We start from the raw sequence: 54,727 nt of genomic DNA, 5'->3' as shown, positions 1-54,727 counted from the left end.
TGGTTTGAGAAGGACGGCATCCTCCGCATCGCCCTCTTCCATCCCGCCGCCCTGCTCCGGGACCCCCGCCGGCGCCCGGAGACCTTCGAGGATCTGAAAACCATCCAGGCCAAGATCCGGGAGGTCTGCGACCACACCTATTGATGTGGAAGGGGTCATAGATCCTGGATGTTCATCCGGTCCATGTTCTTTTTCTCAATGAATTTTTTTCGGGTGTTCCGGTAGATCACAAGGTAGAGGACGGTGGGGATGTTCAGGACCACCAGCCCCAGCGCCGCTCCGGCCAGCGCGGCCCACAGGGACACGTTGGTCAGATTGAAGATCAAAATCAAAGTGACGCACACCGAAAAAATAACGGCCAGGATGGGGAGAGCCCGGCCTGGCCAGGGGCTTTCCACCTTGGCCAGGAAATATTCCACCACGCAGAGCAGGGCGGTGGGGATGGCCACGTAGAGTATCAGCAGAAAAATCGTGTTGAAAGCAAATGCCATTTACGTTTCCTCCTTTTGTTTTTTATAGGCCTGGATCAAGATTTTGGCGGTGTCGAAATCCAGCTTGTCGTTTACCGCCAGCCGCTTCACCAGGGCCACATAGGGGTCCATAGCCTGATCCTCGCTAAGCTTGATCTTTTGGATGAGCCGGTCCAGCCGCAGCCGCACCGTGGGATAGGTGACGGAGTACAGGGCGGCCACTTCCTTGAGGGAGCCGGAGGAGAGAATGAAATTGCGGATAAAGGCAGTGTCCTCTTCCTCCAGCCCCGCCATCCAGTCCGGAAGTATTTCTATGGGCATGAGGCATCCCCTTTCCAAGTGAGTGACTTTCACAATATTAAAGATAACATTTAATATTGTGAAAGTCAATAGTGAAATAATATCTTAGAAAAGTTGAGCAAACAAAAAATAAAACGCATCAGTTGATTTTCCTGCCCCTCAGGCATTATAATAGATCAAATCATCTAACGGATGGGAGGAACTTGAAATGGCGAACATGAAGCTGTTGCAGCTTTTGGAAAGCGACTGCACCCTCACCCCGGAGCAGCTGGCCTCTATGGCTGGTATGACGGTGGAGGAGGTCAAGGCCGCCGTCAAGGAATTTGAGGCGGAAAAGCTGATTTTGGGCTATCAGGCCGTGGTGGATTGGGACCGCACCCAGAGGGAGAACGTCACCGCCCTCATCGAGGTCAAGGTGACCCCCCAGCGGGGGGAGGGCTTCGACCGGATCGCGGAGCGCATCTACCAGTACGACGAGGTGGAGAGCGTGTACCTCATGTCGGGGGCCTTCGATCTGACCGTTATCATCTCGGGCCGCACGCTGAAGGAAGTGGCCCAGTTCGTGGGCGATAAACTGGCTCCCCTGGAGGACGTCACCGGCACCGCCACCCACTTTATCCTTCACAAGTACAAGGAAAACCACCTGATCTTTGAAAAGCGGGAAGAGCAGGAGAAGGAGTGGATCTTCACGTGAACTACGAAAACATTCTCTCGGAGCGGGTGAAGGAAGTCCAGCCCTCCGGCATCCGCCGCTTTTTTGACATCCTGGAGGAGATGAAGGACGCCATCTCCCTGGGGGTGGGCGAGCCCGATTTCGTCACCCCCTGGCACATCCGGGACGCGGGCATCTACTCTTTGGAGAAGGGCCACACCAAGTATACATCCAACGCCGGCATGGCCGGACTGCGCCGGGACATCGCCTCCTATCTGGAGCGGCGCTTTGATCTGAAATATGACTTTGCCAAGGAGATCATCGTCACCGTGGGCGGCAGCGAGGCCATCGACATGGCCATGCGGGCCCTGCTGAACCCCGGCGACGAGGTCATCATCCCCGTGCCCTCCTTCGTCTGCTATGGTCCCCTGTGCTCGATGACCGGCGCCAAACCGGTCTTTGTGGAGACCTACGCCGAGGACGGCTTCAAGCTTACGCCCCAGGCATTGAAAAAGGCCATCACCCCCAGAACGAAGATCGTCGTGGTGCCCTTCCCCAACAACCCCACCGGCGGCATCATGGAAAAAGAGGACTATGAGCAGATGGCGGACATCCTCCGGGGCACCGACATCATGCTTCTCTCCGATGAGATCTACGCCGAGCTGACCTACGGCCAGCACCACTATTCTCCCGCCAACCACCCCGAGCTCTATGAGCGCACCATCGTGGTCAACGGCTTCTCCAAGTCCCACGCCATGACCGGCTGGCGCATGGGCTACGTCTGCGGCCCCGCCCCCGTCATCCAGGAGATGCTCAAGCTCCACCAGTACGGCATCATGTCCGCCCCCACCACCAGCCAGTATGCCGCCATTGAGGCGATGCAGAACGGGGACGTGGACATCGAGAAGATGCGGGACGAGTACGACGGCCGCCGCCGCTATCTGGTGGAAGGCCTGCGCCGCATCGGTCTGCCCTGCCACGAGCCCCGGGGGGCCTTCTACGTTTTCCCGGACATCCGTGGGACGGGCCTTACCTCCGACGACTTCTGTGAGCGGTTCCTGATGGAGGAGAAGGTGGCCGTCATCTCCGGCGCCGCCTTCGGACCCGGCGGCGAGGGCTTCGTCCGCTGCTGCTACGCCACCTCCATGAAGGATATCGCCGAGGCCCTCACCCGGATGGACAACTTCCTCACCAACTTGAAAAAGAAACGGGAAAGGGGAGAGTTTTGATGTACCTGACATGCCTGGACATGGAGGGCGTCCTGGTCCCGGAGATCTGGATCGCCTTCGCCGAGGCCAGCGGCATCCCGGAGCTGAAGCGCACCACCCGGGACGAGCCCGACTACAACAAGCTGATGAACTACCGCCTGGGCATCCTAAAGGAGCACGGCCTGGGCCTGAAGGAGATCCAGGCCACCATCGCCAAGATCGACCCTCTGCCCGGGGCCAAGGCATTTTTGGACGAGCTGCGGTCCATCACTCAGGTCATCATTTTGAGCGATACCTTTGAGCAGTTTGCCAAGCCCCTGATGGAAAAGCTGGGCTGGCCCACCATCTTCTGCAACACCCTGGAGGTGGCGCCGGGTGGGGAGATCACCGGGTTTCAGATGCGCTGCCCCCAGTCCAAGCTCACCACGGTGAAGGCCCTGCAGTCCATCGGCTACCAGACCATCGCCGCCGGGGACAGCTACAACGATCTGGGCATGATCCAGGCCAGCAAGGCGGGCTTCCTCTTCAAGAGCACCGACCAGATCAAGGCGGACCACCCGGAGCTGGCCGCCTACGAGGACTTTGACCAGCTCCTGGCCGCCATCAAAGGGGCCATGGCCTGACAGAGGTTTCTCCGGCAGACGCCGGTTTCAAAAATCAATGAGGGGGACCGCTATGGACGCCAATTTTCAGGCTTTGAGCTTCGGCCCGGCCGATATCCTGCTGCCCCAGGACTGCGACTTGACCAAGTGGGCCGTGGTGGCCTGTGACCAGTATACCTCCCAGCCCGAGTACTGGCAGCGGGTGGAGGAGCGGGTGGGGTCCGCCCCCTCCACGCTCCGTCTCATCCTGCCGGAGAGCTGCCTGGACGGTCCCAACGTGGAGACCGACATCATGGAGATCAACAACACCATGACCCGCTATCTGCGGGAAGACCGCTTCCGGGAGCTGACGGGTTCCCTCATCTACGTGGAGCGGACCCTGCATAACGGAAAAGTCCGCCGGGGCCTGGTGGGGAAGGTGGACCTGGAGCAGTACAACTACGAGCCGGGGTCCGCCTCCGCTGTCCGGGCCACGGAGGGCACCGTGATGAGCCGCATCCCGCCCCGGGTGGCGGTGCGGAAGAACGCCCCCGTGGAGCTGCCCCACGTGATGCTCCTGTGTGACGACCCCCAGAAAACGGTCATCGAGCCTCTGGCCCTCCGCAAGGACCGGATGGAGTTGCTCTATGAGTTCGAGCTGATGGAGGACGGCGGCCGGGTGGCCGGCTGGCGGCTGGACAGCGGGAGCATGGCCCAGGTGGCTTCCGCCTTCCAGGCTCTCTTTGCTCCCGAGGCTTTCCAGGCCCGTTACGGGCTGGCGCCCGGGACTCCGGTCCTCCAGTTTGCCGTGGGTGACGGAAACCATTCCCTGGCCACGGCCAAGGAGTGCTACGAGCGGCAGAAAAAGCTGACAAAGCCCGAGGAGTGGGCAGCCCTGCCCGCCCGTTGGGCCCTGTGTGAAGTGGTTGACCTTCACGACGACTCCCTGGAATTTGAGCCCATCCACCGGGTGGTGTTTGGCGTCAAGGGAAAAGACTTGCTTAATGAAATGCTGCAGCATTTTCCGGGCGCCTATGAGGGCGAGGGGGAAGGTCACGTCCTCCGTTATATCTGGGCGGAGGGAGAGGGGGCCGTCACTGTGCCCCATCCCAGGCAGCAGCTGCCCGTCGGCACCCTCCAGACCTTCCTGGACGGCTATGTAAAGGACCACGGCGGCAGCATCGACTACATCCACGGCGCCGATGTGACCCGGGACCTGGGCCGGCGGGGCGGCAATATGGGCTTCCTCCTGCCCCCTATGGGGAAGGAAGAGCTGTTTCCCACGGTCATTTACGACGGGGTCCTGCCCCGCAAGACCTTCTCCATGGGAGAGGCAAACGATAAGCGGTTTTACTTAGAGGCCCGGAAGATCCGATAACGAGACAGAGGGCGCGTATTTTGTGACGCGCCCCATGAGGAGGCCCGCGGTGAGTACTCTCACGCTGGAAGCGCCCGCCAAATTGAATCTGACCCTGGATGTGCTGGGAAAGCGGGACGACGGCTACCACGAGATGAGGATGGTGATGCAGTCGGTCTCTCTTGCCGACACCCTCACGCTGGAGACAGCGCCGGGGGAGGGGGTCGCCCTGTCCACAAACCTGGGCTTTCTGCCGGTGGACGGCAGGAACCTGGCCGCGGCGGCCGCCCTCAGACTCCAGGAGGCCGCCGGGGTGGACTTCGGGCGTCTGGTCATCGCCATCGACAAAAAGGTGCCTGTCTGCGCCGGCATGGCGGGGGGCAGTTCCGACGCCGCTGCCGTCCTCCGGGGGCTCAACACCCTTCTGAAGCTGGATATTTCCCCGGAAAAGCTGGCCCAGATCGGGGCGGGAGTGGGCTCCGACGTGCCCTACTGTGTCCTGGGGGGCACCGCCCTGGCTGAGGGCCGGGGAGAGGTGGTCACGCCCCTGCCCGCCCTGCCGCGCTGCTGGGTGGTCATTGCCAAGCCAGGCTTTCCCGTCTCCACCCCGGAGCTTTTCGCCCGGCTGGACGGGAAGCGGCTGCGCTGTCATCCTGACACCGCCGGGATGCTTGCCGCGCTGGAGTCGGGAGACCTGCCCGGCGTGGCCCACAGGCTTTTCAACGTCTTTGAGGACGTGCTTCCCGGCCACCGCAGGGACCGGGTGGACGAGCTTAAGCAGGTCCTGCTCCATAACGGAGCGATGGGCGCCAGCATGACCGGCACCGGCCCCACCGTCTTCGGCCTTTTTGACAGGGAGGAGGTGGCCCGGGCGGCCCATGAGGCGGTGCGCCCGCTGTGTCCCGACAGCTTTTTGGCCCAGACCCTTTGACAAAGAGAAAGACCGCCCTGGTTTGGGCGGTCTTTTCTGCACTCAGCTCTCCTGGGAGAGCCGTTTTTTATAAGCTGTGCCCCAGGCCGTCATGGCATCCAAAATAGGCTTGAGGCTCTCCCCGGTCTCGCTGAGGCGGTACTCCACCCGTGGCGGCACCTCCGGGTATGCGGTGCGGAGGATGAGACCGTCCTCCTCCAGGGCCCGGAGGTTTTCCGTCAGGGCCTTCTGGCTGATGCCGGGGATGCTCTTACGGAACTCACCAAACCGTTTGGTGCCCTCCATCAGATCCCGGATGATGAGGGGCTTCCACTTGTTGCCGATGAGCCGCACGGTGGTGGCCACCGGACAGGGGGGCAGCTCTTCCCAGGTCAGCATGGCGGACACCTCCTTTTTTCTTATCATAGCACGGGCCGGACAGCTTCGCAACAGTTACAAAAAGGTGACCTGATAATAAAAAAGTGCCTGCTTTACTTTGGAAAAGAGCCCCGCTATGATGGGATCAAGGACCGCAAGACCGCGGCCCCGCAAACGATCCCACATAGGAGGAACCAAACATGAACAAGAACGCTTACACCACCGTCAAACTGGAAAAGGGCGAGATGAACGTCTACGATTTTGGCGCGGTAAAGCTCCACGCCTACCGCACCGACGACCCCATCGCCGACGAAGTTTTCGTTCTGGAGAAAGCCGGGCAGGCGGTCATCCTGGAGTCGCCCTGTTTCTTTGACAGCAACCGGGCGCTGGCGGAATACCTGGAGGAGCGGGAGCTGACCGTGGCCGGGATGCTGCTGGCCTACCATATGGCGGGGGCCTCATTCCTGCCGGGGACCCGGAAGTACGCCACCCGGAATGCCGACGAATACGGCCATTCCGGCGGGGGAAAAGCCCTGATCGAGAATTTCACCGGGGTCTATGGAGACGATTTTGACGGGAGCATCCATACCGTCACCGACTTTTTGGAGGAGGGGGAGGCGGCCATCGGCGGGATCCGGTTCCGGGTGATCCCGACGCAGGAGGCCTTTGACGTGGAGATCCCGGAGATCAACACGGTGTATACCCATATGCTGGGCCACGACTGCCACTCCATCGTGGCGGGGGCGGGTCACGCCGACGCGCTGATCGGCCAGCTGGAGGGCTTTCTGGCGAAGGGCTACACCCTGGTGCTGACCTCCCACTACACCCCGGAGGATTTGAAGGACGTGGAGACCAAGATCGCCTATCTTCGGACACTGAAGGATATTGCCGGGCGGTGCTCCGGCGCTGAGGAATTCAAACGGGCGGTCCAGGAGCGGTACGGCGCGTACAGCGGGGAAAACTATCTGGACATGACGGCCGGATTCTTCTTCGGATAAAAACGGGAAAAGGGGCGCGGGCCATGGGGCGGCTGGAAGAGATCGGGGTCCTCAACGAAATGCTGCTGGCTGAGATGCCGGAGTACCGGGCGTGGGCCGGGCGGTTTCCGGAGGAGAAGACAGCCCAAAGGCGGCTCCTCCGGGGGCTGATGAACCTTCGTCCGCCCCTGCCCCCGCGGCCGGGCTTTTTGGGACGGCAGGACGCTCTGCTGTCCGCCGAGCGAGAGGCCAAGGGCGTTGTGGATGTCCTCGGCCTGCCCGCCGTGCCGGGGGAACCCCGGCTGTGCCTGTGGCGGGGGGACATCACCCGGCTGGGGGCGGATGCCATCGTCAACGCCGCCAATCCGGCCCTGCTGGGGTGCTTTTATCCCAACCACGGCTGTATCGATAACGCCATCCACTCGGCCGCCGGGATCCAGCTCCGGTTGGCCTGCCGGGAGCTGATGGAGGCCCAGGGCCACCCGGAGCCCACGGAGCGGGCCAAGGTGACGCCGGGGTTCAATCTGCCTGCCCGGTATGTCCTCCACACGGTGGGACCCGTTGTGGAGAGGGAGGTGGCCCGGGGGGACCGGGAGGCGCTGGCTGGCTGTTACCGGGCCTGCCTGGACGCCGCCGGAGGAGCGGGGTGGGAAAGCGTGGCCTTTTGCTGTATCTCCACCGGGGAGTACCGCTTTCCCGGCCGGGAGGCGGCCCGGATCGCTGTGGACACGGTCCGGACGCTGCTGCCCCGGCATCCAAACATCAAGCGGGTGATCTTCGATGTGTTCCGAGAGGAGGACGAGGCCCTCTACCATGAACTTTTGTACTGAGCTGGAGAAAGCGGCCGAAGTCCTGGAACGGTCGGAGGCCGTAGTGGTGGGGGCGGGGTCCGGCCTGTCCGCCTCCGCCGGGCTCACCTATGGCGGGCCCCGGTTCCAGGAACACTTCGCCGGCTTTATCGCCCGCTATCACGTTACCGACATGTATTCGGCGGGGTTTTATCCCTATCCCACCCAGGAGGAATACTGGGCCTACTGGAGCCGCCATATCTGGTGGAACCGCTATGCCCAGGACGGGGGAGCGGTCTACGGCCGCCTGCTGGAGCTGGTGGGAAAAAAGGATTACTTTATCCTTACCACCAACGTGGACCACTGCTTCCAGCGGGCGGGCTTCGACAAAAAGCGGCTCTTTTACACCCAGGGGGATTACGGGCTGTTTCAATGCGCCAAGCCCTGCCACGGTAAGACCTACGACAACCGGGCGGCCGTGGCGCGGATGGTAAAGGAGCAGAGGGACCTGCGGGTGCCGCCGGAGTTGGTACCCCGGTGCCCAGTGTGCGGCGGGCCCATGATACCGAACCTGAGGTGCGACGGGCGGTTTGTGGAGGACGAGGGCTGGCGCGCGGCCCAGGAGCGCTGCCGGGATTTCCTCCGCCGGCACTTGAGGGGCAGGATCGTCTTTCTGGAGCTGGGGGTGGGGAACAACACCCCCGGTATCATCAAGTACCCCTTCTGGCGGATGACGGCGGACAATTCCTCGGCGTGGCATATCTGTGTCAACCAGGGGCAGGCCTGGGCCCCGGAGGCCATCCGGACACAGAGCGTATGCCTGGATGGAGACATCGGAACAGTACTGGAAAAAATGGGAGGAGGATAGTTGTGAACAGAGAAAAGAAGCTGTTTCTTCCCACGGCTGGAAGTGGAGCGGAAGAGGAGAGGACGGCGCCCCAAGAGGTGGTTGGGGATGTCCCCTGCCCCTGCTGCGGATGCCTGACCATCCCCAACCACGGGGACGCCCTGGCCTATATCTGCCCCGTGTGCGCCTGGGAGGTCGACCTATTTCTCCGCTCGGACGGGGAGCCCAGCGACCAAAATCACGGCTTGACCCTGGCCGAGGCGAGAAAGAACTACGCCGCAATGGGGGCCTCCGACCCCAGATCAAAAAAGTTTTGCAGGCCGCCCAAGGACCGAGAGCAGCCGGAGCGGTGAAAACGGGGACCGATTTTACGAAAGCTGGTTTAAAACTCCAATAAAAGGGAAAAATGGACACACCTGACATAGAAAGGTGTGTCCATTTTGGTACATGAGAAAAAGAACCGGTTTCGCCGGTGGGAGCTTGCCCTGCTGCTGGGCGTGGCTTTTGCCTCTCTGATGGGGACCTGGCTGTCCGGCCAGCAGGCGGCGCTGACCGAACAGGTGGTGCGGCTCCACGTGGTGGGCGCCTCCGACTCCGCCGAGGATCAAATGGTGAAGCTCCGGGTGCGGGACGCGGTACTGGAAGAGGCCGGGCCCTGGCTGGAGGGGATCACCGACCAGACCCAGGCCCAGGTCATCCTGGCCGAGCATCTGGAAGAGCTGGCCCGGGCCGGGGCGGAGGCGGCGGGGAATTCGGTGTCCGTCACCGCCCAGGTGGAGCAGGACGCCTGGTTCCCCACGAAGCGGTACACGGATTTCTCCCTTCCCGCGGGGCGGTACACCGCGCTGAAGATCACCCTGGGGGAGGGAGAGGGCCGGAACTGGTGGTGCGTCGTGTTCCCGCCCCTGTGCCTGGGCTCGGTCACCGAGACGGTGGCCCAGAGGGCGGGCAGCTTCTCCGACGGCCAGGTGAAGATGATCACCGGGGAGGACGAGGGCTATCTGGTGAAATTCCGGGCTCTGGAGCTCTGGAACGAGCTGACGGAGAAGCTGGGCTAAGTTCCCGGCCTCCACAGGTCGGGCAGGGCGTAGACGGTTTTTCCGCTCCAGCCTGTGACGGTGTGGGCGGTAAAGAGGCAGTTCAGAACGGCCTCCTCCGTACACTCGGCGGCGGCGCGGAAGGGCAGATCCAATTTGTTCTCATGGAAGGCGGTCACCGTTCGGGTGGCCGCCTTTTCTCTCGGGTCAAAGGAATTGGCGGTGGAGAAGGCCAAGAATACTTCACCGCTGCCCTGGCCGATAAAGGAGCCAAGGCGGGCCAGGCCCACGGAGGCCCGGCGGGCCACCCGGCCCAGCTGGCGGCTGTCCAGAGGCAGGTCGGTGGCCAGAAGGACGATACAGGAGCCCACGTCGGACGCCTTGGCGGCCTTGGCCGCCTCGATGGCGGCCCCCACCTTTGTTCCGCCGATGGTGAGGTCGCAGAGCCTTCCGTGATTGGCCAGGACCAGGGCCCCCAGAGTATACTGCCTGCCGTCCATTTCCAGGATCCGGGAGGCGGAGCCCACGCCGCCCTTGAGGCCGTGGCACACCATGCCGGTTCCGGCGCCCACATCCCCTTCGTCGAAATCAGGGGAGGCGGCGGCCAGGGCGGAGAATACCTGCTCGGCGCCCACCGCCCGGCGCTGGATGTGGTTGAGCCCGGCGTCGTTGCACTCACAGACCACGGGGTTCACCGAGGCCAGGGGGACCCCCTCGGCCTCACAGCGGGTGAGCATGTACTCCACCATGGCGTCGTGGACCAGGCCCACGTTGAGGGTGTTGGTAAGGGCGATGGGGGTCTCCAGCGTGCCCAGCTCCTCCACCTGGACAAGGCCGACCGTCTTGCCGAAGCCGTTCAGCACGAAGGCGGCGGCGGGCAGCTTGTGGACGAAAGGGTTCTCCGGGCCAGGGAGGACCACCGTGACCCCGGTCTTGTGCTCGGGGGTGTCCACGGTGCAGTGTCCCACGGTGACGCCGGGGACGTCGGTGAGCTTATTCCGGGGGCCGGTGGGGAGTTCCCCGACAGTAAGGCCGTGATCTCGGGCGCGGAGCTGGTACATCATCATTCCTCCTTGTTGAAGTTAATCCTACCATAGTGGTGAGGGCTTGGCAAGGGGAGCGGTCCGCGGCGGTATTATGATGGAAAAGAGGGCGGCGGCCAGGTGAAATTATAGTCGGAATGACGCTTGCGTTTTTGATCCCAGCCTTTATAATTTCCCTATGTGTTTTTTTGGAGAGAGGGTGCCCCCGTGAAGAAGAGGGAAAACAATATTTTGGCCCTGAGCTGGCCCATTTTTATTGAGCTGCTCCTCCAAATGCTGGTAGGCAATGCCGACCAGATCATGGTGGGCTGGCGGGATCCCGGAGGAGTGGGGGCCATCGGCAACGCCAATCAGGTGACAAATCTGGTGCTTCTGGTATTCTCCGTGGTGTGTACCGCCTCCATGATCCTGATTTCCCAGTACATCGGCGCCAAGGACACCGCCAAGGTCAACCGGACCTATACGGTGGCCCTGGTGACCAACATCGTGTTCGGGCTTCTGGTGAGTTTGATCCTTATTCTCGGCTGCGGCGGCATTTTCCGGCTCATGGGGGTCCATGAGGAGATTTTTGAGAAAACCTGCGGCTATATGCGTGTCATCGGGGTGGGGATGGTGTTCCAGGCGGTCTACCTCACCTTCACCGCCTTTTTCCGCAGCAGCCAGATGATGAAGGAGACCATGCTCATATCGGTGTTGATGAACTGCCTGAACATCGGGGGCAACGCCGTCCTCATCAACGGCCTGGGGCCCGTTCCCGCCCTGGGGGTGCTGGGGGCGGCGGTGTCCAGCGACCTCTCCCGACTCATCGGGGTGGTGGTCATCGCCCTCCTTTTCCGCCGGAAGTTCGGACCGGTGGTCAAGATGAGCGATCTGCGGCCTTTCCCGGCCGAGCAGTTCGGGCGGCTGCTGGCCATCGGCATTCCAACCGGCGGGGAATCGGTGTCCTACAACCTGTCCCAAATCTGCATCCAGACCATCTGCAACCGCTTTGCCCAGTTCGTGGTGAATACCCGGGTGTACGCCAATATGTTTGCCAATGTCACTTACCTCTTTGGCGCGGCGCTGTCCCAGGCCGCCCAGGTGGTGGTGGCCAGACTCATGGGCGGGGGAGACGTACCCGCCACCAGAAAGAGCGTGCGGCTGGCCCTCTTAGGTTCCGTCGGAGTGTCCCTGGCGGTATCCATCCTGCTCTACCTCTTCGCCGGGCCGGTCTACTCCCTTTTCACCAGGGACCCCGACATCATTGCCCTGGCCAAGATCATTATGCTCATCGAGATCCCGTTGGAGGTGGGGCGGGCGGTGAACATGACCATGTGCCGTGTGCTCCAGGCCTGCGGAGATATCCGCTACCCCATTCTCCTGTGCGTGATTTTCGCCTGGGTCATGGGGGTGGGCGGGAGCTGGCTCTTCGGTGTGCGGTTTGGCCTGGGCCTTCCCGGGCTGTGGATCGCCATGGCGCTGGACGAGTGTATCCGGGCGGTGCTGTTCCTGTGGCGCTGGTGGTCGGGGGCCTGGCAGAGCAAACATGTATTATGAAAGTTATGTATGCCCGGATTGCAAAAACCGGGTGAGTATGTTATACTAAGACCACTGCGCGGCATGAGGAGGCAGGCCATGGCTTTCAAGAAAAAAACAGATGATTCCGCCTATCGGGATCTGAAGAAGGATATCACCGCCGGAAGCATCGGGAACCTATACATCCTTCACGGCGAGGAAGTCTACCTCCGGGAGTATTACCTGGGAAAAATGAAGGAGGCTCTTCTCACCGGGGGGCTGGACGACTTCAATTTTCACACGCTGGGGGCCAAGGATTTCTCCATCCACAAACTGCGGGAGCTGGTGGACGCCATGCCCATGATGAGCGAGCGCACACTGGTGGTGGTCTCCGACTACGATATCTATAAGGGGGATAAGGAGGCCATGGCCGATCTCCTGTCCGACCTGCCCGACTACGTGTGCCTGGTGTTCGTCTACGACGTCATCGAATACAAGGCGGACAACCGGGCGAAGCTGGCCAAGATCGTCAAGGAAAAGGGCCGGGTGGTGGATTTCGCCCGCCAGGACCAGGGGGATCTGACCGACTGGATCGCCCGGCGGTTCCGGGCCCTGGGCCACGACATCAGCACCGACGACGCCCGATATCTGATCTTCCTATGCGGGGATCTGATGACGGGGCTCATCTCCGAGATCGGCAAGATCGGCTCCTACGCCAAGGAAAAGCGGGTCACCCGGAGGGATATCGACGCCGTGGCCACCCCCCAGCTGGACGCGGTGGTGTTCCAGCTCACCGACGCCATCGCCGCGGGGGACTTCGACAAGGCCTTCTCCGTTTTGGGGGATCTCCTGCATATGCAGGAGGCCCCCATCAAGCTGCTGTCCATTCTGGGGCGGCAGATCCGACAGCTCTACACCGCCCGGCTGGCCATTGAGAACGGCAAGGGGGCCAAGTGGCTTATGGAGCTGTGGAGCCTGCGGTCGGCCTACCCGGCGGAGAAGCTGGTCCAGTCGGCCCGGAAGTTTTCCCTGGAGTGGTGCCGCAGGGCGGTTCTCCGCTGTGAGGAGATCGATCTGGCCATGAAGTCCACCGGTGCCGACGCCGAGGAGCTGCTTACCGGGCTCCTCCTGGAGCTGGCGGCCAAAAAGGCGTCTTGACAGAAAGCGAGGTCATGGATTTTGAATATTTTGATGGAACGGTTCCATTTTCCCGAGGAGCTCTCCCAGGTGGTGGAGCACAGCCCCAGCGTCATCGTGCCCGAGAGCAAGGAGACCCTTTTCGAGCTGATTTTCGGCAATAAGCGCACCGACAAGATCGAGGTGGGCTACGAGATCGAGGGAAAACTGGTGAAGGAGGCCAACGTGGTCCGCTGCCGGAACGGGGCGGTGGTGAACTACGCGGAGGACTATATGCGCCGCCGGGACCCGGACAGCATGCGGGTGGCCGACGAGCTGCCCACCGACAAGCCCCGGTTTGAGGAGGTATATGGCTATCCCTTCTCCGAGGCGAGGGGAGAGACCATGCGCTGGCTGGCCACCCAGGAGCTTATTTTGGTGCCCTTCAAGGCCGGCGGGTACGATTACGGCTATGAAGCGGTGCTGGTGTGCCCCCGAAACGCCGCCTTTTTCGCCTTTGCCCTCTCCCAGCTCCAGGCATTTATCAACATTCGGGAGGTGGAGAGCTTCACCCCCCGGGCCATCATTTACGTGGCGCCCCCCTTCCGGCACACCCGCTTCAACGGCAAACAGGTGGTGGTACATAGCCGGCAGGAGGGCCTCCACGAGATCTTCTCCTACAATCTCTACCCCGGCCCCTCCGCCAAGAAGGGGGTTTACAGCGTGCTGCTGGACATCGGGGAGCAGGAGGGATGGGTCACCGCCCACGCCTCCGCCGCCCGGATCATCACCCCCTATGAAAACGAGATGGTGATGATGCACGAGGGGGCCTCCGGCGGCGGCAAGAGCGAGCTGCTCCAGGACGTGCGCCGGGAGGAGGACGGCCGGGTGCTGGTGGGGGAGAACACCGTCACCGGCACCAGGCACTATATCAGCATGAGCGATACCTGTACTATCGAGCCGGTCACCGACGACATGGCCATCTGCCACCCCAGCTTCCAGCCCGCCAACGGCAAGCTGGCCCTGGCGGACGGGGAGGACGGCTGGTTCGTGCGGGTGGACGGCATCACCGAGTATGGCAGCGACCCCACCTATGAGCGCATCTCCATCCACACCAAAGAGCCCCTCATCTTCTTCAATCTCCAAGGGGTGCCCCGGGCCACCTGCCTTTTGTGGGAACACGCCCTGGACTCCGACGGCTCCACCTGCCCCAACCCCAGGGTCATCATCCCCCGCCGGATGATCGACCGGGTGGTAAAGACGCCGGTGGAGGTGGACGTGCGCAGCTTCGGGGTGCGGATGCCCCCTGCCACGGCGGAAAAGCCCAGTTACGGCATCGTGGGGCTTATGCACATCCTGCCCCCCGCCCTGGCCTGGCTGTGGCGGCTGGTGGCGCCCAGAGGATACAATAACCCCAGCATCAGCTCCGACGCGCCCCTGGCCAGCGAGGGGGTGGGCTCCTATTGGCCCTTTGCCACCGGTAAGCGGGTGGAGCAGGCCAACCTCCTGCTGGGGCAGATCATGGATTGCTCCGCCACCCGGTACGTGCTCATCCCCAACCAGCATATCGGCATCTACAAGATCGGCTTCTCCGCCGAGTGGATCGCCCGGGAGTACCTGGCCCGCCGGGGCGGCGTGAATATGCGCATGGACCGGCTGGTCCCCGCCCGGTGCCCCATCCTGGGGTACAGCCTCAAGGAGATGAAGGTGGACGGACAGTACTTGTCCCCTAAATTCCTGCGCCCCGAGCTGCAGGAGCGGCTGGGGACGGCGGGCTATGACACCGGGGCCAGGATATTGAACGATTTCTTCGCCCGGGAGCTGGCGGTTTACGACACCCCGGAGCTTCACCCGGTGGGACGGCAGATCATCGAGTGCTTCCGGCAGGGCGGCACGGTGGAGGACTACTGCCGCATCCTGCCCCTGGGGCTGGAATAAGATGTTTCGCATCAAAGAGGCCATTGTGGTGGAGGGGCGGTACGACAAGAATACCCTCTCCCAGCTGGTGGACACCGTGATTTTGGAGACCTCCGGCTTTGCCATCTTCCAGGACGCCGAGCGGCTGGTGCTGCTGCGGCGGCTGGCCCAGGCCCGGGGGCTCATTATGCTCACCGACTCCGACGGGGCGGGGTTCGTGATTCGGAACTATCTTAAGGGGGCCATCGACCCGGCCCTGGTGAAGCACGCCTATATCCCCGACCGCTACGGCAAGGAAAGGCGCAAGCGCCGGCCGGGCAAAGAGGGGAAGCTGGGAGTGGAGGGGATGCCTCCCCAAGTGCTGGAGCAGACCCTCCGGCAGGCGGGGGCCACCTTCCTGGACGAGGCGGGAGAGACGCCGCCCCCCAAACGGGCCATCACCAAGGCCGACCTCTATGCCGCCGGGCTCTCCGGAGGGGAGGGCTCCGCCCAGCGGCGCCGGGAGCTGCTGAAAACGCTGGATCTGCCGGAACATTTGAGCCCCAACGCCCTGCTGGTGGTGCTCAATGCCCTCTACGGATATGAGGAGCTGGCGGAGCGGGGGTTTCTGCGGGCATAAGGATGTGAACGAGTTTGTCTGAACTGAATTGGAAACGGCTGCTCTCCTGCCAGGACGAGTGGTATCCAGCCGCCCGGGCGCTCTATGAAAAGAGCTTTCCCCACCACGAGCAGAGGACGCCCCAGTCTCAGAGGGCGGCGCTGGAGTGCGGAGACTACCACTTCGACCTGATTTTTCAGGACGGACGGTTTGTGGGGGAGCTGCTCCACTGGGATACCCCGGCGTTTTCCTATGTGGAGCATTTCTGCATGGAGCCGTCGGTGCGGGGCCAGGGGTTGGGGCAGAAGGCCCTGGCGCTGCTGGCGGATCGGGTCGGGCCGGTGATCCTGGAGATCGACCCGCCGGCGGACGAGATATCCCGCCGCCGGAAGGGGTTTTATGAGCGCTGCGGCTTCCGGGAAAACCCCTACGACCACCGGCATCCGCCCTATCATCCGGGCAATGAGCCCCACCCGCTGCGGATCATGTCCCATCCCGCCGTGCTGGACGCGGCGGATTGCGCCCGCTTTCAGGAATACCTGGAACAGCGGGTCATGGGGCGGTAAATGTTTGCCCTTGGCGGTTTTCAAAGCCGCTTTTGATATTTCCGCTTGCTATTTCCGAGCGGATAGCGTATCATGGTTCCAGAAAAGGCAGAGTAGGGATCAGCGTGTTGAGTGCCGGCGGGACGGGGAGTTGTCCGCCGGACGAAGTGCGTAGACACGCCGCAGTGCTGATCCCGCATCCCGCTGCCGCATAGGGCGGCGAATACGTCCTCCTCTGTGCGGTATTTCCGAAAGGACTGCCGAATACACAAAGGAGGACTTTTTATGTCCATTTGGGAAGAAACGCAGGATTCCTCACCCTTTTCCGCCGGGTATTGGCGCGCCGCGGCCGCCGATTTCCGAAAGCCCCGCGTTCTGGCCTTTGCCGCCCTGATGATCGCCGCCTGCGTGGCCCTGTCCTACATCCCCTCCATCCCCATCGGAGACGGGGGGGTCCGGGTGACCTGGGGCTTTTTGGCCCGGAGCTTATGCGGCTTGGTGGGAGGACCGGTGACGGCCCTGGTTTTCGGCTTTGCCGAGGACACTATCTCCTTTTTTATCCATCCAACCGGGGCCTATTTCCCGGGCTATGCCCTTACCACCATGCTGGGGACTATGATCTATGCCCTGTTCCTCTATCGGACCAAGGTAACGGTAGTGCGGATCTTTTGGGCCAAACTGTGCACCAACGCCCTGAACGTGGTGCTGGGCTCCCTGTGGAGCGCCATTTTGTACAGCAAGGGATATCTTTACTACATGACCACCAGCCTGGTCAAAAACGTGGTAATGCTGCCGGTGCAGACCGCCATGCTCTGCTTCCTTCTCGCCGCCCTGCTGCCTATCCTCGGGCGAATGGGGTTTGTTCCCGGCGGACAGCGGCTACGGTTTTACCGCTAGAAAAGAAGCCCCGTGAGCGTCAGCTCACGGGGCTTCTTCATTTACGGAGTGATCCAGTCCGGCACCTGGTAGAGGGAGGCGTAATCCGGGTAGAGCGCGGTGAGCCGTCGGGAAATGGAGAAATAATCCTCCGCCGTCCAGTCCCGGACGCGCTGGTAAATGCGGACAAGGGCGCCGTTTTCCAGCAAAAAGGTGTCGGGCAGGGGGGCGTAGGCCGTGCCCGGGCCGGTGTGCTCCAAGAGGTCGTGAGCCAGAAGGGCCAGGACTTCCTGGTTTTCCTCCCCCAGGTGGGTCTGCACCGGGTCACCCACAATGAGGTAGTCGGCCTGGGCGGTGTTCCAGTTGAAGGCATCCCGCTTGTCCACGGTGCCGTGGTACTGGATGACGGTCCGGGTCTCCGGCTCCGGCAGGTTCAGGGAGGCGTAAAGGCTGGTGAGGGTCTCGGTGTTGAGGGTGAAGGAGGAGGCCAGCACCACGGCCGTGTGTGGCTCCTCTTCCGACAGGGCGTTCACATAGTCGGCCAGGGCCAGAAGAGCGTCGATATCTGCGCGGCGGGGGCCGTAGACGGTAAAAGAGGGGAGAAGATCCGGGGCGGCAATCTCTCCGATGGAGGCGGGTTGGGCCTTTGGGATCAAACAGTTGAGCGTGGTCGCCGCCGCCAGGAGGGCGCAGAGGAGGGGGGCGGCGGTAAGGATACAGTTGGTGGCCAGCAGAGCCAGAGTGGGCAGATAGAGGAGCAGGTGTTGCTGGCCGTGGGACTGGACCGCGACGAAGGCCAGGAAACAGACTGCCAGCTGAACGAGCCCCAAGGTCAGCTTTGGCCTGGCTTCTTTTTGGACCAAGGATACCAGGGCACTGAGGAGAAAGACCGCCAGCAGGGCCAGGCCGAAGTACCGGCAGAAGAGGAGGGCGTCGCTCTTCAGGCCCAGGTCGTAGGCGGAGTAGAGGTCGCCGTAATCGGTGCCCAGCACCTTGTCCAGTAGAAAACGGTAGGTGAAGGTGAGAGCACAGACGGCGCAGGAAGCAAAGAGGGCGGCGAAGTCCGCCCATTTTTTGCGCTCGAAAATCACCTTGACCACCAGGGCCGCCACGCCGAAGGAGGCGGCAAAGAAGAAAAAGTACCGGCGCAGCAGGAAGGTTCCCACCAGCAGGGCTCCGGTGAAAATACCCCGGCTGACGGCGGGCCGGTCGCTGGTGTAGATGACATAGGCCCAGATGCCCAGGCCCGCGGCGGCCACATCCACGTAGCCCACCAGACCGATATAGGTGAGCATGGGAAAAAGTCCCGCCAGGGCGAGCCCGCCCCATTTCTTGTCTTTCGCCAGCGCCGCCAGACCCCAGAGGCCTGGGAGCGTGTACAGGTTGGAGACGGCAAACACAAACACCGCCCTGCTGCCGCCCAAAAGGCGCATGAGAAGAGAGATGGGGAAGGCCAGCAGGTGGTTATAGTCCAGGGTGAGGGTGGTCTCCAGGATGCCCCGGAGATGGGCGTAGCCGAAGGGCTCCGCCGCCAGAGCGCGGGCGATGGCCCAGTATCCGGCGTTGTCCCAGACGTAGACGGTGCGGGAGGTGAGAACATAGACGGCCGTAAGGGCATTGAGGGCCAGGAACAAGATCAGCATTTGTCTCCAGCTCACCCGCCCCAGCCCCAGAAGATCCTTTCCGGCCCGGATGAGGGCCAGAACAATGACGGCGAAGACAACGCCACTCCCGGCATGGCAGAGGAGGCGGAGGAAAGGGGCGGCGAGGAGCAGTCCCCCGGATTCCAGCATAGCGTAGCTGATATCAAAGCATCCGCCCAATAGAAAGGCGATGCCTCCAGCCGTCACATTTTGCCGGAGGGTGCGGAAGGGAAGGCAAAGCCGCTCCACAAGGTCAAATTTGGCGCAGAGCGCAATCAAAAGGGCGGAGAGGGCCAGGACAAAAATCCCCAGGGCCACACCGGGGAGACGGCCCCCAAGGGCGGTCCAGAGGCGGACCAGTAGCCAACTGCCCAGACAGGGAAAGACCGCCGCCCGGGCAAGCCAGCGGGCGGCGGAAAAGCTCCTGTCTCTGGGTATCAGCCGGGAGGCCACGTGAAGTCCCTTCCCGAGAGAACGTGGAAATGCAGATGGTGGACGCTCTGACCGGCCTGGTCGCCGATGTTGGAAACCACCCGGTAGCTCTCCAGACCCAGTTCCCCGGCCAGCTTGGCGATGACGGCGAAAATGTGGCCCACGGTGGCCTGGTTGGCCGCGGAGACCTGGGACACTGACTGGATATGCTCCTTGGGAATGACCAGGAAGTGGGTGGGAGCCTGGGGGTCGATATCATAGAACGCGTAGCACAGGTCGTCCTCGTATACCTTTTTGGAGGGGATATCCCCGGCGATGATCTTGCAGAACAGGCAGTCGTTCATAAGAGGGCTCCTTTCTTATTGTTCCGGCACCACGGCGAAGAATTCCAGATCCTCGTCGCCGTCGTTGATGAAGGTGTGGGCATGGCCCTTGGGGCAATAGTGGCAGGAACCGACGGCCACGGGCTCGCGCACGCCGTCGCAGATGAGGGTTCCGGCGCCGCGCAGAATATAGATAATCTCGCTGTTGGTATCATGGGTGTGCAGCCCGATGGAGGCGCCGGGGATCAGCGTACCCCGCATGATTCGGCACATATCGTCCGTGTACGTATGGACCCGAAATTCTTTTTCTCCGCCCCGCATATTGGGGATGGTGGTCACCGGGATGGAGGTGAAGTCGATCAACATGAAAACCACTCCCTTTCCGTTTTCCCTATTTTATACCAGGGAAGGGGAGAAGGCAAGTACCAATCCAAAAGGAGGGGGCCGCCCATGGGCGGCCCCCTCCAGGATCATTCATCGAAATTGATTTTGGCTCCTGTCATAGCGAAAACCCGCTGCTGTCAGCTTGGCTGTCAGCTCCGAGGAGGTGATACCGTAGTCGTCGCACAGGGCCTCCAGCGAAGGAAATCGGTCCCTCAGCTGGGTGTTGACAAAGCTGAGGAGGATAAAGGGGTCCTGGGGCAGCATCTTACAGTCCCAGCTTTCCCGCCACGAAGTCGTCCACGGTGGCCAGGGCGTCGTCCAGCTTGAGGACGTCGGTGCCGCCGCCCATAGCGGAGTCAGGCTTGCCGCCGCCCTTGCCGCCGCAGATGGCGGTGACCGACTTGATGATGTCGCCGGCCTTGATGCCCTTGGTGATGGCGTCCTTGCCGCAGACCGCCAGGAAGGTGATCTTGCCGCCGTTGACCGCGGAGAGGACGGCCACCACGTTGGGGGCTTTGTCCCGGAGGAAGTCGCCCATTTTGCGCAGGCGGTCGGCGTCGGCGTCGGGGAGAGTGCCGGTGAGGACCTTCAGCTCGCCCACATCCTTGGCGCCCATGAGGAAGTGGCCCGCCTCATTGACCGCCTCTTTGGCCTGGAAGGCCTCCACGGTGTGGCGGAGGGTCTTGACCTCCTCCATGGTCTGCTGGGCCCGCTCCCGGATCTCAAAGGGCTTGGCCTTGAGGACCGCGGCGGCCTCGAAGATCATGTCCTGGTTGCGGTTGAGGGTCTCCAGGGTGAGAAGGCCGGTGGTGGCCTCGATCCGGCGGACGCCGGAGGCCACGGAGAACTCGCTGTCGATGTGGAAGACCCCCACCTTGGCGGTGTTGTCCAGATGGGTGCCGCCGCAGAACTCTACGGAGTAGCCGTGGCCCATGTCCACCACCCGGACGGTGTCGCCGTACTTTTCCCCGAAGAGGGCGATGGCGCCCCGCTGCTTGGCCTCCTCGATGGGCAGCACGTCGGTGTGGACCTCGTAGCCCTCCAGGATGGCCTCGTTCACCTGACGGCTGACCTCGGAGAGCTCCTCAGGGGTCAGGGCGGAGAAATGGGTGAAGTCGAAGCGCAGGCGGTCGGGCTCCACCAGGGAGCCGGCCTGCTGGACGTGGGCGCCCAGGACGGTGCGCAGGACCTTATCCAGCAGATGGGTGGCGGAGTGGGCCCGCTGAATGGCCTTGCGGCGCTTCCCATCCACCGTGGAGGAGACGGCGTCACCCACCTTCAGGGCCCCGGAGAGGACCTTGCCGTAGTGCATATACTTGCCGCCCTTGTTCTTCTGCACGTCGGTGACCTGGAACCTGGCGTCCCCGCAGGTGATAACGCCCTGGTCGGCCACCTGGCCGCCCATCTCGGCGTAGAAGGGGGTCTGGTCCAGCACCAGAATGGCGTCGGCGCCCTCCAGAACGCCGTCCCGGAGTTCCTCCTCGGCCACGATGGCCAAAATTTTGCCCGGGCAGTTTTCCAAGTTGGCGGCGTCGTAGCCCACGAACTTGGTCTCCGGCATATCCTTGCCGAACTCGATGCCGGCCCAGCCCAGGTCACCCAGGGCCTCCCGGGCCCGGCGGGCCCGCTCCTTCTGTTCCTGCATGAGCTGTCGGAAGGCGGCCTCGTCCACGGCCATGCCCTGCTCGGCCACCATCTCGGTGGTCAGGTCGATGGGGAAGCCGTAGGTGTCGTAGAGCTTGAAGGCGTCGGTGCCGGAGAAAGTCTTTTCGCCCTTGGCCTTGTGCTCTTCCAGCATGTCGTTGAAGATCCGCAGGCCGCCGTCGATGGTGCGGGCAAAGTTCTCCTCCTCCACCCGGATCACCTTGGTGATATAGTCCTGCCGCTCCCGCAGTTCGGGGTAGTGGCCCTCGTTCTCGCCGATGACAGTGGCGCAGACCTCAAAGAGGAAGGGCTCGTTGACGCCCAAGAGCTTACCGTGGCGGGCGGCCCGGCGGAGAAGGCGGCGCAGGACGTAGCCCCGGCCCTCGTTGGAGGGGAGGACGCCGTCGCAGATCATGAAGGTGGCGGAGCGGATGTGGTCGGTGATGACCCGGAGGGACACGTCACGCTCCCTGCTCTGGCCGTAGCTGGCGCCGGTGATGTCGGTGACCTTCTTGGTGATGTTCATGACGGTGTCCACGTCGAAAAGGGAGTCCACGTCCTGGCACACCACAGCCAGCCGCTCCAGGCCCATGCCGGTGTCGATGTTCTTCTGCTTGAGCTCCTCGTAGTGGCCCTCGCCGTCGTTGTTGAACTGGGAGAAGACCACGTTCCAGACTTCCATGTAGCGGTCGCACTCACAGCCCACGGTGCAGCCGGGCTGGCCGCAGCCGTACTTCTCGCCCCGGTCATAGTAAATCTCGGAGCAGGGGCCGCAGGGGCCGGAGCCGTGCTCCCAGAAGTTGTCCTCCTTGCCGAACTTGAAGATGCGCTCGGCGGGGATGCCGATTTCCTTGTTCCAAATCTCGAAAGCCTCGTCGTCGGCGGGAGTGGTCTCGTTTCCGGCAAAGACGGAGGGATAGAGGCGGTCGGGGTCCAGGCCTACCCACTCGGGGGAGGTCAAAAACTCCCAGGCCCAGTGGATGGCGTCACGCTTGAAGTAGTCGCCGAAAGAGAAGTTGCCCAGCATCTCGAAATAGGTGCCGTGGCGGGCGGTGTGGCCGATGTTCTCGATGTCGCCGGTGCGGATGCACTTCTGGCAGGTGCAGACCCGGTGGCGGGGGGGCTCCTGTTCCCCGGTGAACCAGGGCTTCATGGGGGCCATGCCGGAGTTGATGAGGAGCAGGGAGGCGTCGTTCTGGGGGATCAGGGAGAAGCTGGGCAGGCGCAGGTGGCCCTTGGTCTCAAAAAACTTGAGGAACATCTCTCGAAGCTCGTTGACGCCGTACTGTTTGGGTGCCATGGGAATTACCTCCTAATTTTCTGGGGCGGGCAAACAAAAAACGCCTCGCCCCTGGGGATTCAGGGGCGAAGCGTATCCTCCGCGGTACCACCCTGATTTGCCTGGAACAGGCATCTCATTGGCATCTGATAACGGGGATGGGCCGTCCCGGTCTCCCGGGCCGCTCGGAAGTGGCGCTGGCAGGGCAAACCGAGGGGCTCACACCATCCCCCTCTCGCTTGAGGCCGCGGGCTGTCATTGGTTTCGTCACAGCGGTTTTGCGTCCATAATTGTATCACAATTTTGGTGGTTGTCAAGGGGCGGCGGACTTGTGGGAGGCGGACGCTTATGATATGATCAATAAACCATAGAGGATTTGTGATGGAAAGCGGTGGAGCGGGTTGAAAATGCCGGAGGGGAAGATTGACGGGAGCTGGTTCGCCCCCTGCGGGATGAACTGCCTCGTCTGTTATAAGCACTGCTGTCATAAAAAGCCCTGCGCGGGCTGCCTGAACGGTGACGAGGGAAAGCCGGATCACTGCCGCAAGTGTAAAATCAAGAGCTGTGCGGCGGAGAAAGGGGTCCGGCGCTGTTATCAATGCGGGGTCTTTCCCTGTAAGCTGATCAAAAATCTGGAGAAAAGCTATCGTACCAGATACCGGGTGAGTTTGGTGCGCAACAGCAAATTTGTGCGGGAAAAGGGACTGGACGCCTTCATGGAAGGGCAGAGGGAGGCCTATACCTGCCCAGTTTGCGGCGGCATCATTTCTCTGCACGATGCGCAGTGCGGCGAGTGCGGGGCCAAGAGGGAATAAATGGCAAAAAAGAGCGGGGCCTTTTTAAGGCCCCGCTCTTTTTATGATTACTTCTATTTACGGGAAAAAAGCGCGAACAAATTGGAGCTCTTGCAGGCGGCGGAGAAGGTCTGTCCGGTGAAGGCGTAGCAGATGCCGGGGATGGAGGAGAGGATCACCGACGCCAGGATGCAGAAAAGGGTCACCGCCAGATAGAAGAAAATCTGTTGGCCGATATTGCCGGGGCCCAGGGTGCCCAGGAAGTGGGTCCACAGCTTTTCCCCGGCGCCGATGGCCAGGGGGTGGAGCAGGTAGACCGAGAAGGAGACCCCGGCCAGCATGGGAAGGAGTTTTCCTTTCTCCTCCTTGCCCCGCAGGCAGGACTTGGCCAGCAGGAACATGGCGGAGGAGAGGATCATGGTAAAGAGGGTCAGATAATTGGTGAACCGGTCGGAGTACATCATATGGGCGTAGGTATCCCACCGGGTGCCCAGGACGCTGACGGCGATCATGACGGCGATGACACCGATCAGCACCTTTTTCGGCGGGATCCGCTGGATCCGCTCCAGATAGGCCCCCAGGAGGAAATAGCCCAGATAGCCTCCCACCATGTTGAGATTCAGGGTCCAGTGCTCGGTGAAGGTCAGCTCCCAAGCGGCGGGGACGAAGGAACGGACCGTGTAGAGACCCAAGGTGAGGATGACCCAAAGCCCCATCATATAGGTCCAATGGGACTGGGAGAGATTGTCCGTCATCTTTTTCAGCAGGGGAGAGAGCAGATACATGGGGATGAGGGCGTAGAGGAACCAGTAGGGGACCGAAACGGGGGTATTGAGCAGGCGCAGGGCCTTTTCCAGGGCCCCGGCTGCGTTGCCCCGGACCACGCTGTAAAGGAGGGTGAGGGCGGACCAGCAGAGAAGGGGCACCAGGACCTTGGGGATCCGGCGGCGGAACAGCTGGGAGAGGTCGGCGGTCTTTTCCTCGCTGAGGAGGAGGGAGCCCGACATCATGAAAAAGAGGGGCACCGCCGGAGTGGCAAAGGCCACGAGAAGGTTGGAGAAGTTCCACAGGGAGACGTAGTCCAGGCTCCGAAGGGCGCCCGCCGCCGTATGGAGGTAGACCACCCCCAGCATGGAAAGGACCCGGAGCACGTCATAGTCGTAACGGCGTTTCATCCCTTGACCACCTCCCGGCGGAGAATGGAGAGCGGGGGCGCCTGGCAGGGGAGGGTGAGCCGCAGAGGCATCTGGGGCGTGCGGGCTTCCTCCAGGGGCGCGCCGTCGCCGTCAGCCAGGTCGTCCGCTGTAAAGGAAATAGGCTTGATCCCAGGCCCCACCAGCTCCAAAGCCGCTCCCCGCTGGAATTTATTCCGCAGGGAGAGGAGGGCTCTGCCGTCGGAGGCGCAGGAGGTGACGATGGCGCTGACCTGCCAGTCCCGGAGATACCGGGCGTCCCCGGTGTACTGCTCGGGGTGGCCGTAGTAAAACCCCTCGGAGTAAGGCCGGTGGCTCACTTTGTCCAGCTCGGAACGCCAGACCGGGTCCAGAGGCTCCCCGGCCAGGGCGGCGTCCACGGCGTGGCGGTAGGCGCCGGTGACCACGGCGGCGTAATAGGCGCTCTTGGCCCGCCCCTCGATCTTCAGGCTGTCCAGCCCGGCGGCGAGGAGCTCAGGCACATGGTCGATCATGCGCATGTCCTTGGAGTTGAAGATATAGGTGCCCCGCTCATCTTCCTCCACGGGAAAAAACTCGCCGGGACGCTGTTCCTCCATGAGGGCGTACTTGTAGCGGCAGGGCTGGGCGCAGGCCCCCCGGGAGGCGTCCCGGCCGGACATATAGTTGGACAAGACACACCGGCCGGAGTAGCTGACACACATGGCCCCGTGGACAAAGGCCTCCAGCTCCAACGCCTGGGGCGTTTTGGCCCGGATGGCGGATATCTCGTCCAGGGTGAGCTCCCGGGCCAGAATGACCCGGCTGGCGCCCAGGTCGTGCCAGGCCGCGGCCGCCTGGTAATTGGTGACGCTGGCCTGGGTGGAGATGTGGACCTTTACCTTGGGGGCGTATCGTTTGGCCAGAGACAGAACCCCCACATCCCCTACGATGACAGCCGAGACCCCGATCTCCTGGAGATATGCCAGGTACTCGGGCAGCGCGTCGATCTCATCGTTGCGGGGCATGGTGTTGCAGGTGACGTGGATGGCCACGCCATGGGCGGAGCAGAAGTCCACCGCCTCTTTCAGCTCGTCCCGGGAGAAGTTCCCGGCGAAGGAGCGCATGCCGTATTGCCGGCCCGCCAGGTAGACCGCGTCGGCCCCATAGGCCACCGACATTCTCAGCCGCTCCATGTCGCCGGCGGGGGAGAGCAGTTCCAGTTTCTTCGCCATGATTAGTTCCCCAGCGTGGCCTTGTAGGCTTCAAACTCGGCGTTGGTGCGGAAAAAGTGGTGCAGGCCGTCGCTGCCCACCACGTAATAGTAGTTCTTGGTGTTCTCCGGGTTGAAGGCGGCGTTGATGGAGACCATGCCGGGGCTTGCGATGGGGCCGGGAGGCAGGCCCTTGTTCCGATAGGTGTTGTAGGGGCTGTCCACATTCTGGTAATCCGCCTGGGTCACGGTCCGTCCGGTGACGTAGGCGATGGCCGCGTCGATCTGGAGATAGCCCACCGTCTCGTAGCTGGGGTTGTTGAGCCGGTTATAAATGACGGAGGCGATCTTGGCCTGGTCGGTGCCGTCGGTCTCCTTCTCAATGAGGGAGGCGATGGTGACCATCTGGTGGACGGTATAGCCCATGTCGGCGGCCTTTTGGCGCATCTCGTCGGTGAACTGCTGGTCAAAGCGGAGGATCATTTTGTTGAGGACCTGGACGGCCTCGTCCTCGCCGCCGCCCATATAGAACTCATAGGTGTCGGGGAAGAGGTAGCCTTCCAGCCGGTGGTAGTCTCCCAGCTCCAGCACACCCTGAAGGAAGGAGTACTTGAAGTCGTGGTTGGCGGCCACCTCCTGCAGAGTCTCCACCGTGGAGACCCCCCGCTCCTCCAGGAGCGCGAAGATCTGATCCAGCGTGTAGCCCTCCGGGATGGTGATGGAGGCGGTCATCCGGCTGCCCGAGCTGGAGGACATGGAGTTGATGAGGGCGTTATAGTCCATGTCGGTGTTCAGCTCGTAGGTGCCCGGGGTGATCTTGTTTTTCTGTTCCACCTTGGTGAAGGCGCAGAAAAGTTTGAAGAGCAGCTTGTTGTCGATGAGGCCGCTGTCATGGAGAAGGTCGGCCACGTCGTTCAAAGAGGCGTCCTTTTCCACAGTGATGACGGCGGAGGCCGGGGCCTTGTTCAGGGCCAGCACGTCGCCCGCCCACATCCAGCCAAGGCCCGCCAGAAGGGCGGACACTGCGATGACCGTAAGGATGTAGAGCAGGGGATTCATCCGCTTGCGCCGCCTGCGGCGGGGGGCTGTCCTGGGCTGGGACGAACCGGCGGAGCGCCGGGGCTGCTGAGGCCCATGTTCACGAGATTCTTGAGGCATAGGGTCAACTCCTAACATTTTGGCTCATCCGCCCCGTAACCACAAAAGAGAGGGGCGCATAGTATATTGCGGATGGCGACGGTGGAAAAAACCGCCAGCCGCCAAATAAACAATGAGGTGAAGATTTTATGTGCTGTGGTAACAACGGTTGGGGCGGCGGCTGCTGCTGGATCATCCTGATCATCATCATCATCTGCTGCTGCTGTGGTGGCGGTAGCTGGGGCGGCAACAGCTGCGGGTGCGGCTGTGGCTGCGGCGGATGCGGCTGTGGCTGCAACAACAACTGCGGCTGTGGCTGCAACGACGGCTGCTGCTGAAAAGCTACATCGGAAGCGGGGCGAAAGCCCCGCTTCTCTCCGCACGGTCCGGGGACAAGCTCCGGGTCTCCGTGACCACCAGTTGTACGGGGACGTCGTGGGGCTGGGTGGGGATCTCGTCCCGGAGCAGCGCGTCCCGGCATAGGGCCACGGTAAAACCCTGAAATCCGGCCAGATAGCGGTCGTAATAGCCACCCCCCTGGCCCAGGCGGTAGCCCCGCCTATCACACAGCAGGTTGGGGACGAGGATGAGGGCAGCGGCATCCCGGGCCAGGATGGGGCAAGTCATGTCCGGCTCCGGGATGCCGAAGGGGCCGGGCGTGAGATGCTCTTTGCCCCGATAGACCCGGGCCTCCATCCGCCGCCCGGGGAGGCAGCGGGGCAGGGCAACGGTCTTTCCGAGGGCGAGAAGGGGCTCCAGTAGAGCGCCGGTGTCCGGCTCCGTCCCCGTGCCATAGAACAGAAGAAGGGAGAGAGCGGCCTCTACCTGGGGAAGGGAGAGAAAGCGTTCCAATAAAAGATGGTCGCTTTTTCGCCGGTCGATACCTGTATTGTAAAATTCCTTGACAGAGGCACGGAGAGCGGCCTTTTCAGCCGTGATAGTGGACGGCATGTCTCACCTGCTCGGCGGCGGCTTTCCCCTTCAGGATCTCCACCAGCTTGAGGCCGAAAAGGAAGGTGGAGCCGCAGGCCTCTCCGGTGATGATGCGGCCGTCCACCACCACGGGAGTGCCTTTCTGGAATACGGCGGAGCCCATCTGGTCCTCCATACCGGGATAGCACACCGCCCGGCGGCGGTCCAGAAGGCCCATGCCCGCCAGGATGGTGGGGGCGGCGCAGATGGCGGCCAGATAGATGCCCTTGTCATAGACCTTTTGGATGAGGGCCGTGGCGAAAAGGTCCATCTCAATGGACTCCACCCCGCCCAGGCCGCCGGGGAGGATCAGCATTTCCAAGCCCTCCACGTCGATCTCCGCCAAAGTTTTGTCGGCCTTGACGGTGACGCCGTGGGAGCTTGTGACCTCCTGGCCGGTCAGACTGGTGAGCGCCACCTCCACCCCGGCCCGCCGGAGCAGGTCGGCGGTGATGAGGGCCTCGGCTTCCTCAAACCCCTCACCCAACATGATACATACCATAAAACGTCCCTCCTCACATCACTGTAAAGTGGAAATACTTTGCCCTAAAACTGCCCAAATCTCTTGGTGGATATCCGCTATGGAGCGGACCCGGCCCTGGGCGTCGACGCAGGAGATCCTCTTCCAGCCGTAGTGTTCGGCGGCCCGGAGGGCGGTTTGGCGGCAGAGGGTCAGGTAGTCCTGGTCCACCTCGTGGATATCGCCCCTGGTGTTGGTCTCGGCCTCCCGGGATCGGAGCAGGCGCACAGCTTCTTGGGTGGGCATGTCCAGATAAAAAACCAGGTCCGGTTCGGGCAGGCCCAGCTTGTGGTATTCGAAGTCAAAGAGCCAGTCGAAGAAGGCTGGCTGGTCCGCCGGGGAGACCTTGCCCCCCTGGTGGACGGCGTTGGAGGTGGTGTACCGGTCGGAGAGGATGAGGGTCCCGGCCCGGTAATCGTCTCCCCAGTCCTTTTTCCAGGCGGCGTACCGGTCCACGGCGTAGAAGGTGGAGGCGGCGTAGGGGTTCACGTCGGAGGGGTGGGAGCCGAACTCGCCGTTCAAATACATTTTGAGCAGGGCGGAGGAGGGCTCCTGGTACTGGGGGAAGATCAGGCGGCGGAAGGGGGTGCCGCCGGTCTGAAGGCGGTCACACAGCAGTTTGAACTGGGTGGATTTCCCTGAACCGTCGGTACCCTCAAAGACGATGAGCGTTCCTTTTTTCATCTCATTTCCCTCCCAGGCGGGTGCCCATAGCGTCCACCAAGATCAGGGGAAGCTTGGCCATCCGGCCAAAGCGGCTGGGTTCCTTCAACAGGCGGTAGAGCCACTCCATTCCGGCTTTCCGCCAAGCCTCGGGGGCCCGCTCCACGGTCCCGGCGAACACGTCCAGGCTGCCGCCCAGGCCCACCGCCAGCTTGACCCCCGTCTCCGGGCCGTACTGGACCATCCAATGCTCCTGCTTGGGAGCGCCCAGGCAGGTGAAGAGGACGTCGGCCTTGGCGGCTTTGATCTCCTCCACCACCGGGGCGTCCTCCTGAAAGTATCCGTCGTGGGTGCCGCAGATGAGAAGGCCGGGGTGGGCCTTGCGCAGGTTCTCGGCCGCCTGCTCCGCCACGCCGGGCTTGGCCCCCAGGAGAAAGAGGGATGCCCCGGTGTGGGCCATGCGGGAGAGGAGCCCCTGGGCGAAATCGATGCCGGGCACCCGCCCTTTGAGGGGGCGGCCCAGGATCTTGGCGGCGTACACCACACCGACCCCATCGGCCAGAGCCAGATCGGCGGCGTTGAGGATCCGGCGGAAGGCCTCGTCCTTTTTTGCGGCAAGGATAAACTCGGGGTTGGGAGTGACGGCGTAATGGAAGCCTTCGCTCTCAGACAAAGCCGTACCGGCGGCGACCGCCTCAGCCAGCGTAAGGTCGTCGATACCGACGCCCAAAATATCAGTTTTCAAATGGATGCCTCCTAGGGTAGGGAATCACAGGTTGTATTAGTGTATCACAATATGGGAGAAAAGTCCATGGAAACAGGGGAGAGGGAACTCAGCTTTCCCGTACCACAGAGAAGAGAAGGTGGGGCATATCCATCCCGTAGTAATGCTTCACCAGGGTGCCGTGGATTGTCATCCCGTTTCGCCTGGCCACAGCCTGGGAGGGCAGGTTGCTGTCCCGGATGATGGAGTACACCTCGGTGGCTTTGAGGACCGTGAAGGCGTAATCTTTGCAGGCGACGGCGGCCTCAGTGGCGTAACCGTGGTGCCAAAAAGCCTTTTGAAACAGGTAGCCCACTTCCAGGACGGAACCCCTGCCGCTGTCCTGCATGGTGAGCCCGCACTGGCCGATCATCTCGCCGGTCTCCTTCAAAATCACCGCCCACAGCCCGAAGCCGTATTCCCGATAGCGCTGGAGCTGCCGGTCCAGCCATTCCTGCACCTCGGCGCCGTTGAAGGCGTGCTCGTAGGCGTACATGACCTCCTCATCCTGAAGGATCTTGCTTAAGTCCAGAAAATCAGCTTGGGACATCTCCCGAAGGATGAGCCGGTCCGTCTCCAGGATGATTTGGGCGCCGCCGTCCATTATGACAAAGCCAGCTCCACGGCCCGGGCGGCGTGGATAAGGGTGGTGTCAAAGACGGGAAGAGCCGTGTCACTCTGCTGGATGAGAAGGCCGATCTCGGTGCAGCCCAGGATGACCCCCTGGGCCCCCTGCCGGGACAAGCCGTCTATAATGCGGAGAAATTCCCGCTTTGATCCATCCTCAAGGCGGCCCAGACACAGCTCGTCAAAGATGACGTGGTTGACCAATTCGATGTCGGCCACTTCGGGAATCAGGACCCGGACCCCGGCCTGGATAAGCCGCTCCTTATAAAAATCCTGACACATGGTGTACTTCGTGCCCAGGAGGGCCACAGTATCGATGCCAGCCGCCTTCAGAGCGCCGGCGGTGGCGTCGGCGATATGGAGGAGGGGCACATGGAGCCTGGCTTGGACCTGGGGGGCCACCTTGTGCATGGTGTTGGTGCAGATCAAAATAAAGTCGGCCCCCGCCCCTTCCAGGCGGAGGGCGGCGTCGGAAAGGAGCTCGGCGCTCCGCTCCCAATCGCCTCGGGACTGGCATTCCTCGATGGGCTGGAAATCCACGCTGTATAAAAGGACCTGAGCCGAATGGAGCCCGCCCAGCTTTTCCTTGACCAGACGGTTGATGATCTGATAGTAAGTGACGGTGCTCTCCCAGCTCATACCGCCGATGAGGCCGATGGTTTTCATCCGTACCGCTCCTTCTTTTCAAAGATGATGTTTTGATTTCCTGTCCAGTTTAATCCAAGGGCCTTGTCCCGTCAATGAAATCTTAGGCATTTTCATGGTTGACATTTGAAGGGGAGGTGAGTATAATAACGCATATAATTTAGCACCACAAAGTGCTAAAGCACATGGGAGGAAAATGAAATGAAGAATCGCAAACTGATGGCGCTGGGGCTGTCCGTGGCTCTGACCCTGTCCCTGGCCGCCTGCGGCGGCGGGACCACTGAGACCAAATCGCCTGAGGAGTCCAAACCCGCCGAGTCCGCGGCCGCCGAGAGCGCTCCCGCCGCGGCCCAGTACGTGGTGGGCATCTGCCAGCTGGCCCCTCATCCGGCGCTGGACGCCGCCACCCAGGGTTTTAAGGACGCTGTGGAGGAGGCCCTGCCTGGCCAGGTGGAATTTAAGGAGGGCAACGCCGCCGGCGACAGCCCCACCTGTTCCACCATCATTAACGGCTTCGTCTCCGCCAACGTGGACTTGATCATGGCCAACGCCACCCCCGCCCTGAATGCCGCCGCCTCCGCCACCGGCGATATCCCCGTGCTGGGCACCTCCGTTACCGAGTACGGTGTGGCCCTGGGCATCGAGGGCTTCACCGGCACCGTGGGCACCAACGTGTCCGGCACCTCCGACCTGGCCCCCCTGGACCAGCAGGCCGCCATGATCAAGGAGTGGTTCCCCGACGCCCAGACCGTGGGCCTGCTCTACTGCTCCGCCGAGCCCAACAGCCAGTACCAGGTGGACGAGGTCCAGAAGGCCTTGGAAGGCCTGGGCTTCACCTGCACCCAGTACTCCTTCTCCGATACCAACGACATGGCCTCCGTCACCCAGAAGGCCGCCGACAACAGTGAGATCCTCTACGTTCCCACCGACAATACCGTGGCCAACAACACCGGTATCGTGGACAACATCTGCCACGGCAAGATCCCCGTCTTTACCGGTGAGGAGGGTATCTGCGCCGGCTGCGGCGTGGCCACCCTGTCCATCAGTTACTACGACCTGGGTGTGACCACCGGCAAGATGTGCGTCAAGATCCTCACCGGCGAGTCCAACGTGGCCGAGATGCCCATTGAATACGCCCCCCAGTTCACCAAGAAGTATAACGAGGCCATCTGTGCCGACCTGGGCCTGACGGTCCCCGACGGCTACGAAGCCATTGCCGCGCAGTAATCCTCAAGATCCTCCGGCAGCGGAAAAGGGGCTTCCCTTTTCCGCTGCTTCTTGCTATACTTAATTTGTATACGCTTCTATTTTGATGGGGGGAACATCCTGATTATGCTGGATTTTATCAACGCATTGCCGGGCGCCGTATCCCAGGGCCTTATTTGGGGCATTATGGCCATCGGCGTCTTTATCACCTATAAGATCCTGGACGTGGCCGATCTGACCGTGGACGGCTCCTTCTGCACCGGCGGCGCGGTCTTCGTCATGCTCTTCACCGGCGGGTTCAACATCTGGGTGGCCCTGCTGGCGGCGGTGCTGGCGGGTATGCTGGCCGGACTGGTCACCGGACTGCTCCATACCTTGTGCGGCATCCCCGCCATCCTGTCTGGAATTCTGACCCAGCTGGCCCTCTATTCCGTGAATATGGCGATTATGGGGATGAAGGCCAGCGTGTCCATCAACGTCACAAGCCCTGAGACCCTGGACAGCCTGCTGGTTTCCCTGCGCTTTGTGCAGGACGTGGCCAAGGGGACCCGGCCCTTCTACCGCCACCCCATTTTCGTGGTGGGGCTGTTCACCGTGGCCGTTATTGCCCTGCTCTACTGGTTCTTCGGCACGGAGCTGGGCTCCTCCCTCCGGGCCACCGGCTCCAACCCCAACATGGCCCGGGCCCAGGGCATCAACACCGACTTCACCAAGGTGCTGGGCCTGGTCATCTCCAACGGCCTGGTGGCCCTGTCCGGCGCGCTGATGGTCCAGTACAGCAGTGCTTGCGAAATCAATATGGGCCGGGGCGCCATCGTCATCGGCCTGGCTGCCGTCATCATCGGCGAGGTGACCTTCGGCAGCATTTTCCGCAATTTCGCCCTCAAGCTGCTGGCGGTGTCCATCGGCGGCATCCTCTATTATATCGTCATCCAGGCGGTGCTTTCCATGGGCATGAATTCCAACTACCTCAAGCTCCTCTCCGCTGCCGTGGTGGCTGTATTCCTGTCTATTCCCTATTGGAAGGGCAAGTATTTCTCCAAGCCCGCGAAGAAGGAGGCGGCCCGCCATGCTTGAGATCAAGAACATCTGGAAAACCTTCAACGCCGGGACCGTCAATGAAAAGGCGGCCCTCCGGGGCGTGAGCCTGACCCTGGGCGACGGGGATTTTATCACGGTCATCGGCGGCAACGGCGCGGGCAAGTCCACCCTGATGAACGCCGTAGCCGGCGTCTACCCGGTGGATGAGGGCACCATCACCATCGACGGCACCGACGTGACCAAGCTCCCCGAGCACAAGCGGGCCCCCTTCATCGGCCGGGTGTTCCAGGACCCCATGATGGGTACCGCCGCCACCATGCAGATCGAGGAGAACCTGGCTCTGGCCGCCCGCCGCGGCCAGCCCAGAGGGCTTGGCTGGGCCATCACCAAGCAGGAGCGGGAACGTTACAGGGAGCTTTTAAAGACCCTGGACCTGGGCCTGGAGGACCGGCTGACTTCTAAGGTGGGCCTCCTCTCCGGCGGCCAGCGGCAGGCATTGACCCTGCTGATGGCCACGCTGAAAAAGCCCAAGCTCCTCCTCCTGGACGAGCACACCGCCGCGCTGGACCCCAAGACGGCGGACAAGGTGCTGGACACCACTGAGCGGATCATCCAGCGGGACAAGCTGACCACCCTGATGATCACCCATAATATGCGGGACGCTATCGCCCACGGAAACCGGCTCATCATGATGTATGAGGGCCGGGTGGCCATCGACGTGGCCGGCGAGGAGAAAAAGAAGCTGACCGTGGAGGGACTTCTGGAGATGTTCAGCAAAGTCAGCGGCTCCACCGAGGCGGACGACAAGCTGCTGCTTTCGTAGCATAAGAAGAAAAAAGGACGGGCCTTTTTGGAAGGCCCGTCCTTTTTCCCGTTCTTTCCGGCTGCGAAAAGCGTAAAATCTTGGAGCGGTATTCATAAATTAGAAACATCTTTGTGGTATTCTTTCAACACGAATCAAACTTTATTTAAAGGAGGGGAGCGCATGGCAAGCAATCCCAACTATTGTGACCTGATCCCGGAGGTGCGGGCCTTATCGGCAGACGCCAGGAAGCACAGCCGCATCAACGCGGGAGACTACGAAAAGTATGACGTGAAGCGGGGGCTCAGAGACCTGAACGGCAAAGGCGTCCTGGCGGGGCTGACCGAAATCTCCGACATCCACGCCAAGGACAAGCTCCCCGACGGCACCGAGGTCCCCTGCGAGGGCAAGCTCTATTTCCGCGGCGTCGACGTGGAGGAGCTGGTGGCCGGCTCTCTGAAGGAGGGGCGCTTCGGGTTTGAGGAGAGCGCCTATCTGTTGATGATGGGCCATTTGCCCGACAGCCGGGAGCTGGAGGAGTTTCGAAAACTGCTGGGCTATTACCGCTCCCTGCCCAACAACTTTGTGCGGGACGTGATCTTGAAAGCGCCCAGCGGGGACATTATGAATTCCCTGGCCCGCAGTGTGCTCAATCTGGCCGCCTATGACGACCGGGCCGATGACATCTCCCTGCCCAACGTGACCCGCCAGTGCCTTCAGCTAATTTCCGTGTTTCCGCTGCTGTCGGTCTACGGCTATCAGGCCTACCAGTATAAGGGGGGCAGCAGCCTTTATATCCACGCTCCCAGGCCGGAGCTTTCCACGGCGGAGAATATTTTGCACCTTCTCCGGCCAGACTCCAAATACAGCTATTGGGAAGCCCACGTGCTGGATATCTGCCTCATTCTCCACGCCGAGCATGGCGGCGGCAACAACTCTACCTTTACCACCCACGTGGTGACCTCCTCCGGGACAGATACTTATTCCTGCATGGCGGCCGCCCTGGCCTCCCTGAAGGGGCCCCGGCACGGCGGCGCCAACATCAAGGTGGTGCGGATGTTTGAGGACCTGAAAAAGCAGGTGCGGGACTGGAAGGACGAGGACGAGGTGCGCCGCTATCTCCAGGCTTTGCTGGATAAGAAGGCCTTTGACAAGGCCGGGCTCATCTACGGTATGGGCCACGCCGTCTATTCCATCTCCGATCCCCGGGCCAACCTGCTGCGCGCCTTTGTGGAGAAGCTCTCCAGCGAGAAGGGACGGGAGGAAGAGTATCAGCTTTACTCCCTGGTGGAACGGCTGGGGCCCGAGGTCATCTCGGGGGAGCGGAAAATGTATAAGGGCGTGTCGGCCAACGTAGACTTTTATTCCGGCTTTGTCTACCACATGCTGGACCTCCCGCTGGAGCTGTACACCCCCATTTTTGCCATCGCCCGGATCGCGGGCTGGAGCGCCCATCGGATCGAGGAGCTCATCAATATGGGTAAAATCATCCGGCCCGCCTATCAATATGTGGGAAATCACCGGGAATATAGACCCCTGTCAGAGCGCTGACAGAAAATATATAAGGAGGAATCAAGCATGAAATTCTATATTTGTGCCCACTGCGGCAACATCGTTACCTTCCTTCGGGATACCGGAGTGCCCGTGATCTGCTGCGGAGAGCCCATGAAGGAGCTGGTCCCCGGCGTGGTTGACGCCGCCACGGAGAAGCACGTCCCCGTCGTGGAGACCGAGGGCGACGTGGTCACCGTGAAGGTGGGCGAGGTGGAGCACCCCATGATCCCCGAGCACTATATCCAGTGGATCGTGCTGGAGACGGAGCGGGGCTACCAGCAGCGGGCCCTGCGGCCGGAGGAGCCGCCCCGCGCGGTGTTTGCCCTGGCCCCGGGAGACCGGGCGGTGGCCGCCTACGAGTTCTGCAATCTCCACGGCCTTTGGAAGAAAGAGCTGTAATCAGAAGAAAAAACGCCCCCGGGACAGGTTCCCGGGGGCGTTTTGTACGCCTGAGGGACCTGTTTCCGAGGGCAAAGTGTGTTTTCTTATTTAAGGGCCTGGGCCACCTTGTCCAGCGTGGCGGTGTGGAGCTGGTCCACCAGATGGGTGTAGATGCGTCCCGTGGTGGCGGGGGTGGAGTGGCCCAGGGCTTTGCCAATGTCGAAGAGGGGGGCGCCCTGGGCGGAGGCCACGGTGGCGAAGGTGTGCCGCAGGCCGTGGAGGGTGAGGGGCGGCAGCTCGTCGTGGGAGCGGATGAACTTGGTGAAGGCCAGGGAGAGGGAGTTGGGGGAGAAGGGGACGCCGCTTTTGTCCACGGCCACCAGCCCGCTGTTGGGCCAGGCGGGGCCCATGGCCAGCCTGTGCTCGTTCTGGCGGCCCCGCTCCTGGCGGAGCAGGCGGTAGATGTCGTCCCCCATGTGGAGGACCCGGGCGGAGGAGCGGTTCTTGGTCTCCTTGTCGATGACCCGGGCCCCGGCCACGGTGCGGGCGGCCCGGATGTGGATCTTCCGCAGCTGGAAATCCACGCTCTCCCAGCGCAGGCCGCAGATCTCCTCCCGCCGCAGGCCCAGGCTTCCGGCCAGATGGACCACCACCTCCAGCCAGTGGCCCTCCACCAGCTGATAGAGCCGCTTGAGGTTTTCCGAGGTATAGTACCGGGTTTCCTTGGGGATGACCCTGGGGGGCTCCACCCGCTCGGTGGGGCAGCGGGGGATCAAGTCCTGCCGGAGGGCTGCGTGCAGGGCGGCGGAGAGAAGGTCGTGGTGCCGCCGCACCGTGTTGGCGGAGAGCCCCTTTTCCCGCATCAGCTCGGCGTAATAGCGCTGCAGATCCTTGGGTGAGACCTTTTGGAGGGGGATGTGGCCCATGGCGGGGGAGAGGTGGTTGACGATGATCTTCCGGTAGCCGTACACGGTGGTTTCCGCCCGGTTGGGGATGATGATCTCTTCCATCCAGACGTCCAACCACTGGTCCAGGGTCATGTCCACCGGGATGATGGCTTCCGCCTGGGCCTTCTTTGCCAGGAATTCGTTGCGGGCCTTTCGGGCGGCGGTAAGGGTGGGGAAGGTGCGGTATTGCCGCAGCCTCCGGCCGTCCTCGTCCCGGCCCAGGTCCATGTAGAGGTAGTAGACGTTGCGCTGGTCATCATAAGAGATGCCCCGTTCATACTGCTTTCTGCTCATTTCTCTTTCTCCTTTCAGCAGTTCGACCATATTCGACAAGTAAAAAGCCTACCATGACGGAGAGAAAATGAGTAGAAAAATCTCCCCTTGCTCCTAGAATCTGGAGCAAGGGGAGATTTTATACATCGATGGGAAAACGGATCAGTTTGCGCAGACCGCCTCGGCCACCCGGATCCCGTCCACGGCGGCGGAGGTGATGCCCCCGGCGTAGCCGGCCCCCTCACCGCAGGGGTAGAGGCCCCGGAGGAGGGACTGGAACCCCTCGTCCCGGGGGAGGCGCACCGGGGAGGAGGAACGGGTCTCCACCCCGGTCATGACGGCGGCAGGGTCGGCGAAGCCGTGAAGCTTGCGGTCAAAGACAGGCAGGGCGGCGCGGAGCGTGTCCGTCACGTATCCGGGGAGACAGTCCTCCAGGCTGCCGGGGACCACGCCGGGGCGGTAGGTGGGGGAGATCCCTGACAGGGAGGAAGTGGCCCGGCCCGCCAGGAAATCCCCCACACTTTGCCCTGGGGCCAGGAAGGCACCTCCGGAGGAGGAGAAGGCCAGACGCTCCCACCGCTCCTGGAAGGCGATGCCGTCCAGGGCACCGGGGCCGAAGTCGGCGGGGGAGACCCCCACCAGGAACCCGCCGTTGATGTTGGCCCCGTCCCGGGCCCGCAGGCTCATGCCGTTGGTGACCACGCCCCCCTGCTCCGAGGCGGCGGCCACCACCTGGCCGCCGGGGCAGACGCAGAAGGTGAAGGCGGAGCGGCCGCCGGGCAGGTGGCAGGACAGCTTGTAGTCCGCCGGGGGGAGCTTTTCCCAGGCGGGGCCGTACTGGGCCGCCGAGACGGCCTCCTGGCTGTGTTCGATCCGGCAGCCGATGGCGAAGGGCTTGGCCTCCATGGGGATCCCCGCCGCCTGAAGCATCCGGAAGGTGTCCCGGGCGGAGTGGCCGGGAGAGAGGACAAGGGCGTCGCAGTCCAGGCGGTAAGGCCCTTCCCCGGCGGTCACCTGGATCCCGGTGAGATGCCCGTCCCGGATCTCCAGACCGGTGAGTTGGTGGCCGAAGCGGACGTCGCACCCCAAGGCGAGGAGCTCCCGGCGGATGCTTTTCACTACCTCCCGGAGAAGGTCGGTGCCCACGTGGGGTTTCTGCTGCCAGAGGATATCCTCCGGGGCGCCGTGCTTTACGAATTCCTCCAGGACGGCAGTGATGCGCCTATCATGGGTGCCGGTGTTCAGCTTGCCGTCGGAAAAGGTGCCCGCGCCGCCTTCGCCGAACTGGACGTTGGAGGCGGGGCCCAGGGGACCGCCGGACCAGAAGCGCTCCACGTCCGCCGCCCGCTCCTCCACCGGGCGTCCCCGCTCCAGGACGATGGGGGCAAGCCCGGCCCGGGCCAGAAACAGGGCGGCAAACAGCCCCGCGGGGCCCATGCCCACCACCACGGGGGGCAGGGGGGAGGCGCGGCGGACCTGGGGGAACACATAGGGCTCAGGGGCCCAGAGGGACACATTGGGGTCGTGGATACGGGAGAGCAGCCGGGCCTCATCCGCCGCCTCCACCCCCACTGCGCACACATAGCGCACATCCTGCTTCTTCCGGGCGTCCACGGAGCGGCGCAGAAGGAGCACCCTGTCCAGGGAGTCGGGGGAGACCCCCAGCAGCTTCGCCGCCCTGCGGGCCAGATCCTCGGGTGTATAGTCCAGGGGGAGGGAGAGATTTTGTATCTTGATCATGTAAATCACCGCTTTTCAGTGTACCATAGTTTGCCCCGTCGGACAACGCGGAAAATGACGAATCAAAAAGAATTAAACTACACCTGTTGATTTTCTTTGAAACTGTGTTATAATAATGATTAAGCAAGGTTATCAACATGCTGTCCAATACATAAATTACCAAGAGTGGCACGCTGAAAAAAGAATGGAGCTGAATACGATGGGAGTAATGGATAAAGCCAAGCAGGCGGCTCTGGCCGCCGCGGTTAACGGGGCCTTGGGATACCTGGAAAAAGACCCGGAAGAGAACCTTCCCAAGCTGATGGAACTGGTGGACCGTCTTTCTCCGGACGGCTGGTACGAGGGCCAGCGGGGCGCCGTGCGCAGCGCCATTCAGAACAAGGACAACTGGTATGACCTCATTCTGCGGGTGTACGATTTGGACCCGGAGGTGCGCAAGGTCTTTTTCCGGAACTTTATCGTCAACGCCAGCCTGAAGGGCACCGGGATCCAGCAGGAGGTGGCTCAGCGGGAGAACTGCAACGTGCCCTGGGCGGTGTTGCTGGACCCCACGTCGGCCTGCAACCTCCACTGCACCGGATGCTGGGCGGCGGAGTACGGCAATAAGCTCAACCTGACGCTGGAGGACATGGATTCCATCATCAGCCAGGGCAAAGAGCTGGGCATCTACATGTACATCTATACCGGCGGCGAGCCCTTGGTGCGGAAGGCCGACCTGATCAAGCTGTGTGAGATGCACCCCGACTGCGAATTCCTCTCCTTCACCAACGCGACCCTTATCGACGAGGCCTTCTGCCAGGATTTGCTGCGGGTGAAGAACTTTATTCCCGCCATCTCTCTGGAGGGCTTTGAGGAGGCCAACGACAGCCGGCGGGGCGAGGGCGTCTATGACAAGGTCACCACCGCCATGCGCCTCCTGAAGGATCACAAACTGCCCTTCGGCATCTCGGCCTGCTATACCAGCGTCAACTGCGAGGACATCACCAGCGAGGCTTTCTTCGACCAGCTCATTGATCTGGGCGCCCTGTTCACCTGGTTTTTCCACTATATGCCCGTGGGCAACGACGCGGCGCTGTCCCTGCTGCCCAGCCCGGAGCAGCGGGAGATGGTGTACCACCGCATCCGCCAGTTCCGGGGGAGCAAGGCCCTGTTTACGCTGGACTTCCAAAACGACGCCGAGTACATCGGCGGCTGCATCGCCGGCGGGCGGGAGTATCTGCACATCAACGCCAACGGGGACGTGGATCCCTGCGTGTTCATTCATTATTCCAATGCCAATATCCACGACTGCACACTGCTGGAGGCGCTGAAGAGCCCGATTTTCATGGCCTACCACGACAACCAGCCCTTCAATGACAACATGCTCCGGCCCTGCCCCATGCTGGAGAATCCGGAGCGGCTGCGCCAGCTTGTGAAGGAGACGGGAGCCAAGTCCACCGACATGCAGTCTCCCGAGAGCGCCGACCACCTCTGTGACAAGTGTGAGCAGTACGCCGCCTGCTGGAAGCCCACGGCGGAAAAGCTGTGGAGCGAGACGCTGGAGAAAAAGGCGGCCGCGGCTTCGGGACGGAAATAACCTACATAAGAAAGACCCGGCGGTGTTGCCGCCGGGTCTTTTTGTAATTGCCGACAAGAGAGAAAAGCCTCAAATATGAAATTTTGGAATGCTGTTGATGCAGATTTCTATTGCGCATTCCCGTGTTGAAGGGTATAATGAGGACAATCTTTCAGACGAAATGAAAGTGGCAGGGATAAATCTGGCGGGATAGTCCTTTTTGCCCGCCCCAGGTAAAGGAGAGATTCTTATGGTGTTGAAAAATCCGTACCTGAAAGGTGTCTACGAGGCACTGGAGAAAAAAAGCGCCCATGAGCCGGAATTCCTTCAGGCGGTCCAGGAGGTTTTGGAGTCCCTGGAGCCTGTGGTGGAACGCCGCCCCGAGCTGGAAAAGTGGGGGATCATCGAGCGCCTGGTAGAGCCGGAGCGGATCGTCCAGTTCCGGGTGCCCTGGGTGGATGACAGCGGCAAGGTCCGGGTCAACCGGGGCTACCGGGTGGAATTCAACTCCGCCATTGGCCCCTATAAGGGCGGGCTGCGGTTTCATCCCAGCGTCAATCTCTCCATCATCAAATTCCTGGGCTTTGAGCAGACCTTTAAAAACGCCCTGACCACCCTTCCCATGGGCGGCGGCAAGGGGGGCAGCGATTTTGACCCCAAGGGCAAGTCGGACGCGGAGGTTATGCGCTTCTGCCAGTCCTTTATGACGGAGCTCCAGCGCCATATCGGGCCCGACACCGACGTGCCGGCCGGGGATATCGGCGTGGGCGGCCGGGAGATCGGCTACCTCTTCGGCCAGTATAAACGAATCCGCAACGAGTTCACCGGAGTCCTTACCGGCAAGGGCCTGAACTACGGCGGCTCCCTGGCCCGGACCGAGGCCACCGGCTACGGCATCTGCTACTTTGCCGAGGAGATGCTCAAGGCCGCCGGGAAGTCCTTCGAGGGCCAGAAGGTGGTCATCTCCGGCTCCGGCAACGTGGCCACCTACGCCAACCAGAAGGCTGTCCAGCTGGGGGCCACCGTGGTGGCCATGAGCGATTCCTCGGGCTATATCGTGGATGAGAACGGCATCGACTACCGGATCATCCAGGAAATCAAGGAGGTCAAGCGGGCGCGGATCAAGACCTACCTGGACTATGTTCCCACCGCCAAGTACGTGGAAGGCTGCGGCGGGATCTGGAATGTGAAGTGCGGCGTGGCGCTGCCCTGCGCCACCCAGAACGAGCTGGATGCGGCGGGGGCCAAGGCTCTGGTGGCCAACGGCTGCTTCGCCGTGGTGGAGGGGGCCAACATGCCCTGCACCCCCGAGGCCGTGGCCGTGATCCAGGGGGCGGGACTGCTGTTCGCCCCTGCCAAGGCGTCCAACGCCGGCGGCGTGGCCACCTCCGGCCTGGAGATGAGCCAAAACTCCCTGCGGCTGTCCTGGAGTTTTGACGAGGTGGACGAAAGATTGCACGGCATCATGGTGAATCTCTACCACAGCGCCGCCCAGGCCGCCGAGGAGTACGGTATGAAAGGCAATCTGGTGGCGGGCGCCAACGTCGCCGGGTTCCTCAAGGTGGCGGACGCCATGCTGGCCCAGGGCGTGGTTTAACGCTTCAAAATCAATAAGCGATCCTGCTCTTAGAACCAAGTACAAGACAATAATAAGGAGGGGCGCCCTAACGGGCGCCCCTCCTTTGGCATTTAATATCAGATCAATGCTTGCCCACGATCTCGGCGGTGTCGGTGGCGATCATCAGCTCTTCATCGGTGGGGATGAGGAGGACCTTCACCTTGGAGTCGGCGGCGGAGATAACGGTCTCCTTGCCCCGGGTGTTGTTGGCTTCGGCATCCATCTTCACGCCCATGAACTCCAGGCCAGAGGCCACGGCCATCCGGGTGGCGGCGTCGTTCTCGCCCACGCCGGCGGTAAAGACGATGGCATCCACTCCGCCCATGGCGGCGGCATAGGCGCCGATGAGCTTCTTCACGTTGTACTGGAAGCTCTCCAAAGCCAGCTCGGCCCGGTGGTTGCCGCCCTTGGCGGCGTCCTCCAGATCACGGAAGTCGGAGGACACACCGGAGATGCCCAGCACGCCGGACTTCTTGTTGAGGATGTTCAGCATCTCTTTGATGTCCATGCCGTACTTGGTCATCAGGTACTCCAGGATGCCGGCGTCCAGATCGCCGGAGCGGGTGCCCATGGGCAGGCCGGCCAGGGGGGTGAAGCCCATGGAGGTGTCCACGCTCTTGCCGCCGTCCACGGCGGCCACGGAGGAGCCGTTGCCCAGGTGGCAGGTGATGATCTTCACATCCTCGGCCTTCTTGCCCAGCATGGCGGCGGCCCGGGCGGTGACATAGCGGTGGGAGGTGCCGTGGAAACCGTAACGGCGGACCTTGTCCTTCTCGTAATACTCATAGGGAAGGGCATAGAGGTAGGCCTTTTCGGGCATGGTCTGATGGAAGGCAGTATCGAACACGGCCACCATGGGCACGCCGGGCATGACCTTCTGGCAGGCCTGGATACCGGTGATGTTGGCGGGGTTGTGGAGAGGAGCCAGGGGGATGCACTCTTCCAGGGCCTTCATCACGTCGTCGGTGATGAGGGCGGAGGCGGCAAACTTCTCCCCACCATGCACCACCCGGTGGCCCACGGCGTCGATCTCCTTCACGTCCTTGATGACGCCGTGCTCGGGGGAGACCAGGGCGTCCAGCACAGAGGCGATGGCCTCGGAGTGGGTGGGCATGGGGATCTCGAATTCCTTCTTCAGGTCCTTGGAGGGGACCTTGTGGGTCAGACGGCCGTCGATGCCGATGCGCTCGCACAGGCCCTTGGCCAGCACGTCGTGGCTGGCGGAGTCCATGAGCTGATACTTCAGGGAGGAGCTGCCGGCGTTGATGACGAGGATCTTCATTGGTTCTTCTCTCCTTCAAAATAAAAATGTTCCCGATACTTGTGATTCCATCAAAAATGTGTTAAATTCTTAACAAGATAGGGACAAAAACTCAACGTTTTTATTGTATCACTTTTTGGAAAAAGAACAACTCCTTTTTCCGTGCAAAAGAACGCGGAAAGAGTGGGCGTATTTGGAGGAAAGTCATGAAAGCAGTGGGCATCGTCGCGGAATATAACCCCTTCCACCTGGGTCATGCCCACCACATCGCCGAGACACGCCGGCGTTTGGGCGGGGAGACGCCGGTGGTGTGCGTCATGTCCGGCAGCTGGGTCCAGCGGGGGGAGTGCGCCCTGACGGACAAGTGGACCCGGGCGGCCCTGGCGCTGGCAGGGGGAGCCGATCTGGTGCTGGAACTGCCCCTGCCCTGGGCCATCTCCTCTGCCGAGGGCTTTGCCCGGGGGGCGGTGGCCACGCTGGAGGCTACCGGCGTGGTGGATACCATCTCCTTTGGAAGCGAGAGCGGCGACCTGGCGGCCCTCAAACATCTGGCGGAAGTCCTGGAGGGGGAGGAATACCGGGACGCGCTGCGGGTGGAGATGGACAAGGGGATCTCCTTTGCGGCGGCCCGGCAAAAAGCCGCCCAGCGCTGCGTGGGAAAAGAGGCGTCGCTGCTGAACAGCCCCAATGACAGCCTGGGGGTGGAATACCTGCGGGCGGCGGGCAAAGGACTGGCCGCCGTGGCCATTTTTCGGCAAGGGATTTCCCATGACAGTGATTGCCCTGCAAATGGTTTCGCCTCCGCCTCCACGCTGCGGGCTCTGGCCGGGCAGGGGCGGTGGGAGGAGCTGGAACGCTGGACGCCGCCGGGGATCCGGGCCGCGCTGGAGCGGGCCGGGACGGCGGATATGGAGCGGATCCAGCGGGCGGTCCTGGCCCGGCTGAGGCAGATGGACGAGAGGGACTTCTCCCGGCTTCCCGACAGCGGGGCGGCGGAAGGTCTGCCCGCCCGGCTGATGCGGGCGGCGGGAAAGGCCGGGAGCCTGGAGGAGTTTTATGAGCTGGCGAAGACCAAGCGGTACGCCCATGCCCGGATCCGGCGGCTGGCCCTGTGGGCATTTTTGGGGCTGACCGCCGCCGACCGCCCCAGCGGGCCCTCCTATCTCCGGGTGCTGGGGATGAACGGCAGGGGAAAGGCCCTGCTGCGGGAGATGAAAGTTCGGGCGGCGGTGCCCGTCCTGACAAAGACGGCCCATGTGCGGGAGCTGGACGAGGCGGCCCGGCGGCTTTTTGCGCTGGAATGCCGGGGGACCGACCTCTATGGGCTGTGTTTTGAGACAGTAAGGCCCGGCGGTATGGATTATACCGCCGGGCCCGTAGTGGTGTGATTCATTTTTTGAGGCGCCTGAGGACGGCCTCCTCGAACCGGTCGCCATACTTCATGGCCCAGAGGAACAGGGCCAGTCCGCCGAGGTCCAGCAGGACCATGCCCCACAGCGGGATGGAGAGGGCGGAACCGCCCAGAGCTGAGGCCACCAACAGCCCCCAGGGCCGGGCGACGGCCACCAGGACCAGGAACCGGCGGAAGGGCACGTCGGTGAGGCCCGCCATGATGCAGATGAGGTCGTCGGGGAAGAAGGGGAAGAGGAAGGCCAGAAAGAGGAACACATCCCGCTTGCGGCGGATGACCTCGCCGTACTTCTCCAGATTCCGGCGGCTGATGAACCGCTCGGCAAAGGGCCTGCCCAGGGTCCGGCCCAGCTGAAAGACGATGACGGAGCCCAAAGTGACCGCCCCGGCGGTGAGCAGGAAGGCCGGAAGGGTGCCGAAGAGGAGGCCCCCCACGGCTGCGGTGAGGTTACTGGGGATGGGAGCCAGGATGACCGAAGCCAGCTGGATGGCAAAAAAGACGAAGTGAGAATAGGGGGTAAAACGTTCGATGTACCGGCGCAGCTCCCCTGGGGAGCCGATGGCGGCGAAAAAGCCGGAGCTCCAGAGGAGAAAGACGAGAAGAGCCAAAAGGACCAGCGTGATCACCAGGGTCACCCCCCATGTGATCCGCTCTTTACCGGCTTTCATTCGCGTCACCTCTTTTCCTGTGTTCTATGGAACAGGATAACACGTTCCCCGGCGCAAATCCATCATCAAATCCAGACGTTTTTCTTAAAAAAGACGAAAGAAAAAAGGGTACAAAAAAGCCACACCTGGCACCAAGGTGTGGTTACTTCTTTGCCGTGGAATGTTTTGTTGGTTACCGCTGGCTGGGGATCACGGTCCCGCCGGAGAAGATCATGTCGTCCACGTCTCCCGTGCGGTGCTTGTTCTCATAAGTCATAGAAGTTCCTCCTTTCTTTTGTACTGACCTTAGTATAGGCCCTTCCAAGGTCAAAATCAAGGGGATTTTGGTAATGTTATATAAATGTAATGTAAACCTTTTGTGAATAACGTAGAAAAAAGAAGGGGGCGAGCTGTGGCTCGCCCCCTTGCATTATTCATTCTGCTCCTTGATGACGCCCTCCCGATAGGCGGTGAGAAGGTCCTGAAGGCAGCTGATCTGTTCCCGGAGCTTGGCGCCGGTATCGGTATCGCCCACCAGCACCCGCTTGGGCACGGTCTCCACGATGCGCACACTGGGGGCGCTGTTGCGGGGATTGTCTTTGATTTGGCTGTAAGGCTTGTGCTGGGCCAGGGCCAGATGGTGGGAGTTGTAGATGAGGGTGTAGCCGCCGAAGCCGGTCTGACGCTGATAGGCCTTGGAGATACCGCCGTCAATGACGAAGAGGAGCCCGTCGCCCCGGATGGGGCTCTCGCCCTCCCGTTCCTTGACGGGGACGTGGCCGTTGACGATGTGGGAGTGGGCGGGGTCCAGGCCAAATTCCCGCAGGATCATTTCGCAGACGGCGCGCTGCTGGACCTGGGTGTAGTAGGGATTGTAGATCTCTACGTGGGTCTCCGGCTCGGCGATGAAATAGCGCTCAAAGGCGGCGATCTTGCTCTTGCCGAAGAGGGGGGACTTGGGTCCCATCCAAAGGTACCAGCACAGGTCCACGGCGCTCTCCCGCTCCATGGAGCCGGCCGGGGCGTAGAAGGCGGCCCGGACCTTGGCGTCCAGGGCATCCAGATAGGCCCGCCCCGACAGGTATTTGCCGTCCAGAGAGATGGACTCAAAGGCCCCGTCCGCCGTCATGGGGATACAGCCGTGATAGAGAAGGTTGCCGTTGACCACCTTGTACATCCCGCCGTGGGAAAGGAGGAACCGGATGTGCTTGCCCAGCAGATTGCTGTGCTGGAAAGAGGCGGTGAGCCGGTCCATCAGCTCTTGCTCCTCCTCTGAGAGCTTCAGAGGGTCGGCGGGGTCCACGGTGGGGAAGGAGCGGTCCAGCAGAGGATAGGTCCTGCCGTCCAGCTCCAGGGTCCCGGCGGAAAAGTCGATGTGGGAGAGGAGGACCCGGTCCTCCAGGCCGTATTCCGGGTGCCGGCGGAGCAGCTGCCCCTCCAGCTTCATCTCCATGATAAACATGGCCTTGTGCATCTTGGAGGCCAGGGCGGCGTCCACGGGGTCGAATTCGTTTTCGTCCAGGATGTGGGGGGCAAAGCGCTCACAGGGGTCGTCCCGGTAGACCTCGGCGGCGAACATGGACAAAGGCCGCAGGTTGATGCCGTAGCCGTCCTCCAGCTGGTCGAAGTTGTTGTAGCTCACGCCCCGCCGCAGGACGCTGGCCACGCAGGTCTGGTTGCCCAGGTAGGCGCCGATCCAGGTGATGTCGTGGTTGCCCCACTGGATGTCTACGTCGTGGAAACGGCGCAGCTCATCCAGGATGCGGTCGGCGTGGGGGCCGCGGTCGAAGATGTCGCCTAGGATATGTAGCATGTCCACGCTGCACTCCCGGATGAGGGAGCAGAACTGGATGATAAAGGCCTCCGAGGTGCCGGTGGTGACGATGGAGCAGATGATCTCCTCGTAGTAGCGCTCCTTATTCTCCTCCGTGTCCGCGTGGAGGAGCTCGTCGATGACATAGGAGAAGTTGGGCGGGATCTTTTTACGCACCTTGGAACGGGTGTATTTGGAGGAGACTACCTTACAAACCTGCACCAGCCGGTAGATGGCGATGCGGCACCAGTTATCATAGGCCTCGTCGTCCAGGTCACCGCGGAAGCGAGCCAGGGTGTCGGCGGGGGAATAGATGAGCATGGCCAATTCCTCCCGCTCCTTGACGGAGACGGAACGGGAAAAGAGGTCCTCGATCTTGTCCCGGATGATGCCGGAGGCGCTGGAGAGCAGATAGCTGAAGGCGTCATACTCCCCATGGAGGTCGCTGAAAAAGTACTCGGTGCCCTTGGGCAGGCAGCAGATGGCGTTCAGGTTGATGATCTCCGCCGAGGCGGAGAGGGCGGTGGGGTAGCTGCGGGACAGCAGGCGTAAGTAATGAAGGTCTGTCATTGGGAAAACCCTCCGTTCCAGTTCTTGATGATTCCCAGTATAGCACAAATCAAAGGCAAAGTCAGCGAAAACAGAATGGAGAGTTCAAAAATTCAGGCCTCTCCCGCCCAGCGGCGGCGGGGAAACAATTTCCGAAAACCGTCGGGCACCGGGGCGGTAAAGGAGAGCGTCTTGTGGTCTCTGGGATCGGAGAGAGTGAGCTGGTAGGCGTGGAGGGCCAGCCTTTTGATGGGATCGGTGGCGGCATCATACTTTTTGTCTCCCGCCACCGGGTGGCCCAGCTCCGAGAGGTGGGCCCGGATCTGGTTTTTCCGGCCGGTCTCCAGCGCCACGTCCAAAAGGGCGTACTCCTTCCGCCGGGCCAGGACATGATATGTGGTCACGGCCTCCTTGCCCTCGTCCCCCTTGGCGGAATATACCTTATGGAGGGAGTTCTCCTTGAGCTTAGAGCGGCAGGCGCCGCTGTCGGGCAGGTCGGTTCCCTCCACCACGGCCCAGTAGCCCCGCTTTTGGACCAGGCCGTTCCAGTTATCCTGAAGGGACCGCTTCAGCCCCTCGTCCTTGGCGAAGAGGAGGACCCCCGAGGTGTCCCGGTCCAGCCGGTGGACGATAAAAAGCCGGGCCCGGTCGTCCCGCCCCCTGAGGTAGTCGTTGGTCATGCGGTAGGCGGTGCGGAGCTTCTCCCGTTCGGTGGACACGGACAGAAGCCCGGCGGGCTTATGGATGACGATCAGCCCCCCATCCTCGTAGAGGACGGGAAAGGGGAGCACGGGGCCCCTGGACTGGGGCAGGACCGTTACCTGCTGGCCCGGCTCAAGGGGATGGTCGAACTTGGTCTGGGGGCGGCCGTCCACCAAGACCTGGCTCCGGGAGAGCAGGTGCTTGACGCTGTTGCGGGACTGGCTGCCGATATGTTCCAACAGAAAATCCAGAAGGAGAGCGGGCTGCTCCACCGGATAGGCGGTCTCTTTTTTCATATGTTCCTCCGATGCCGGCAAAAGACGGCGGTTTGATAAAAGGATTATATCACACTTTCGCCGCCGGTTCCTCCTTTGATTTCAAACGGAGCCATTTCTCCAGCCGGCGGCGGGGGAGAAGGAGGTTGACCAGCAGGGAGATGAGGACGCCCACACCGGTGTCCAGCATGCGGGCCAGGGCGTAATCGATATGGTTGGCCGGGGTGTTGAAAAGGATGATGCACAGCACCACGCCCCCGGGCTGTACGGCCCCCGGCCAGCGGAAAAAGACGGACAGGGTGACCAGGACGATGACGCCGAGAAACAGCAGCGGCAGACGGAAATAGTAGTTTCCCTCCGGGGCTACGCGGTGTTCCAGCTCAAACAGTCCCAGCCCCAGAAAGCCGCCGATAATGGTGCCGATGAGGCGGTTCCCGCCGTTGCGCCAGGAGTCCTCCATGTCGCTGCCCAAGCCGAACACGGCGCCGATGCAGGCGAAGGTGGGGTTTCGTCCAGGGAGAAAGAGATACAAAACCGCAGTCAGAGTGGCGGCCAGGGCGGTCTTGATGCTCCGAAGGCCCAGACCCGGAAACGGGGCGTGGGCAGGCCTGTGTTCTTCCATAGGAAATCGCTCGCTTTCTCAGTTGTGAAGTGCAGGGCGCATTTTCCATATGGTACCATAAATGCATGGGGAAGGAAAGGTATAAACCTGCCAAATATATCATAAAAAAGGGGGAATATGGGTTTCGGAATGACAGGCGTTTTGTTCTGAAAACAGATCGAAGGCCGCCGGGCTATCCCGGCGGCCTTCGATGGATCAGGGCATGGAGACGGTGCGGAAACGGTAGAGGCTGTCTGGCCGGTCGTCCGGCCGGACGGAGGCGCCGAAGGCACGGTTCAGGGCCGGATGGGCGCACAGCTCGAAGGGAGGGCCCTCCGCCGTCAGGATCCCGCCGTCCAACAGCTTGAGGGAGCCGGCGCAGGAGAAGGCCTGGGGCAGGTCGTGGGCCACCATGATGATGGTCCGGCCCGAGCGGTGCAGATCCTCCAGCAATGCCAGCAGCTCCAGCTGGTGGCGGATGTCCAGGTAGGTGCAGGGCTCATCCAGCAGGATGGCGCGGGCGTCCTGAGCCACCACCATGGCCAGGTAGACCCGCTGCCGCTCTCCGCCGGACAGCTCTCTCAGCCGACGACCCAGCAGCGGGGCGCAGCCGGTCCGCTCCGCCGCCTCTTCCACGAGAGTCCGGTCTTTGGCGGTGAGGGTCTTGGAGAAGCCCAGGTGGGGGAACCGGCCGTGGGAGATGAGGGTGCGCACGTCGATATCGGGGATGGGCCGGGACTGGGGGAGATAGGCCAGCTGCTCCGCCCGGGCCCTCCGGGACAGGCCGCTCAGGTCCACGCCCCCCACTCGGACCGTCCCGGTGTAGGGAGACAGGCCCGCCATGGCCCGCAAAAGGGTGGACTTCCCCCCGCCGTTGGGGCCGATGATGCAGGTGAACCCGCCGTCGGGGAAGACGGTGGTGACGTCCGACAGGGCGGGGGTGCCGCCGTAGGAGACGCAGATATGTTCCAGCTCGATCACAGTGCCAGCCTCCTTTTGCGCCCCAGCAGGAGCCACAGAAAGAAGGGGGCCCCCAGGAAAGAGAGCAGGATACCCACGGGCAGCTCATAGGGTGCGAAGAGGAGCCGGGACAGGGTGTCGCACAGCAGCAGAAAGATGGCGCCCACCACGGCGGAAAAGGGGGTGAGCCAGCGGTAGTCGTTCCCCAGCAAAAAGCGGAGGGCGTGGGGCACCAGCAGGCCCACAAAGCTCAAAAGCCCTCCGATGCTCACGGCGCAGGCGGCCAGCAGGGCGGCGCAGAGAAGGGCCAGGAACCGGCACAGTCCCACCCGCAGCCCCAGGGAGGCGGCCACCTCATCCCCCAGCAGCAGCACGTTCAGCCGTCCTGACAGGAGGACTGCCCCGGCCAGGCCCAGGAGAAGGAGGGGGAGCACGCTTCGGAAGGAGGGGATCACCACGCCGCCGAAGCCGCCGATGGAAAAGCTGGAGCGGTCCATCACCGCTTCGGGCCGGAAGGTGACCAGCGCGTCGCTGGCGGCGGAGAGGAGGCTTGTAATGGCGACCCCGGCCAGGACGATGGTCATTCTGCTCCCGCCGGTGCTCCTAGCCAGGCCGTAAACCAGCATGGCGGAGAGAAACGCGCCCAGAAAGGCCGAAACCGTGCGGGCGGAGAGGGAGAGGGGGAAGAGAACGCCGGACAGGATCACGAAGAACCCGGCCCCGGCGTTGACGCCGATGGTGGAGGGGGCGGCCAGGGCGTTGCCCAGGGCCACCTGGAGCAGGAGGCCGGACACGGCCAGAGCCCCGCCGCACAGGCAGGCGGCGGCGGCCCGGGGCAGGCGGGCGTAGGCCAGGATGTTCTTCGCCGCCGTTCCGATTTCACGGCCCAGCATCCAGCCCAAAACCTGATCCGGCCCCACCCCGGAAGGGCCCAGGCACAGGGACAGGAGAAACAGGCAGCAGGCGGCCGCCAGGCACAGGGCCAGCAGGAGGGGGTTACGCTTCCGGGTAAGTCCCCGGCCAGAGGATGTGGAGCAGGTATTCATAGGCTTCTCCCCATTTCGCGTTGGGCTTGTAGTGGAACAGCTCTTTGGGCAGGATGTAAAAATGTCCGGCCTGGACGGCGGAGAGGCCATCCCAGGCGGGGTTGGAGCGGAGGGTGCGGTCCAGCTCGTCGATGGCCGCCTGCTCGTCCCCCATGGTGACCACGAAGATGAAGTCCGGGTCGGCGCTCACGATGGCCTCCATGCTCAGCTCCTCCAAGGCGGAGTTGCCGTCGGCCACGTTGACCACGCCCACGTCGGCCAGGATGTCGCAGGCCACGTTGTCCCGGGCCTTCACCTTCACCCCGCTGGAATAGGCCCGCAGGTAGAGGGCGGTAGGGGGCGTCTCCCCGGCGGGGACCCGGACCCGCAGACCGTCGATCTGGCCCTGGACGGCGATGCCGTTTTGCTCGTAGAGGTCCTTCCGGCCGGTGAGGGCGGTGAAGTCCTCTAAGACCTTCAGATAATCGGAAAACTGCTCCACCTTGGCGGCGTAACAGGGGATGCCGCCTTCCGTCAGGAGGGCGGCGGCCTCCACATGGCCCTCGATATCGGCGGAGGTGATGACCAGGTCCGGCTCCAGAGCCAGAATGGCTTCCACCGAGGGCTTTTTGATGGTACCCACGATGACGGCGTCTCCCACGTCCAGACCCCGCTCGTTCACCGCGTCGTCGGTGGTCCCGGCCAGGATGCCCCCCGCCAGGAGCCAGATCTCGGCCATGGAAGAGGAGAGGCCAACTACGGTTTTGGGCGGGGCCGCCAGGGCGACGGTCTGCCCCGTGGAGTCGGTGAGGGTGATGGGGGCGTTCGCCGCCCCAGTGGGCGAGGGGGTAGGAGAGGCCGCCGACGTGGCGGAGGGGGGAGGGGTGCAGCCGGAGAGCAGGAGCAGGAGCGCAAGGAGCGCGGGAAGGGTTCTTTTCACAGAGGGGTCCTCCTAATCGACAAAAAATCGCCGAGGCCCGGTCCCGCCGGACCGGACCTCGGCGCCGCTGATCTGTTATTCGCCGGCAGGCCCGGCGGAGTGGTGCATGGACATGGGTTTGACGTTGAAGTTGGAGCGGTACTCCGTCTCATGCCAGAAGATATCCTCGGCCACCAGGCACTCGGGGTTGAGTTCCACCCCGTCCAGAATGATCTCCTTGAACTTTTTATATCCGGCCCGGTCGATGAGGTGTCCGCCGTGGAGGTACTCGGGCTTGTAGTCCATGACCCAGGCGGAGAACTTCTGCCAGTTTTTGAGGACTCCCAGCACCACGTCCTCGGTGGCCCAGTTGAGGAACATCTTGCCCGTGCGGGGGGTCTGGCGGCCGGTACGTCCCCCCAAAATGACCCGGTAGAATTTGGCCTCCTGCCGGGTCCATGCGCTGGCGGGGCAGGCCCGGACGCACTCGCCGCAGCCCACGCAGCAGCAGGGGTCCTTCTCGATCTTGCCGGTGTCCTGGTTGAGGGAGAGGACCCGGGTGGCGCCGTGCTCACAGGCGGTGACGCAGGCCCCGCAGCCGATGCACCGCTCGGGGTGGTAGGTCATGCGGGCCACGCCGATGATGCCGAAGTCGCACAGGTGGGCCTTGTTGCAGTCGTTGGGGCAGCCGGCGATATTGATCTTGATGTGGTAGTGGCTGGGGAAGATGATGGGCTCGATCTTCCGGGCCAGCTCGAAGGTGTTGCAGTTGCCGCAGATGCAGTGGTAGTTGCCCACACAGGCGGTGATGTTCCGGGCGCCGATGGTGGGGTAACCGCTCTTGGGGTCCCAGGGCTGGGGCTCATGGGCCACGGTGTCCATGTCCACGCCGCACAGCTCCTCGTCCACCTCCTGGATATAGTCCTTCAGATAGGCGTTGACGGCTGGGATGTCCTCGTATTTGATGCCGGTGATGTCGAAGGTCTGGCGGGTGCCGAAGTGGAAGTTTCCGTCCCCCCAGGTCTTGGCGATGTGCTCGATGGTGGAGAGGTACTTGGCGTCCACCATGCCGCCGGGGACCCGCATCTGGAGCATGAACTCGCCGGGGACCTTGGACTGGCGGAAGCAGTTGAGCCGCAGCTTTTTGATATTGATGTCGTGATTCATTCTCTGCCCCTCCCTCAGTCCACCAGGTCCCGGGCCACGGTGTAGGGGAACACCGGCCCGTCCAGGCAGACATAGACCTCGTCGATGCGGCAGTGGCCGCATTTGCCCACCGCGCAGGACATCTTCCGCTCGAAGCTCATCCACATTTTGTCCGGGTCGGCCCCGCACTTCACCAGCTCCAGGCCGGTGAACTTCATCATGGGGGGTGGGCCTACCACCACGACGGCGTAGCTGCCGCCAAACTGGTGGAAGGGGATCTCCTTGACAAACTCGGTGACGAAGCCGGTGCGCCAGCCCTCCTTGTGGTCGGTGTCCAGGGCGTAGGTGGTGTGGAACTTCTTTTCCCACTCCTCCAGCTCGTTTTGAAAGACGATGCCCTCCTCGTTTTTAAAGCCGCAGATGAGGTGGACGTCCTCCACCAGGCCGGGCTCATCGGCGCAGGCCCGGAGCAGGGAGCGGACGGGGGCCAGGCCGGTGCCGCCGGTGATGACCACCAGATGCTTGCCCCGGAACTGATCCAGGGGCCAGCCCTTGCCGTAGGGGCCCCGGAGGAAGAGGGTGTCCCCCGCCTCTTTCTGGAAGATCACGTTGGTGACCTTGCCCACGCTGCGGATGGTGAACTCCAGCCAGCCCTCCCCCTGGGCGGAGACGGAAATAGGGGCCTCCCCCACCTTGGGGATGGAGAGCTGCATGAACTGGCCGTGCTGGGGTTTGGCGTCGGTTGCCACCCGGAAGGTCCACTCGTGGGCGCTCTCCTTCTTCACGCTGAGGATGGTGCAGGGCTGCGGCTGAACAGGATTTTTCATGGGGCTCACCGTCCTTCCTTGGCCAGATCGGCCTTGATCTCGTCCACGGCGGCGTTGACTTTATTCACCGTGGCGGAGAGGGAAATCAACTCCGGGCAGCGGTGGGTGCAGCGGCCGCAGCCGACGCACATATGGCTGTCCCCGAAGCGGGCTTTGTAGTCGTGGAACTTGTGGAGCACCTTGTAGCGCA

At 62.4% G+C, this 54,727-nt stretch carries 58 protein-coding genes and 1 riboswitch (2 of these 59 only partly in view); of the genes, 27 read left to right on the top strand and 31 right to left on the bottom strand.

Going from position 1 to position 54,727, the window contains the following annotated elements:
* Positions 1-144: the final stretch of a uracil-DNA glycosylase gene (locus AAEU42_RS09195; protein ID WP_342233241.1), read on the top strand. It extends 426 nt beyond the left edge of the window; 144 of the gene's 570 nt are visible here — the last part of the coding sequence; its start codon lies beyond the left edge, outside the window; its stop codon occupies positions 142-144.
* 11 nt (positions 145-155) lie between these two features.
* On the opposite strand, the gene AAEU42_RS09190 is transcribed toward AAEU42_RS09195, so the two are convergent.
* Entirely contained in the window at positions 156-491 is a 336-nt protein-coding gene (locus AAEU42_RS09190; RefSeq protein WP_342233240.1) for a hypothetical protein, read from the bottom strand.
* Positions 492-791, bottom strand: a complete 300-nt coding sequence (locus AAEU42_RS09185; RefSeq protein WP_342233239.1) for a DUF2089 family protein — start codon at positions 789-791, stop codon at positions 492-494.
* A 187-nt stretch (positions 792-978) separates the two neighbouring features.
* Here AAEU42_RS09185 and AAEU42_RS09180 point away from each other — a divergent pair, with 187 nt between their 5' ends.
* From AAEU42_RS09180 to ispE, 5 genes are read left to right on the top strand one after another with little or no spacing between them, the layout of a single operon-like run.
* Positions 979-1,464 carry an Lrp/AsnC family transcriptional regulator gene (locus AAEU42_RS09180; RefSeq protein WP_342233238.1) on the top strand — a complete coding sequence of 162 codons (486 nt, stop codon included), beginning with the start codon at positions 979-981 and terminating at the stop codon, positions 1,462-1,464.
* Positions 1,461-2,651 (top strand): pyridoxal phosphate-dependent aminotransferase, encoded by a 1,191-nt coding sequence (locus AAEU42_RS09175; protein WP_342233237.1) that lies wholly within the window; start codon positions 1,461-1,463, stop codon positions 2,649-2,651. The genes AAEU42_RS09180 and AAEU42_RS09175 overlap by 4 nt, the downstream gene beginning before the upstream one ends.
* Positions 2,651-3,253: a bifunctional phosphoserine phosphatase/homoserine phosphotransferase ThrH gene (gene thrH / locus AAEU42_RS09170; protein WP_342233236.1), complete on the top strand. Its 603-nt coding sequence runs from the start codon at positions 2,651-2,653 to the stop codon at positions 3,251-3,253. The genes AAEU42_RS09175 and thrH overlap by 1 nt, the downstream gene beginning before the upstream one ends.
* 52 nt (positions 3,254-3,305) lie before the next feature.
* On the top strand, positions 3,306-4,589 hold the full coding sequence (locus tag AAEU42_RS09165; protein ID WP_342233235.1) for a DUF1015 domain-containing protein: 1,284 nt from the start codon (positions 3,306-3,308) through the stop codon (positions 4,587-4,589).
* A gap of 49 nt (positions 4,590-4,638) precedes the next feature.
* Positions 4,639-5,499 (top strand): 4-(cytidine 5'-diphospho)-2-C-methyl-D-erythritol kinase, encoded by an 861-nt coding sequence (gene ispE / locus AAEU42_RS09160; protein WP_342233234.1) that lies wholly within the window; start codon positions 4,639-4,641, stop codon positions 5,497-5,499.
* Between the two features lie 42 nt (positions 5,500-5,541).
* Here ispE and AAEU42_RS09155 read toward each other — a convergent pair whose 3' ends face one another.
* Positions 5,542-5,877 (bottom strand): winged helix-turn-helix transcriptional regulator, encoded by a 336-nt coding sequence (locus AAEU42_RS09155; protein ID WP_342233233.1) that lies wholly within the window; start codon positions 5,875-5,877, stop codon positions 5,542-5,544.
* 179 nt (positions 5,878-6,056) lie between these two features.
* Here AAEU42_RS09155 and AAEU42_RS09150 point away from each other — a divergent pair, with 179 nt between their 5' ends.
* The 5 genes from AAEU42_RS09150 to AAEU42_RS09130 all read left to right on the top strand — a co-directional run bounded on the left by AAEU42_RS09150 (position 6,057) and on the right by AAEU42_RS09130 (position 9,526).
* Positions 6,057-6,854 (top strand): hypothetical protein, encoded by a 798-nt coding sequence (locus tag AAEU42_RS09150; RefSeq protein ID WP_342233232.1) that lies wholly within the window; start codon positions 6,057-6,059, stop codon positions 6,852-6,854.
* A 23-nt stretch (positions 6,855-6,877) separates the two neighbouring features.
* Positions 6,878-7,663 carry a protein-ADP-ribose hydrolase gene (locus tag AAEU42_RS09145; RefSeq protein WP_342233231.1) on the top strand — a complete coding sequence of 262 codons (786 nt, stop codon included), beginning with the start codon at positions 6,878-6,880 and terminating at the stop codon, positions 7,661-7,663.
* A complete protein-coding gene (locus AAEU42_RS09140) occupies positions 7,647-8,489 on the top strand; it encodes an SIR2 family NAD-dependent protein deacylase (protein WP_342233230.1) in 843 nt (280 codons plus the stop codon). The genes AAEU42_RS09145 and AAEU42_RS09140 overlap by 17 nt, the downstream gene beginning before the upstream one ends.
* A gap of 2 nt (positions 8,490-8,491) precedes the next feature.
* On the top strand, positions 8,492-8,821 hold the full coding sequence (locus AAEU42_RS09135; protein ID WP_342233229.1) for a CPCC family cysteine-rich protein: 330 nt from the start codon (positions 8,492-8,494) through the stop codon (positions 8,819-8,821).
* A gap of 78 nt (positions 8,822-8,899) precedes the next feature.
* Entirely contained in the window at positions 8,900-9,526 is a 627-nt protein-coding gene (locus tag AAEU42_RS09130) for a stage II sporulation protein R (protein WP_342233228.1), read from the top strand.
* Here AAEU42_RS09130 and AAEU42_RS09125 read toward each other — a convergent pair.
* Positions 9,523-10,566, bottom strand: coding sequence for a DmpA family aminopeptidase (locus AAEU42_RS09125; protein WP_342233227.1), 1,044 nt, complete (start codon positions 10,564-10,566; stop codon positions 9,523-9,525). The genes AAEU42_RS09130 and AAEU42_RS09125 overlap by 4 nt on opposite strands.
* Before the next feature lie 189 nt (positions 10,567-10,755).
* Here AAEU42_RS09125 and AAEU42_RS09120 point away from each other — a divergent pair, with 189 nt between their 5' ends.
* The 6 genes from AAEU42_RS09120 to AAEU42_RS09095 all read left to right on the top strand — a co-directional run bounded on the left by AAEU42_RS09120 (position 10,756) and on the right by AAEU42_RS09095 (position 17,115).
* The gene (locus tag AAEU42_RS09120; RefSeq protein WP_342233226.1) at positions 10,756-12,084 is read left to right on the top strand and encodes an MATE family efflux transporter; all 1,329 of its coding nucleotides are present in this window, start codon (positions 10,756-10,758) and stop codon (positions 12,082-12,084) included.
* A 78-nt stretch (positions 12,085-12,162) separates the two neighbouring features.
* Positions 12,163-13,200, top strand: a complete 1,038-nt coding sequence (gene holA, locus AAEU42_RS09115) for a DNA polymerase III subunit delta (protein WP_342233225.1) — start codon at positions 12,163-12,165, stop codon at positions 13,198-13,200.
* A gap of 33 nt (positions 13,201-13,233) precedes the next feature.
* Entirely contained in the window at positions 13,234-15,096 is a 1,863-nt protein-coding gene (locus AAEU42_RS09110; RefSeq protein ID WP_342233224.1) for a DUF4914 family protein, read from the top strand.
* Position 15,097: 1 nt separating this feature from the next.
* Positions 15,098-15,694: a ribonuclease M5 gene (locus AAEU42_RS09105; protein ID WP_342233223.1), complete on the top strand. Its 597-nt coding sequence runs from the start codon at positions 15,098-15,100 to the stop codon at positions 15,692-15,694.
* A 14-nt stretch (positions 15,695-15,708) separates the two neighbouring features.
* Positions 15,709-16,239, top strand: coding sequence for a GNAT family N-acetyltransferase (locus AAEU42_RS09100; RefSeq protein ID WP_342233222.1), 531 nt, complete (start codon positions 15,709-15,711; stop codon positions 16,237-16,239).
* Between the two features lie 86 nt (positions 16,240-16,325).
* Positions 16,326-16,427: riboswitch (THF riboswitch) on the top strand.
* 76 nt (positions 16,428-16,503) lie between these two features.
* The gene (locus tag AAEU42_RS09095) at positions 16,504-17,115 is read left to right on the top strand and encodes a folate family ECF transporter S component (protein ID WP_342233221.1); all 612 of its coding nucleotides are present in this window, start codon (positions 16,504-16,506) and stop codon (positions 17,113-17,115) included.
* 41 nt (positions 17,116-17,156) lie between these two features.
* Here the strand turns inward: AAEU42_RS09095 and AAEU42_RS09090 are convergent, their stop codons facing one another.
* The 5 genes from AAEU42_RS09090 to alaS all read right to left on the bottom strand — a co-directional run bounded on the left by AAEU42_RS09090 (position 17,157) and on the right by alaS (position 22,820).
* Positions 17,157-19,190: a hypothetical protein gene (locus tag AAEU42_RS09090; RefSeq protein WP_342233220.1), complete on the bottom strand. Its 2,034-nt coding sequence runs from the start codon at positions 19,188-19,190 to the stop codon at positions 17,157-17,159.
* Positions 19,175-19,513 (bottom strand): histidine triad nucleotide-binding protein, encoded by a 339-nt coding sequence (locus tag AAEU42_RS09085; protein WP_342233219.1) that lies wholly within the window; start codon positions 19,511-19,513, stop codon positions 19,175-19,177. The genes AAEU42_RS09090 and AAEU42_RS09085 overlap by 16 nt, the downstream gene beginning before the upstream one ends.
* A 15-nt stretch (positions 19,514-19,528) precedes the next feature.
* A complete protein-coding gene (locus AAEU42_RS09080) occupies positions 19,529-19,858 on the bottom strand; it encodes a cupin domain-containing protein (RefSeq protein ID WP_342233218.1) in 330 nt (109 codons plus the stop codon).
* Between the two features lie 108 nt (positions 19,859-19,966).
* Positions 19,967-20,140 (bottom strand): DUF4250 domain-containing protein, encoded by a 174-nt coding sequence (locus AAEU42_RS09075; protein ID WP_342233217.1) that lies wholly within the window; start codon positions 20,138-20,140, stop codon positions 19,967-19,969.
* A gap of 1 nt (position 20,141) precedes the next feature.
* Positions 20,142-22,820 carry an alanine--tRNA ligase gene (gene alaS / locus AAEU42_RS09070; RefSeq protein WP_342233216.1) on the bottom strand — a complete coding sequence of 893 codons (2,679 nt, stop codon included), beginning with the start codon at positions 22,818-22,820 and terminating at the stop codon, positions 20,142-20,144.
* Between the two features lie 386 nt (positions 22,821-23,206).
* Between alaS and AAEU42_RS09065 the strand changes: the two genes are divergently transcribed.
* The gene (locus AAEU42_RS09065) at positions 23,207-23,614 is read left to right on the top strand and encodes a DUF3795 domain-containing protein (protein WP_342233215.1); all 408 of its coding nucleotides are present in this window, start codon (positions 23,207-23,209) and stop codon (positions 23,612-23,614) included.
* A 53-nt stretch (positions 23,615-23,667) separates the two neighbouring features.
* Here the strand turns inward: AAEU42_RS09065 and AAEU42_RS09060 are convergent, their stop codons facing one another.
* Genes AAEU42_RS09060 through mltG form a run of 3 tightly spaced genes read right to left on the bottom strand, consistent with a single transcriptional unit; the run spans position 23,668 to position 27,115 of the window.
* The gene (locus AAEU42_RS09060; protein ID WP_342233214.1) at positions 23,668-24,768 is read right to left on the bottom strand and encodes an acyltransferase; all 1,101 of its coding nucleotides are present in this window, start codon (positions 24,766-24,768) and stop codon (positions 23,668-23,670) included.
* Positions 24,765-25,979, bottom strand: coding sequence for a peptidase U32 family protein (locus AAEU42_RS09055; RefSeq protein ID WP_342233213.1), 1,215 nt, complete (start codon positions 25,977-25,979; stop codon positions 24,765-24,767). The genes AAEU42_RS09060 and AAEU42_RS09055 overlap by 4 nt, the downstream gene beginning before the upstream one ends.
* 2 nt (positions 25,980-25,981) lie before the next feature.
* Positions 25,982-27,115 (bottom strand): endolytic transglycosylase MltG, encoded by a 1,134-nt coding sequence (mltG, locus tag AAEU42_RS09050; RefSeq protein WP_342233212.1) that lies wholly within the window; start codon positions 27,113-27,115, stop codon positions 25,982-25,984.
* Between the two features lie 128 nt (positions 27,116-27,243).
* Here mltG and AAEU42_RS09045 point away from each other — a divergent pair, with 128 nt between their 5' ends.
* On the top strand, positions 27,244-27,432 hold the full coding sequence (locus AAEU42_RS09045; RefSeq protein WP_342233211.1) for a hypothetical protein: 189 nt from the start codon (positions 27,244-27,246) through the stop codon (positions 27,430-27,432).
* 4 nt (positions 27,433-27,436) lie between these two features.
* Here AAEU42_RS09045 and AAEU42_RS09040 read toward each other — a convergent pair whose 3' ends face one another.
* From AAEU42_RS09040 to AAEU42_RS09015, 6 genes are all read right to left on the bottom strand, one after another.
* Complete coding sequence (locus AAEU42_RS09040; RefSeq protein WP_342233210.1) at positions 27,437-28,045, bottom strand: 5-formyltetrahydrofolate cyclo-ligase; 609 nt, start codon at positions 28,043-28,045, stop codon at positions 27,437-27,439.
* Positions 28,023-28,568 carry a DJ-1 family glyoxalase III gene (locus tag AAEU42_RS09035; protein ID WP_342233209.1) on the bottom strand — a complete coding sequence of 182 codons (546 nt, stop codon included), beginning with the start codon at positions 28,566-28,568 and terminating at the stop codon, positions 28,023-28,025. The genes AAEU42_RS09040 and AAEU42_RS09035 overlap by 23 nt, the downstream gene beginning before the upstream one ends.
* Before the next feature lie 18 nt (positions 28,569-28,586).
* Positions 28,587-29,270, bottom strand: a complete 684-nt coding sequence (locus tag AAEU42_RS09030; protein ID WP_342233208.1) for a dTMP kinase — start codon at positions 29,268-29,270, stop codon at positions 28,587-28,589.
* 1 nt (position 29,271) lies between these two features.
* The gene (locus AAEU42_RS09025; RefSeq protein WP_342233207.1) at positions 29,272-29,994 is read right to left on the bottom strand and encodes a WecB/TagA/CpsF family glycosyltransferase; all 723 of its coding nucleotides are present in this window, start codon (positions 29,992-29,994) and stop codon (positions 29,272-29,274) included.
* Between the two features lie 88 nt (positions 29,995-30,082).
* Positions 30,083-30,598, bottom strand: coding sequence for a GNAT family N-acetyltransferase (locus AAEU42_RS09020; RefSeq protein WP_425288208.1), 516 nt, complete (start codon positions 30,596-30,598; stop codon positions 30,083-30,085).
* A gap of 17 nt (positions 30,599-30,615) precedes the next feature.
* On the bottom strand, positions 30,616-31,305 hold the full coding sequence (locus AAEU42_RS09015; protein WP_342233205.1) for an aspartate/glutamate racemase family protein: 690 nt from the start codon (positions 31,303-31,305) through the stop codon (positions 30,616-30,618).
* A 180-nt stretch (positions 31,306-31,485) separates the two neighbouring features.
* Between AAEU42_RS09015 and AAEU42_RS09010 the strand changes: the two genes are divergently transcribed.
* The 5 genes from AAEU42_RS09010 to AAEU42_RS08990 all read left to right on the top strand — a co-directional run bounded on the left by AAEU42_RS09010 (position 31,486) and on the right by AAEU42_RS08990 (position 36,286).
* Complete coding sequence (locus tag AAEU42_RS09010) at positions 31,486-32,511, top strand: ABC transporter substrate-binding protein (RefSeq protein ID WP_342233204.1); 1,026 nt, start codon at positions 31,486-31,488, stop codon at positions 32,509-32,511.
* Positions 32,512-32,616: 105 nt separating this feature from the next.
* Positions 32,617-33,567: an ABC transporter permease gene (locus AAEU42_RS09005; protein WP_342233203.1), complete on the top strand. Its 951-nt coding sequence runs from the start codon at positions 32,617-32,619 to the stop codon at positions 33,565-33,567.
* Complete coding sequence (locus AAEU42_RS09000) at positions 33,560-34,354, top strand: ABC transporter ATP-binding protein (RefSeq protein ID WP_342233202.1); 795 nt, start codon at positions 33,560-33,562, stop codon at positions 34,352-34,354. Before AAEU42_RS09005 ends, AAEU42_RS09000 begins: the two co-directional genes overlap by 8 nt.
* Before the next feature lie 162 nt (positions 34,355-34,516).
* Positions 34,517-35,884: a citrate/2-methylcitrate synthase gene (locus AAEU42_RS08995; protein ID WP_342233201.1), complete on the top strand. Its 1,368-nt coding sequence runs from the start codon at positions 34,517-34,519 to the stop codon at positions 35,882-35,884.
* 27 nt (positions 35,885-35,911) lie between these two features.
* Positions 35,912-36,286, top strand: a complete 375-nt coding sequence (locus tag AAEU42_RS08990; RefSeq protein ID WP_342233200.1) for a desulfoferrodoxin family protein — start codon at positions 35,912-35,914, stop codon at positions 36,284-36,286.
* Positions 36,287-36,372: 86 nt separating this feature from the next.
* Here the strand turns inward: AAEU42_RS08990 and AAEU42_RS08985 are convergent, their stop codons facing one another.
* Complete coding sequence (locus tag AAEU42_RS08985) at positions 36,373-37,509, bottom strand: site-specific integrase (protein WP_342233199.1); 1,137 nt, start codon at positions 37,507-37,509, stop codon at positions 36,373-36,375.
* Positions 37,510-37,650: 141 nt separating this feature from the next.
* Entirely contained in the window at positions 37,651-39,228 is a 1,578-nt protein-coding gene (locus AAEU42_RS08980) for an NAD(P)/FAD-dependent oxidoreductase (RefSeq protein WP_342233198.1), read from the bottom strand.
* Positions 39,229-39,427: 199 nt separating this feature from the next.
* Between AAEU42_RS08980 and AAEU42_RS08975 the strand changes: the two genes are divergently transcribed.
* Together AAEU42_RS08975 and gdhA are read left to right on the top strand one after the other, a co-directional pair.
* Complete coding sequence (locus AAEU42_RS08975) at positions 39,428-40,804, top strand: radical SAM protein (protein ID WP_342233197.1); 1,377 nt, start codon at positions 39,428-39,430, stop codon at positions 40,802-40,804.
* Between the two features lie 229 nt (positions 40,805-41,033).
* Positions 41,034-42,380, top strand: a complete 1,347-nt coding sequence (gdhA, locus tag AAEU42_RS08970; RefSeq protein WP_342233196.1) for an NADP-specific glutamate dehydrogenase — start codon at positions 41,034-41,036, stop codon at positions 42,378-42,380.
* A gap of 103 nt (positions 42,381-42,483) precedes the next feature.
* Here gdhA and AAEU42_RS08965 read toward each other — a convergent pair whose 3' ends face one another.
* On the bottom strand, positions 42,484-43,683 hold the full coding sequence (locus AAEU42_RS08965; protein WP_342233195.1) for an acetate/propionate family kinase: 1,200 nt from the start codon (positions 43,681-43,683) through the stop codon (positions 42,484-42,486).
* 185 nt (positions 43,684-43,868) lie between these two features.
* Between AAEU42_RS08965 and AAEU42_RS08960 the strand changes: the two genes are divergently transcribed.
* Complete coding sequence (locus tag AAEU42_RS08960) at positions 43,869-45,050, top strand: tRNA(Met) cytidine acetate ligase (protein ID WP_342233194.1); 1,182 nt, start codon at positions 43,869-43,871, stop codon at positions 45,048-45,050.
* 1 nt (position 45,051) lies between these two features.
* Here AAEU42_RS08960 and AAEU42_RS08955 read toward each other — a convergent pair whose 3' ends face one another.
* The 10 genes from AAEU42_RS08955 to asrA form a co-directional block, all read right to left on the bottom strand.
* A complete protein-coding gene (locus AAEU42_RS08955) occupies positions 45,052-45,741 on the bottom strand; it encodes a TVP38/TMEM64 family protein (RefSeq protein ID WP_342233193.1) in 690 nt (229 codons plus the stop codon).
* Between the two features lie 409 nt (positions 45,742-46,150).
* Positions 46,151-48,103, bottom strand: coding sequence for a fructose-1,6-bisphosphatase (locus AAEU42_RS08950; RefSeq protein ID WP_342233192.1), 1,953 nt, complete (start codon positions 48,101-48,103; stop codon positions 46,151-46,153).
* 92 nt (positions 48,104-48,195) lie between these two features.
* On the bottom strand, positions 48,196-49,080 hold the full coding sequence (locus tag AAEU42_RS08945; protein ID WP_342233191.1) for an RluA family pseudouridine synthase: 885 nt from the start codon (positions 49,078-49,080) through the stop codon (positions 48,196-48,198).
* A 49-nt stretch (positions 49,081-49,129) separates the two neighbouring features.
* Positions 49,130-49,681 (bottom strand): FUSC family protein, encoded by a 552-nt coding sequence (locus AAEU42_RS08940; RefSeq protein ID WP_342233190.1) that lies wholly within the window; start codon positions 49,679-49,681, stop codon positions 49,130-49,132.
* A 195-nt stretch (positions 49,682-49,876) separates the two neighbouring features.
* Positions 49,877-50,641: an ABC transporter ATP-binding protein gene (locus AAEU42_RS08935; protein ID WP_342233189.1), complete on the bottom strand. Its 765-nt coding sequence runs from the start codon at positions 50,639-50,641 to the stop codon at positions 49,877-49,879.
* Positions 50,638-51,666: a FecCD family ABC transporter permease gene (locus tag AAEU42_RS08930; protein ID WP_342233188.1), complete on the bottom strand. Its 1,029-nt coding sequence runs from the start codon at positions 51,664-51,666 to the stop codon at positions 50,638-50,640. Before AAEU42_RS08930 ends, AAEU42_RS08935 begins: the two co-directional genes overlap by 4 nt.
* A complete protein-coding gene (locus AAEU42_RS08925; RefSeq protein ID WP_342233187.1) occupies positions 51,617-52,585 on the bottom strand; it encodes an ABC transporter substrate-binding protein in 969 nt (322 codons plus the stop codon). The genes AAEU42_RS08930 and AAEU42_RS08925 overlap by 50 nt, the downstream gene beginning before the upstream one ends.
* 75 nt (positions 52,586-52,660) lie before the next feature.
* Complete coding sequence (asrC, locus tag AAEU42_RS08920; RefSeq protein ID WP_342233186.1) at positions 52,661-53,731, bottom strand: sulfite reductase subunit C; 1,071 nt, start codon at positions 53,729-53,731, stop codon at positions 52,661-52,663.
* A 14-nt stretch (positions 53,732-53,745) separates the two neighbouring features.
* Entirely contained in the window at positions 53,746-54,537 is a 792-nt protein-coding gene (gene asrB / locus AAEU42_RS08915) for an anaerobic sulfite reductase subunit AsrB (protein ID WP_342233185.1), read from the bottom strand.
* Between the two features lie 5 nt (positions 54,538-54,542).
* Positions 54,543-54,727: the end of an anaerobic sulfite reductase subunit AsrA gene (asrA, locus tag AAEU42_RS08910; RefSeq protein ID WP_342233347.1), read on the bottom strand. 859 nt of this gene lie beyond the right edge of the window; the window shows 185 of its 1,044 coding nt (coding positions 860-1,044); its start codon lies beyond the right edge, outside the window; the stop codon is at positions 54,543-54,545.

This window comes from Pseudoflavonifractor phocaeensis (genome assembly GCF_038439875.1).
Lineage (GTDB): Bacteria > Bacillota > Clostridia > Oscillospirales > Oscillospiraceae > Vermiculatibacterium.
This window is presented reverse-complemented; position numbering and strand designations above follow the sequence as displayed.

What these genes read in the sequence shown, in the direction of transcription:
- AAEU42_RS09190 (WP_342233240.1), bottom strand. Translation starts at nt 491, where the DNA reads ATGGCATTTGCTTTCAACACGATTTTTCTGCTGATACTCTACGTGGCC.
- AAEU42_RS09185 (WP_342233239.1), bottom strand. Translation starts at nt 791, where the DNA reads ATGCCCATAGAAATACTTCCGGACTGGATGGCGGGGCTGGAGGAAGAG.
- AAEU42_RS09180 (WP_342233238.1), top strand. Translation starts at nt 979, where the DNA reads ATGGCGAACATGAAGCTGTTGCAGCTTTTGGAAAGCGACTGCACCCTC.
- thrH (WP_342233236.1), top strand. Translation starts at nt 2,651, where the DNA reads ATGTACCTGACATGCCTGGACATGGAGGGCGTCCTGGTCCCGGAGATC.
- AAEU42_RS09165 (WP_342233235.1), top strand. Translation starts at nt 3,306, where the DNA reads ATGGACGCCAATTTTCAGGCTTTGAGCTTCGGCCCGGCCGATATCCTG.
- AAEU42_RS09155 (WP_342233233.1), bottom strand. Translation starts at nt 5,877, where the DNA reads ATGCTGACCTGGGAAGAGCTGCCCCCCTGTCCGGTGGCCACCACCGTG.
- AAEU42_RS09150 (WP_342233232.1), top strand. Translation starts at nt 6,057, where the DNA reads ATGAACAAGAACGCTTACACCACCGTCAAACTGGAAAAGGGCGAGATG.
- AAEU42_RS09145 (WP_342233231.1), top strand. Translation starts at nt 6,878, where the DNA reads ATGGGGCGGCTGGAAGAGATCGGGGTCCTCAACGAAATGCTGCTGGCT.
- AAEU42_RS09140 (WP_342233230.1), top strand. Translation starts at nt 7,647, where the DNA reads ATGAACTTTTGTACTGAGCTGGAGAAAGCGGCCGAAGTCCTGGAACGG.
- AAEU42_RS09125 (WP_342233227.1), bottom strand. Translation starts at nt 10,566, where the DNA reads ATGTACCAGCTCCGCGCCCGAGATCACGGCCTTACTGTCGGGGAACTC.
- holA (WP_342233225.1), top strand. Translation starts at nt 12,163, where the DNA reads ATGGCTTTCAAGAAAAAAACAGATGATTCCGCCTATCGGGATCTGAAG.
- AAEU42_RS09110 (WP_342233224.1), top strand. Translation starts at nt 13,234, where the DNA reads ATGGAACGGTTCCATTTTCCCGAGGAGCTCTCCCAGGTGGTGGAGCAC.
- AAEU42_RS09105 (WP_342233223.1), top strand. Translation starts at nt 15,098, where the DNA reads ATGTTTCGCATCAAAGAGGCCATTGTGGTGGAGGGGCGGTACGACAAG.
- AAEU42_RS09095 (WP_342233221.1), top strand. Translation starts at nt 16,504, where the DNA reads ATGTCCATTTGGGAAGAAACGCAGGATTCCTCACCCTTTTCCGCCGGG.
- AAEU42_RS09085 (WP_342233219.1), bottom strand. Translation starts at nt 19,513, where the DNA reads ATGAACGACTGCCTGTTCTGCAAGATCATCGCCGGGGATATCCCCTCC.
- AAEU42_RS09080 (WP_342233218.1), bottom strand. Translation starts at nt 19,858, where the DNA reads ATGTTGATCGACTTCACCTCCATCCCGGTGACCACCATCCCCAATATG.
- AAEU42_RS09075 (WP_342233217.1), bottom strand. Translation starts at nt 20,140, where the DNA reads ATGCTGCCCCAGGACCCCTTTATCCTCCTCAGCTTTGTCAACACCCAG.
- alaS (WP_342233216.1), bottom strand. Translation starts at nt 22,820, where the DNA reads ATGGCACCCAAACAGTACGGCGTCAACGAGCTTCGAGAGATGTTCCTC.
- AAEU42_RS09065 (WP_342233215.1), top strand. Translation starts at nt 23,207, where the DNA reads ATGCCGGAGGGGAAGATTGACGGGAGCTGGTTCGCCCCCTGCGGGATG.
- AAEU42_RS09060 (WP_342233214.1), bottom strand. Translation starts at nt 24,768, where the DNA reads ATGAAACGCCGTTACGACTATGACGTGCTCCGGGTCCTTTCCATGCTG.
- AAEU42_RS09055 (WP_342233213.1), bottom strand. Translation starts at nt 25,979, where the DNA reads ATGGCGAAGAAACTGGAACTGCTCTCCCCCGCCGGCGACATGGAGCGG.
- mltG (WP_342233212.1), bottom strand. Translation starts at nt 27,115, where the DNA reads ATGCCTCAAGAATCTCGTGAACATGGGCCTCAGCAGCCCCGGCGCTCC.
- AAEU42_RS09045 (WP_342233211.1), top strand. Translation starts at nt 27,244, where the DNA reads ATGTGCTGTGGTAACAACGGTTGGGGCGGCGGCTGCTGCTGGATCATC.
- AAEU42_RS09040 (WP_342233210.1), bottom strand. Translation starts at nt 28,045, where the DNA reads ATGCCGTCCACTATCACGGCTGAAAAGGCCGCTCTCCGTGCCTCTGTC.
- AAEU42_RS09035 (WP_342233209.1), bottom strand. Translation starts at nt 28,568, where the DNA reads ATGGTATGTATCATGTTGGGTGAGGGGTTTGAGGAAGCCGAGGCCCTC.
- AAEU42_RS09030 (WP_342233208.1), bottom strand. Translation starts at nt 29,270, where the DNA reads ATGAAAAAAGGAACGCTCATCGTCTTTGAGGGTACCGACGGTTCAGGG.
- AAEU42_RS09015 (WP_342233205.1), bottom strand. Translation starts at nt 31,305, where the DNA reads ATGAAAACCATCGGCCTCATCGGCGGTATGAGCTGGGAGAGCACCGTC.
- AAEU42_RS09010 (WP_342233204.1), top strand. Translation starts at nt 31,486, where the DNA reads ATGAAGAATCGCAAACTGATGGCGCTGGGGCTGTCCGTGGCTCTGACC.
- AAEU42_RS09005 (WP_342233203.1), top strand. Translation starts at nt 32,617, where the DNA reads ATGCTGGATTTTATCAACGCATTGCCGGGCGCCGTATCCCAGGGCCTT.
- AAEU42_RS09000 (WP_342233202.1), top strand. Translation starts at nt 33,560, where the DNA reads ATGCTTGAGATCAAGAACATCTGGAAAACCTTCAACGCCGGGACCGTC.
- AAEU42_RS08995 (WP_342233201.1), top strand. Translation starts at nt 34,517, where the DNA reads ATGGCAAGCAATCCCAACTATTGTGACCTGATCCCGGAGGTGCGGGCC.
- AAEU42_RS08990 (WP_342233200.1), top strand. Translation starts at nt 35,912, where the DNA reads ATGAAATTCTATATTTGTGCCCACTGCGGCAACATCGTTACCTTCCTT.
- AAEU42_RS08985 (WP_342233199.1), bottom strand. Translation starts at nt 37,509, where the DNA reads ATGAGCAGAAAGCAGTATGAACGGGGCATCTCTTATGATGACCAGCGC.
- AAEU42_RS08980 (WP_342233198.1), bottom strand. Translation starts at nt 39,228, where the DNA reads ATGATCAAGATACAAAATCTCTCCCTCCCCCTGGACTATACACCCGAG.
- AAEU42_RS08975 (WP_342233197.1), top strand. Translation starts at nt 39,428, where the DNA reads ATGGGAGTAATGGATAAAGCCAAGCAGGCGGCTCTGGCCGCCGCGGTT.
- gdhA (WP_342233196.1), top strand. Translation starts at nt 41,034, where the DNA reads ATGGTGTTGAAAAATCCGTACCTGAAAGGTGTCTACGAGGCACTGGAG.
- AAEU42_RS08965 (WP_342233195.1), bottom strand. Translation starts at nt 43,683, where the DNA reads ATGAAGATCCTCGTCATCAACGCCGGCAGCTCCTCCCTGAAGTATCAG.
- AAEU42_RS08960 (WP_342233194.1), top strand. Translation starts at nt 43,869, where the DNA reads ATGAAAGCAGTGGGCATCGTCGCGGAATATAACCCCTTCCACCTGGGT.
- AAEU42_RS08955 (WP_342233193.1), bottom strand. Translation starts at nt 45,741, where the DNA reads ATGAAAGCCGGTAAAGAGCGGATCACATGGGGGGTGACCCTGGTGATC.
- AAEU42_RS08950 (WP_342233192.1), bottom strand. Translation starts at nt 48,103, where the DNA reads ATGACAGACCTTCATTACTTACGCCTGCTGTCCCGCAGCTACCCCACC.
- AAEU42_RS08945 (WP_342233191.1), bottom strand. Translation starts at nt 49,080, where the DNA reads ATGAAAAAAGAGACCGCCTATCCGGTGGAGCAGCCCGCTCTCCTTCTG.
- AAEU42_RS08940 (WP_342233190.1), bottom strand. Translation starts at nt 49,681, where the DNA reads ATGGAAGAACACAGGCCTGCCCACGCCCCGTTTCCGGGTCTGGGCCTT.
- AAEU42_RS08930 (WP_342233188.1), bottom strand. Translation starts at nt 51,666, where the DNA reads ATGAATACCTGCTCCACATCCTCTGGCCGGGGACTTACCCGGAAGCGT.
- asrC (WP_342233186.1), bottom strand. Translation starts at nt 53,731, where the DNA reads ATGAATCACGACATCAATATCAAAAAGCTGCGGCTCAACTGCTTCCGC.
- asrB (WP_342233185.1), bottom strand. Translation starts at nt 54,537, where the DNA reads ATGAAAAATCCTGTTCAGCCGCAGCCCTGCACCATCCTCAGCGTGAAG.